The sequence below is a fragment of the Cypionkella sp. TWP1-2-1b2 genome (assembly GCF_049896245.1).
GTDB lineage: Bacteria > Pseudomonadota > Alphaproteobacteria > Rhodobacterales > Rhodobacteraceae > Cypionkella.
In genome coordinates this window covers 1-56,812 of the sequence record NZ_JAFCTX010000023.1, presented here as the reverse complement: position 1 = coordinate 56,812, position 56,812 = coordinate 1, and the positions used below count along the sequence as shown (strand labels likewise).

At 60.7% G+C, this 56,812-nt stretch carries 54 protein-coding genes (1 of these 54 cut by a window edge); 21 read left to right on the top strand and 33 right to left on the bottom strand.

What is annotated here, in order from left to right:
* The 8 genes from bchZ to dxs all read left to right on the top strand — a co-directional run.
* Positions 1-1,003, top strand: the 3' portion of a protein-coding gene (gene bchZ, locus ACP7AP_RS15480; RefSeq protein ID WP_426035333.1) for a chlorophyllide a reductase subunit Z. It extends 473 nt beyond the left edge of the window; only the last 1,003 of its 1,476 coding nucleotides appear in the window; its start codon lies beyond the left edge, outside the window; the stop codon is at positions 1,001-1,003.
* On the top strand, positions 1,000-1,221 hold the full coding sequence (gene pufQ / locus ACP7AP_RS15475) for a cytochrome PufQ (RefSeq protein WP_426035331.1): 222 nt from the start codon (positions 1,000-1,002) through the stop codon (positions 1,219-1,221). The genes bchZ and pufQ overlap by 4 nt, the downstream gene beginning before the upstream one ends.
* Positions 1,222-1,341: 120 nt before the next feature.
* On the top strand, positions 1,342-1,491 hold the full coding sequence (gene pufB, locus ACP7AP_RS15470; protein ID WP_304926338.1) for a light-harvesting antenna LH1, beta subunit: 150 nt from the start codon (positions 1,342-1,344) through the stop codon (positions 1,489-1,491).
* 14 nt (positions 1,492-1,505) lie between these two features.
* Entirely contained in the window at positions 1,506-1,694 is a 189-nt protein-coding gene (pufA, locus tag ACP7AP_RS15465; protein ID WP_304926339.1) for a light-harvesting antenna LH1, alpha subunit, read from the top strand.
* Between the two features lie 127 nt (positions 1,695-1,821).
* Entirely contained in the window at positions 1,822-2,670 is an 849-nt protein-coding gene (gene pufL, locus ACP7AP_RS15460; RefSeq protein ID WP_426035328.1) for a photosynthetic reaction center subunit L, read from the top strand.
* Positions 2,663-3,586 (top strand): photosynthetic reaction center subunit M, encoded by a 924-nt coding sequence (gene pufM / locus ACP7AP_RS15455; RefSeq protein ID WP_426035326.1) that lies wholly within the window; start codon positions 2,663-2,665, stop codon positions 3,584-3,586. The genes pufL and pufM overlap by 8 nt, the downstream gene beginning before the upstream one ends.
* A gap of 30 nt (positions 3,587-3,616) precedes the next feature.
* On the top strand, positions 3,617-3,847 hold the full coding sequence (gene pufX / locus ACP7AP_RS15450) for an RC-LH1 core complex protein PufX (protein WP_426035324.1): 231 nt from the start codon (positions 3,617-3,619) through the stop codon (positions 3,845-3,847).
* 171 nt (positions 3,848-4,018) lie between these two features.
* Positions 4,019-5,926, top strand: coding sequence for a 1-deoxy-D-xylulose-5-phosphate synthase (dxs, locus tag ACP7AP_RS15445; RefSeq protein ID WP_426035322.1), 1,908 nt, complete (start codon positions 4,019-4,021; stop codon positions 5,924-5,926).
* Positions 5,927-6,135: 209 nt separating this feature from the next.
* On the opposite strand, the gene ACP7AP_RS15440 is transcribed toward dxs, so the two are convergent.
* The 15 genes from ACP7AP_RS15440 to bchF form a co-directional block, all read right to left on the bottom strand.
* On the bottom strand, positions 6,136-6,642 hold the full coding sequence (locus ACP7AP_RS15440; RefSeq protein WP_426035318.1) for a c-type cytochrome: 507 nt from the start codon (positions 6,640-6,642) through the stop codon (positions 6,136-6,138).
* Between the two features lie 82 nt (positions 6,643-6,724).
* A complete protein-coding gene (gene hemA / locus ACP7AP_RS15435; protein WP_426035316.1) occupies positions 6,725-7,936 on the bottom strand; it encodes a 5-aminolevulinate synthase in 1,212 nt (403 codons plus the stop codon).
* A complete protein-coding gene (gene puhE, locus ACP7AP_RS15430; RefSeq protein WP_426035314.1) occupies positions 7,926-8,750 on the bottom strand; it encodes a putative photosynthetic complex assembly protein PuhE in 825 nt (274 codons plus the stop codon). The genes hemA and puhE overlap by 11 nt, the downstream gene beginning before the upstream one ends.
* Positions 8,751-8,823: 73 nt before the next feature.
* Positions 8,824-9,930 (bottom strand): magnesium-protoporphyrin IX monomethyl ester (oxidative) cyclase, encoded by a 1,107-nt coding sequence (acsF, locus tag ACP7AP_RS15425; RefSeq protein WP_426035312.1) that lies wholly within the window; start codon positions 9,928-9,930, stop codon positions 8,824-8,826.
* Positions 9,927-10,223, bottom strand: coding sequence for a hypothetical protein (locus tag ACP7AP_RS15420; protein WP_426035375.1), 297 nt, complete (start codon positions 10,221-10,223; stop codon positions 9,927-9,929). Before ACP7AP_RS15420 ends, acsF begins: the two co-directional genes overlap by 4 nt.
* 22 nt (positions 10,224-10,245) lie before the next feature.
* On the bottom strand, positions 10,246-10,710 hold the full coding sequence (gene puhC / locus ACP7AP_RS15415) for a photosynthetic complex assembly protein PuhC (RefSeq protein WP_426035310.1): 465 nt from the start codon (positions 10,708-10,710) through the stop codon (positions 10,246-10,248).
* Positions 10,711-10,719: 9 nt separating this feature from the next.
* Positions 10,720-11,355: a photosynthetic complex putative assembly protein PuhB gene (puhB, locus tag ACP7AP_RS15410; RefSeq protein WP_426035308.1), complete on the bottom strand. Its 636-nt coding sequence runs from the start codon at positions 11,353-11,355 to the stop codon at positions 10,720-10,722.
* Complete coding sequence (gene puhA, locus ACP7AP_RS15405) at positions 11,352-12,125, bottom strand: photosynthetic reaction center subunit H (RefSeq protein ID WP_426035306.1); 774 nt, start codon at positions 12,123-12,125, stop codon at positions 11,352-11,354. The genes puhB and puhA overlap by 4 nt, the downstream gene beginning before the upstream one ends.
* 15 nt (positions 12,126-12,140) lie before the next feature.
* A complete protein-coding gene (locus ACP7AP_RS15400) occupies positions 12,141-13,580 on the bottom strand; it encodes a PucC family protein (protein WP_426035373.1) in 1,440 nt (479 codons plus the stop codon).
* Positions 13,580-14,245 (bottom strand): magnesium protoporphyrin IX methyltransferase, encoded by a 666-nt coding sequence (bchM, locus tag ACP7AP_RS15395; RefSeq protein ID WP_426035304.1) that lies wholly within the window; start codon positions 14,243-14,245, stop codon positions 13,580-13,582. The genes ACP7AP_RS15400 and bchM overlap by 1 nt, the downstream gene beginning before the upstream one ends.
* Position 14,246: 1 nt before the next feature.
* Positions 14,247-15,146: a ferredoxin:protochlorophyllide reductase (ATP-dependent) iron-sulfur ATP-binding protein gene (gene bchL / locus ACP7AP_RS15390; protein ID WP_426035302.1), complete on the bottom strand. Its 900-nt coding sequence runs from the start codon at positions 15,144-15,146 to the stop codon at positions 14,247-14,249.
* A 34-nt stretch (positions 15,147-15,180) separates the two neighbouring features.
* Entirely contained in the window at positions 15,181-18,747 is a 3,567-nt protein-coding gene (locus tag ACP7AP_RS15385; protein ID WP_426035300.1) for a magnesium chelatase subunit H, read from the bottom strand.
* Positions 18,737-20,326 carry a ferredoxin:protochlorophyllide reductase (ATP-dependent) subunit B gene (gene bchB, locus ACP7AP_RS15380; protein ID WP_426035298.1) on the bottom strand — a complete coding sequence of 530 codons (1,590 nt, stop codon included), beginning with the start codon at positions 20,324-20,326 and terminating at the stop codon, positions 18,737-18,739. The genes ACP7AP_RS15385 and bchB overlap by 11 nt, the downstream gene beginning before the upstream one ends.
* Entirely contained in the window at positions 20,323-21,615 is a 1,293-nt protein-coding gene (locus ACP7AP_RS15375; protein WP_426035296.1) for a ferredoxin:protochlorophyllide reductase (ATP-dependent) subunit N, read from the bottom strand. The genes bchB and ACP7AP_RS15375 overlap by 4 nt, the downstream gene beginning before the upstream one ends.
* Entirely contained in the window at positions 21,612-22,100 is a 489-nt protein-coding gene (gene bchF / locus ACP7AP_RS15370) for a 2-vinyl bacteriochlorophyllide hydratase (protein ID WP_426035294.1), read from the bottom strand. The genes ACP7AP_RS15375 and bchF overlap by 4 nt, the downstream gene beginning before the upstream one ends.
* Before the next feature lie 320 nt (positions 22,101-22,420).
* On the opposite strand from bchF, the gene ACP7AP_RS15365 reads away from it, so the two are divergent.
* The 9 genes from ACP7AP_RS15365 (at position 22,421) to ACP7AP_RS15325 (ending at position 32,223) form a co-directional block, all read left to right on the top strand.
* A complete protein-coding gene (locus tag ACP7AP_RS15365; protein WP_426035292.1) occupies positions 22,421-23,212 on the top strand; it encodes a hypothetical protein in 792 nt (263 codons plus the stop codon).
* A 111-nt stretch (positions 23,213-23,323) separates the two neighbouring features.
* Positions 23,324-24,679, top strand: a complete 1,356-nt coding sequence (ppsR, locus tag ACP7AP_RS15360) for a transcriptional regulator PpsR (protein ID WP_426035371.1) — start codon at positions 23,324-23,326, stop codon at positions 24,677-24,679.
* A gap of 338 nt (positions 24,680-25,017) precedes the next feature.
* Positions 25,018-25,926 carry a chlorophyll synthase ChlG gene (chlG, locus tag ACP7AP_RS15355; RefSeq protein ID WP_426035290.1) on the top strand — a complete coding sequence of 303 codons (909 nt, stop codon included), beginning with the start codon at positions 25,018-25,020 and terminating at the stop codon, positions 25,924-25,926.
* The gene (locus ACP7AP_RS15350; RefSeq protein WP_426035288.1) at positions 25,923-27,233 is read left to right on the top strand and encodes a BCD family MFS transporter; all 1,311 of its coding nucleotides are present in this window, start codon (positions 25,923-25,925) and stop codon (positions 27,231-27,233) included. Before chlG ends, ACP7AP_RS15350 begins: the two co-directional genes overlap by 4 nt.
* 1 nt (position 27,234) lies before the next feature.
* Positions 27,235-28,416 (top strand): geranylgeranyl diphosphate reductase, encoded by a 1,182-nt coding sequence (locus tag ACP7AP_RS15345; RefSeq protein WP_426035286.1) that lies wholly within the window; start codon positions 27,235-27,237, stop codon positions 28,414-28,416.
* Positions 28,413-28,931, top strand: coding sequence for an isopentenyl-diphosphate Delta-isomerase (idi, locus tag ACP7AP_RS15340; protein WP_426035284.1), 519 nt, complete (start codon positions 28,413-28,415; stop codon positions 28,929-28,931). The genes ACP7AP_RS15345 and idi overlap by 4 nt, the downstream gene beginning before the upstream one ends.
* Positions 28,932-29,195: 264 nt before the next feature.
* Complete coding sequence (locus ACP7AP_RS15335) at positions 29,196-30,152, top strand: diacylglycerol/lipid kinase family protein (RefSeq protein WP_426035282.1); 957 nt, start codon at positions 29,196-29,198, stop codon at positions 30,150-30,152.
* A complete protein-coding gene (locus ACP7AP_RS15330) occupies positions 30,149-30,952 on the top strand; it encodes a metallophosphoesterase family protein (protein WP_426035280.1) in 804 nt (267 codons plus the stop codon). Before ACP7AP_RS15335 ends, ACP7AP_RS15330 begins: the two co-directional genes overlap by 4 nt.
* Positions 30,953-31,092: 140 nt before the next feature.
* Positions 31,093-32,223, top strand: coding sequence for a sensor histidine kinase (locus ACP7AP_RS15325; protein ID WP_426035278.1), 1,131 nt, complete (start codon positions 31,093-31,095; stop codon positions 32,221-32,223).
* Between the two features lie 64 nt (positions 32,224-32,287).
* On the opposite strand, the gene ACP7AP_RS15320 is transcribed toward ACP7AP_RS15325, so the two are convergent.
* The 6 genes from ACP7AP_RS15320 to ACP7AP_RS15295 form a co-directional block, all read right to left on the bottom strand.
* Positions 32,288-32,713: a response regulator gene (locus tag ACP7AP_RS15320; RefSeq protein WP_426035276.1), complete on the bottom strand. Its 426-nt coding sequence runs from the start codon at positions 32,711-32,713 to the stop codon at positions 32,288-32,290.
* Between the two features lie 222 nt (positions 32,714-32,935).
* Positions 32,936-34,489, bottom strand: coding sequence for a cisplatin damage response ATP-dependent DNA ligase (locus ACP7AP_RS15315; RefSeq protein WP_426035274.1), 1,554 nt, complete (start codon positions 34,487-34,489; stop codon positions 32,936-32,938).
* Positions 34,486-35,475, bottom strand: a complete 990-nt coding sequence (locus tag ACP7AP_RS15310) for a ligase-associated DNA damage response exonuclease (protein WP_426035369.1) — start codon at positions 35,473-35,475, stop codon at positions 34,486-34,488. The genes ACP7AP_RS15315 and ACP7AP_RS15310 overlap by 4 nt, the downstream gene beginning before the upstream one ends.
* Positions 35,476-35,530: 55 nt before the next feature.
* Positions 35,531-36,760 carry an MFS transporter gene (locus ACP7AP_RS15305; protein WP_426035272.1) on the bottom strand — a complete coding sequence of 410 codons (1,230 nt, stop codon included), beginning with the start codon at positions 36,758-36,760 and terminating at the stop codon, positions 35,531-35,533.
* 130 nt (positions 36,761-36,890) lie between these two features.
* Positions 36,891-38,378: an alpha/beta hydrolase gene (locus tag ACP7AP_RS15300; protein ID WP_426035270.1), complete on the bottom strand. Its 1,488-nt coding sequence runs from the start codon at positions 38,376-38,378 to the stop codon at positions 36,891-36,893.
* A gap of 180 nt (positions 38,379-38,558) precedes the next feature.
* Positions 38,559-39,539: a ParB/RepB/Spo0J family partition protein gene (locus ACP7AP_RS15295; RefSeq protein WP_426035268.1), complete on the bottom strand. Its 981-nt coding sequence runs from the start codon at positions 39,537-39,539 to the stop codon at positions 38,559-38,561.
* A gap of 254 nt (positions 39,540-39,793) precedes the next feature.
* Between ACP7AP_RS15295 and repA the strand changes: the two genes are divergently transcribed.
* The 3 genes from repA (at position 39,794) to repC (ending at position 43,295) form a co-directional block, all read left to right on the top strand.
* Positions 39,794-40,987, top strand: coding sequence for a plasmid partitioning protein RepA (gene repA, locus ACP7AP_RS15290; RefSeq protein WP_426035266.1), 1,194 nt, complete (start codon positions 39,794-39,796; stop codon positions 40,985-40,987).
* Positions 40,988-41,914 carry a plasmid partitioning protein RepB gene (gene repB / locus ACP7AP_RS15285; RefSeq protein ID WP_426035264.1) on the top strand — a complete coding sequence of 309 codons (927 nt, stop codon included), beginning with the start codon at positions 40,988-40,990 and terminating at the stop codon, positions 41,912-41,914.
* A 166-nt stretch (positions 41,915-42,080) separates the two neighbouring features.
* Complete coding sequence (gene repC / locus ACP7AP_RS15280) at positions 42,081-43,295, top strand: plasmid replication protein RepC (protein ID WP_426035262.1); 1,215 nt, start codon at positions 42,081-42,083, stop codon at positions 43,293-43,295.
* Between the two features lie 105 nt (positions 43,296-43,400).
* Here repC and ACP7AP_RS15275 read toward each other — a convergent pair whose 3' ends face one another.
* The 8 genes from ACP7AP_RS15275 to ACP7AP_RS15240 all read right to left on the bottom strand — a co-directional run bounded on the left by ACP7AP_RS15275 (position 43,401) and on the right by ACP7AP_RS15240 (position 49,463).
* Positions 43,401-44,567 carry an ATP-binding protein gene (locus ACP7AP_RS15275; protein ID WP_426035260.1) on the bottom strand — a complete coding sequence of 389 codons (1,167 nt, stop codon included), beginning with the start codon at positions 44,565-44,567 and terminating at the stop codon, positions 43,401-43,403.
* 120 nt (positions 44,568-44,687) lie between these two features.
* Positions 44,688-45,542, bottom strand: coding sequence for a 3-keto-5-aminohexanoate cleavage protein (locus ACP7AP_RS15270; RefSeq protein ID WP_426035258.1), 855 nt, complete (start codon positions 45,540-45,542; stop codon positions 44,688-44,690).
* 36 nt (positions 45,543-45,578) lie between these two features.
* On the bottom strand, positions 45,579-46,427 hold the full coding sequence (locus ACP7AP_RS15265; RefSeq protein WP_426035256.1) for an intradiol ring-cleavage dioxygenase: 849 nt from the start codon (positions 46,425-46,427) through the stop codon (positions 45,579-45,581).
* A 13-nt stretch (positions 46,428-46,440) separates the two neighbouring features.
* On the bottom strand, positions 46,441-46,932 hold the full coding sequence (locus ACP7AP_RS15260) for a hypothetical protein (RefSeq protein ID WP_426035254.1): 492 nt from the start codon (positions 46,930-46,932) through the stop codon (positions 46,441-46,443).
* A 557-nt stretch (positions 46,933-47,489) separates the two neighbouring features.
* Positions 47,490-47,753, bottom strand: a complete 264-nt coding sequence (locus ACP7AP_RS15255; protein ID WP_426035252.1) for an alcohol dehydrogenase catalytic domain-containing protein — start codon at positions 47,751-47,753, stop codon at positions 47,490-47,492.
* Positions 47,754-47,763: 10 nt separating this feature from the next.
* Positions 47,764-48,771 carry a Gfo/Idh/MocA family protein gene (locus ACP7AP_RS15250; protein ID WP_426035250.1) on the bottom strand — a complete coding sequence of 336 codons (1,008 nt, stop codon included), beginning with the start codon at positions 48,769-48,771 and terminating at the stop codon, positions 47,764-47,766.
* Positions 48,768-49,055 (bottom strand): YciI family protein, encoded by a 288-nt coding sequence (locus ACP7AP_RS15245; protein WP_426035248.1) that lies wholly within the window; start codon positions 49,053-49,055, stop codon positions 48,768-48,770. The genes ACP7AP_RS15250 and ACP7AP_RS15245 overlap by 4 nt, the downstream gene beginning before the upstream one ends.
* A 15-nt stretch (positions 49,056-49,070) precedes the next feature.
* On the bottom strand, positions 49,071-49,463 hold the full coding sequence (locus ACP7AP_RS15240; RefSeq protein WP_426035246.1) for a hypothetical protein: 393 nt from the start codon (positions 49,461-49,463) through the stop codon (positions 49,071-49,073).
* Between the two features lie 561 nt (positions 49,464-50,024).
* Between ACP7AP_RS15240 and ACP7AP_RS15235 the strand changes: the two genes are divergently transcribed.
* Positions 50,025-50,489, top strand: a complete 465-nt coding sequence (locus tag ACP7AP_RS15235; protein WP_426035244.1) for a pyridoxamine 5'-phosphate oxidase family protein — start codon at positions 50,025-50,027, stop codon at positions 50,487-50,489.
* An 80-nt stretch (positions 50,490-50,569) separates the two neighbouring features.
* On the opposite strand, the gene ACP7AP_RS15230 is transcribed toward ACP7AP_RS15235, so the two are convergent.
* From ACP7AP_RS15230 to ACP7AP_RS15215, 4 genes are all read right to left on the bottom strand, one after another.
* Complete coding sequence (locus tag ACP7AP_RS15230) at positions 50,570-52,006, bottom strand: UdgX family uracil-DNA binding protein (RefSeq protein WP_426035242.1); 1,437 nt, start codon at positions 52,004-52,006, stop codon at positions 50,570-50,572.
* Entirely contained in the window at positions 52,003-53,226 is a 1,224-nt protein-coding gene (locus tag ACP7AP_RS15225) for a putative DNA modification/repair radical SAM protein (protein WP_426035367.1), read from the bottom strand. The genes ACP7AP_RS15230 and ACP7AP_RS15225 overlap by 4 nt, the downstream gene beginning before the upstream one ends.
* A 109-nt stretch (positions 53,227-53,335) precedes the next feature.
* Positions 53,336-56,221 carry a PAS domain-containing protein gene (locus tag ACP7AP_RS15220; RefSeq protein WP_426035240.1) on the bottom strand — a complete coding sequence of 962 codons (2,886 nt, stop codon included), beginning with the start codon at positions 56,219-56,221 and terminating at the stop codon, positions 53,336-53,338.
* A gap of 196 nt (positions 56,222-56,417) precedes the next feature.
* Positions 56,418-56,812: PRC-barrel domain-containing protein (locus ACP7AP_RS15215; RefSeq protein WP_426035238.1), on the bottom strand; the 395-nt coding region annotated here is incomplete at its 5' end.

The window sequence follows — 56,812 nt, the reverse complement described above, 5'->3', positions numbered from 1 at the left end:
CAATCTGCTGGGGCCGATGTATGGCGTGTTCAACATGGCCAGCGATCTGCACGAACTTCGCCGCTTGGTCGAAGGCATCGGGGCCGAGGTCAACATGGTGATGCCGCTTGGTGCCCATGTGGCCGAGATGCGCAATCTGGTCAACGCTGACGCCAATATCGTGATGTATCGCGAGTTTGGTCGGGGTTTGGCGGAAGTGCTGGGCAAGCCTTATCTGCAAGCGCCGATTGGCGTGGACAGCACAACGAAGTTCCTGCGCAAACTGGGCGAAATGCTGGGGCTTGATCCCGAGCCGTTCATCGAGCGGGAAAAGCATTCGACGCTCAAGCCTGTGTGGGATTTGTGGCGGTCTGTTACACAAGATTTCTTCGCAACCGCGTCTTTTGCGATTGTGGCAACCGAGACTTATGCGCGTGGCATCCGCAACTATCTTGAGGCTGATCTGGGCCTGCCTTGTGCCTTTGCCGTAGCGCGCGAGCCGGGAAAAAAGACCAACAACGAGGCGATCCGAGGGCTGTTGAAACAGCACCGGCCTCTGGTGGTGATGGGCTCGATCAACGAGAAGATGTATCTGGCGGAACTGAAGGGCGGCTTTGGGCCTGCACCCAGTTTCATTGCGGCGTCGTTCCCCGGTGCTGCGATCCGCCGTGCAACTGGCACGCCTGCGATGGGCTATGCGGGCGCGGTGTGGATCTTGCAAGAGGTGTGCAACAGCCTGTTTGACGCGCTGTTCCACATCCTGCCGCTGGGCACTGAGATGGATTCGGCAGCGGCCACCCCCACGACATTGCGGCGCGATTTCCCTTGGGATGTCGATGCGCAGGCGGCTTTGGACCGCATTGTAAACACTCACCCGATCCTGACCCGGATCAGCGCCGCGCGGTCTTTGCGCGATGCAGCCGAAAAGGCTGCGCTGGATTCCGGTGCCGAACGTGTGGTGCGTGAAACCGTGGAGGGGCTGCCCGGCGTGGCCCTTTCGTCACCTCAGGGAGAGAGAACATGAGCGATTACACCGCAAACGGTGATCTGCATCAGGTCAAGCGTGTGAATAAGACCGAGTTCGTCATCTATTTTGCGCTGATCTTCAGCCTGGCGCTGCTGCCGCATGTGATGGGTTGGCTGCTGCAAACCGTGCGACACGCCAAGTTTCCCCGGCTGGGGCCGATGCAGCGCGCACTGAAAGATGCGGAAGCGATCACACCTATGATTTTTCGCGGATAACCATCCGCACACGCAATTCGCCCCTTCGGCAACGGGGTGGCGAAACATCGGAGGGGCATTCCGCCCACCGTGGCCCGGCCGCAGGGAATGCGGCGTCAGTCCGAATATCCGGAGGGTACTATGGCTGATAGAACCGACCTGTCTTTCACAGGTTTAACTGACCAGCAGGCGCAAGAGCTGCACTCGGTCTACATGAGCGGGCTTTGGTTGTTCACAACCATCGCCGTGATCGCGCATGTGGCCGTGTTCATCTGGCGTCCGTGGTTTTAAGGGGGGATCGAGACATGAGCAAGTTCTACAAGATCTGGCTGATTTTTGATCCGCGTCGCGTTTTCGTGGCGCAGGGGGTTTTCCTCTTCCTTTTGGCAGTGATGATCCATCTCGTCCTGCTGTCGAACCCGGCCTACAACTGGTTCGACATCGCGGCGGCCAAGCATGGCTATGCGCCTGTGGTTGCTGCACCGGCTCCTTGACAGGGGCTTGCACTTGGTGCGGGCGGCTTCAATCGGCCGCACCAAATCAAACTTACAAGAACAATAGACGGTCGCGGGGCTTTGCGGGTGCAAGGTGGCTGATCCGTCCAACCGCGGAGAGGGAAGCATGGCACTGCTCAGCTTCGAACGAAAATACCGCGTGCCGGGTGGCACGCTGATCGGCGGGAACCTGTTCGACTTTTGGGTTGGACCGTTCTACGTCGGCTTCTTTGGGGTCACGACCTTCTTCTTCGCGGCCCTCGGCACCATGCTGATCTTTTATGGCGCGGCGATGGGGCCAACCTGGAATCCGTGGCTGATCTCGATCAATCCGCCGCCGATTGAAAATGGCTTGGCGTTTGCGCCGCTGATGCAAGGTGGGTTGTGGCAGATCATCACGATGTGCGCGGCTGGATCATTTATCAGCTGGGCGCTGCGTGAGGTTGAAATTTGCCGCAAGCTGGGCATTGGCCTGCATGTGCCGATTGCGTTTGGTGTAGCGATTTTTGCTTATATCACGCTGACGGTGATCCGGCCAATTCTGATGGGGGCTTGGGGTTATGCGTTTCCCTATGGCATCTTCAGCCACCTCGATTGGGTCAGCAACACCGGCTACACCTATGGCAACTTTCACTACAATCCCGTGCATATGCTTGCGGTCAGCTTCTTCTTCACCAACTGCTTTGCGCTGGCTTTGCATGGCGGGTTGGTCCTGTCGGCGGCGAACCCGGGCCGCGGTCAGGTGATGAAGACGCCCGATCACGAGGATACGTTCTTTCGCGATCTGATCGGCTATTCGGTGGGCACTTTGGGGATTCACCGACTGGGCCTGCTGCTGGCGCTGAACGCCGGGTTCTGGAGCGCGATCTGTATCCTGATCTCGGGCACGATCTGGTTCGATCAATGGGTGGATTGGTGGAATTGGTGGCTGCAACTTCCATTCTGGGCAAACATTCCAGGAGGCGTCAATGGCTGAGTATCAGAACATTTTCACCCAAGTTCAGGTGCGTGCAGCGCCTGAAATGGGGATGGTCGAAGGTGTCGATCTTTCGAACCGCACCAAGACTGCCGGATTTTCGACCCTGATGGGCTGGTTTGGCAACGCCCAGTTGGGCCCGGTTTATCTGGGCACCTTCGGGGTGATCAGCATGGCCTGCGGGCTGATCTGGTTTCTGATCATCGGCTTCTGGTTCTGGCATCTGGCGGGCTTTAACCCGGCGGTGTTCATGCGCGATCTGTTTTGGATGGCCTTGGAGCCTCCCGCACCGGAGTGGGGTCTGCGGATGCCACCTATGATGCAGGGCGGCTTGTTTCTGGTGGCCGGATTCTTCTTTCTGATCGCTCTGTGGTGCTGGTGGATTCGCACTTACCTACGGGCCGAGGCTTTGGGTATGGGCAAGCATGTGTCCTGGGCCTTTGCCGCCGCCTTATGGCTGGTGATGGTGTTGGGGCTGATCCGCCCGGTGTTGATGGGCAGTTGGTCGGAAGCGGTGCCTTATGGGATTTTCCCGCATCTGGATTGGACCAACCTGTTTAGCCTGACCTACGGCAACCTGTTCTATAATCCGTTCCATGCGCTTTCGATTGTGTTCCTGTATGGCTCGGCCCTGCTGTTTGCGATGCATGGCGCGACCATTCTTTCGGTCACACGACTGGGGGGCGACCGCGAGTTGGAGCAGATTGTCGATCGTGGCACGGCCTCTGAACGTGCGGCTTTGTTCTGGCGCTGGACGATGGGCTTTAACGCCACGATGGAAGGTATCCACCGTTGGGCCTGGTGGTTTGCGGTGTTGGTGCCGATCACCGGCGGCATTGGTATTCTGCTGACCGGAACCGTGGTGGATAACTGGTTTGTCTGGGCACAAGACCACGGCTATGCGCCGCTTGACTGAACTTTGACGGATCGCTGGAAAGGATGGATCATGTCTGACGAGCATTTTTATGAGGGTGAATCCCCGGTGGTCCGCCTGCGGGTCTGGGCTTTGGGACAGATGATCTGGGGCGCGCTTCTGGCGGGTATTGGGGTTGCGATTGTGGGTGTGGTGCTTTTGGTGATCTGGGGTGTCAGCCTATTGCTGCCCGAGGAAAGCAAGCAAGCGCCTTCGCCCTACACCGGGCTGGAAATCAGCCAGCCTGCGGCCCGGATCGTGTGATGAAAACCGGGTCTGGCAACAGGATGTTCCCAGACCTGCAACAAGGTTGGGGCCATATGCCGGCCCAAACTCTGGGCACCTCCACAGCCCGGTTCCCTCCTGAATGGCAACAGGACCCTGGTGCCGTGTGGTCTACACCCGGCACCTTTTTTCATAGCAAAGGCCACAGCCATGCCAAAGGACACTCCGCTGCTTGATACCGTGAACACGCCTGCAGATTTGCGGGGGATGAGCGACGCGGACCTTTCCCGGCTGGCCGATGAATTGCGGGCCGAGGTGATTTCGGTGGTGTCGGAAACGGGCGGGCATCTGGGGTCGTCGCTGGGTGTGGTGGAGTTGTCGGTGGCGATCCATGCGGTGTTCAACACGCCGGTGGACAAGCTGATCTGGGATGTTGGGCATCAGTGCTATCCGCACAAGATCCTGACGGCGCGGCGGGCGCGGATGCGCAGTTTGCGGCAGGGCGGCGGGCTTTCGGGCTTCACCAAACGGTCGGAGTCTGAATATGATCCGTTTGGGGCGGCGCATTCCAGCACCAGCATTTCGGCGGCTTTGGGGTTTACCATTGGCCGTGATATGGGCCAGCCCACCGGCGATGCGATTGCGGTGATTGGCGATGGCGCGATCACGGCGGGCATGGCCTACGAGGCGATGAACGCGGCAGGCCATCTGGGCAAGCGGCTGTTCGTCATTCTGAACGACAATGACATGAGCATCGCGCCGCCAGTGGGCGCGCTGAACAAATACCTCAACGGCTTGTCGGCCCATGCGCCTTTTGCGGCGCTGCGTGGCATGGCAGAAGGCTTTGAGGCGGCTTTGCCCGGCCCCTTGCGCGATGGCGCACGCCGCGCGCGGGCGCTGGTGACTGGGATGCCAGGGGGCGGCACCTTGTTTGAGGAATTGGGCTTTACCTACATCGGGCCGATTGATGGGCATGACATGCCGGAATTGCTGGCGACATTGCGGGCGGCGAAAACCCGCGCGACGGGGCCGGTGCTGATCCATGCGGTGACGGTGAAGGGCAAGGGCTATGCTCCGGCGGAAAGTGCTGCCGACAAATATCACGGCGTCGCGAAGTTCGATGTGATTTCGGGCACGCAGGCGAAGTCGAAATCCAACGCGCCCGCTTATACTTCGGTGTTCGGCAAGGCTTTGACGGATGAGGCTGCGCGGGATGGCCGTATTGTGGCTGTGACGGCGGCGATGCCTTCTGGCACCGGGTTGGACATGATGGCGGCGCGGTTTCCGGCGCGGGTGTTTGATGTGGGGATTGCTGAGCAGCATGGCGTGACGTTTGCGGCTGGGATGGCGGCTTCAGGGTTGAAGCCATTTGTGGCGATATACTCGACGTTCTTGCAGCGCGGCTATGATCAGATCGTGCATGACGTGGCCTTGCAGGGCTTGCCGGTGCGGTTTGCGATTGATCGGGCCGGGCTGGTGGGGGCGGATGGCGCGACCCATGCCGGGGCGTTTGATGTGGGATACCTCGCAAACCTGCCGGGATTCGTGGTGATGGCTGCGGGGGATGAGGCTGAGCTGGTGCATATGGTTGCCACCGCTGCCGCCTATGATGCGGGGCCGATCTCGTTCCGCTATCCGCGCGGGGAAGGATCGGGCGTGCAGATGCCGGAACGCGGTGAGGTGCTGGAGATCGGACGTGGCCGTGTGCTGCGGGAAGGCACAGATGTGGCGCTGCTGTGCTTTGGCGCGCATCTGCCGGAATGTCTGCTCGCGGCCGAGGCTTTGGCTGCGCAGGGCGTGTCGGTGACGGTGGCGGATGCGCGCTTTGCCAAGCCGTTGGACACCGCGTTGATCGGGCAGCTGGCGCGGCATCACGCGGCGGTCATCACGGTAGAGCAGGGTGCGGGCGGTGGCTTTGGGTGCCAAGTGTTGCAGTATCTGGCGAACGCGGGGGGCCTCGATCATGGCTTGCGGTTGCGCACGCTGACCTTGCCGGATCGGTTCATTGAACAATCCAGCCCGGCCGCGATGTATGCCGATGCGGGGCTGACGGTGGCCGATATTGCGGATGCGGTGCGTAAGGTATTACCGCAGCGGCAGCACGCCAAGCGGGCCTGATTTCAGCGTCTTATGTTTGCAAAGATTCCGCAGGTTGGGCTTGTGGGTGTTGTCGGCGCGCAAGGGCATGTCTTCCCCGCTGGGAAAGACTTGTGGTTTTTGATGTTTCACATACAATATGTAGTGTAGCGCCGTTTTGGCTTTAAGATAGCCAATGCAAAAGGCCCCCAAATCTTGGGGGCCTTTGCGTTTTGCCATCTATGGCTGGCTTATGGCGTGGTCGCGGGCGCAGGTGCTGCCGGATCGGCGGGCGCTGCGGCGGCTGGATCAGCCGGGGCCGGTGCGGCACCTGCGTTCGGGCTGAACTGGATCAGATAGGCGTAAACGTCTTCTGCCACAGCTGCGTTCTTCACCTTGAACATCATCTTTGACTTCGCACTCTTGTCGCCCAGGACGGTTTTCCAGTGGTTGGACGGGTCTTGGACATAATCAACAAAGCTCGCCTCATCCCAGACCAAACCGGTTTTGCCGGCGGCAACAATCGAGTCGCCGTATTTGAAATCGGGATAGCTGCCGACCTGACGACCGAACACACCATAAAGGTTGGGGCCAGTCTTGGCACCTTTGCCTGCCACGAGCTTGCCTGTCTCGTCCATCACCGAGTGGCAAGTCTGACACTGCTTAAAGACTGCTTCGCCTTTGGTTGCATCCCCTGCGGCAAAGGCCGGGGCAGCAGCGGTTGCCAAGACCGCAAATATGGCGAGTTTGGATTTCATCAGGAACCTCCCTGTTCACTTTGATTGTTATACGCTTGAAACACCGATCTGGATCAGGTCGGCACCTTCAAATGAACGTGATTTAAGCCACGGCATGTGAGATCGCGCAGCGGTGCCACAGCGCGGAAAGCGCGTTGGCCAGATGGTCGATATCGGCGTCGGTGTGGCAGGGCGAGGGCGTGATGCGCAGACGCTCGGTGCCTTTGGCGACGGTGGGGTAGTTGATCGGCTGCACATAGATGCCCCAGTCGCGCATCAGAATGTCGCTGATCATCCGGCATTTTATCGGGTCGCCGATCATCACCGGGATGATATGGCTGTCATTGGCCATATGCGGGATGCCCAAGCGGTCCAGCTTGGCGCGCAGTTTGGCGACTTGCTCGCGCTGGCGCAGACGTTCGGTATCGCTGGTTTTCAGGTGCTGGATCGAAGCCGTTGCAGCAGCGGCGACGGCGGGCGGCAAGGCGGTGGTGAAGATGAAGCCCGAGGCAAAGCTGCGGATGAAATCGCAGAGCGCCGCCGATCCGGTGATGTATCCGCCAACGACGCCGTAAGCCTTGCCAAGCGTGCCTTCGATCAGGTCAATCTGATCGGCCAGCCCTTCGCGTTCAGACACGCCACCGCCGCGCGGGCCATACATGCCAACCGCGTGAACCTCATCAATATAGGTCAGCGCACCATGGGCTTTGGCGACTTCGATGATCTCTTTGATCGGCGCGATGTCGCCATCCATCGAATAGACGCTCTCAAACGCCACGATCTTGGGGCGGTCGCCGACGGCGTGCAGTTTGCGGTCAAGATCGCGCCAGTCGTTGTGCTTCCAGATCACCTTGTCGGCGCGGGAATGGCGGATGCCTTCGATCATGCTGGCATGGTTGCCCGCATCAGACACAATCACCGCATTCGGAATACGGCTGCCCAGCGTCGACAGCGCCGCCCAGTTTGACACATAGCCCGAGGTGAACAGCAGCGCTGCGGCCTTGCCGTGCAGATCGGCCAGTTCAGCCTCTAACAGCAGGTGTTTGTGGTTGTTGCCCGATATATTGCGGGTGCCGCCTGATCCGGTGCCGCTGGTTTGCACACAATCGACCATGGCTTTGACGACTGCGGGGTGTTGGCCCATGCCGAGGTAATCATTGGAACACCAGACGGTGATCTCTGACACCGCGCCATCTTTGTGGTTATCCGCGCGCGGAAAGGCACCGCGTTTGCGTTCCAATTCGGCAAACGAGCGGTAATTGCCTTCGGCTTTCAGGGCATCAAGCTGGCTGTGGAAAATCTGATCAAAGTCCATTGGCATCCTCGAGATGGTCTTTTTGTGGGGTCAGCGAGAGGGATTTGCGGGCCGGAATCATCCAGCGCCACAGTTTTTCATCGGGCAGCGGCAGCACCATGAACCAGTGCTCCAGCAGGGCCAGCAGGCACAGGCAGGTCAGCAGGGCATAGCCCAACGACATGCCGGGATGTGTCACGTTGATCGCGCGTTCCAGCAGCAGCGCAGAGCCTACGGTCAGGGCGGAGATCGAGATCGGGAAGAAAGCGGTGATGCGGCCGATGCGGAAGTAGCTGGCAAGGTGCGCCAAGGGCCGGGGCAGAAACTGCGTGTTGATGCGCGGCACGCCGAGGAACAGGTTCAGCTTGGCAAAGACGCGGGCGATGAACAGCAGCGCGAAGGTGCCAAAGGCGAAGGGGTTGGCGGCGTGGAGTGAGGCGAGCCCAAGGGCCGTCAGGGTGGCGATCAGGGTCAGTTCGTGCCAGGCGATGGTGCCGACGGCGCGCCAGAAGCGGTCGGTTGCGGTCGTGAAGGCGGGGCAGGGCGCGCGGTTTGGGCCGGTGATGATGCCGGACAGGAAGGCGAGTTCGATCCATGCCCAAAGGGCGAGGGCGGCAAGGAAGGCAAGGTAGATGCCGTTGGCCGAAAGGTCAGGCAAGGACGCGCGTGCGGCGGCAAAGCCGATCGCCAGTAGGGGCAGGCCGATGATCACCGAGTTCAGATGATCTTGCGCCGTGCCATTGTCGGCCACCCGCACCCGCCACAGAATGACGCCAGTGGAGAACCACCACATGAACAGCGTCGTCAGTGCGGCGAGCCACGGGTTATCGCTCATGGCGTGGCGCCGTTGAGCAATCGGGGGTCGGGGCGCGCCCGCCCCAAACCGCCGATTTTATGCGGGAAAACGATCAATAGATCGGCTCCAACCGCACGTCTTTCGGCGGCTCTGATTTGATCACCGGGATGGTGTAAAGCGCCACGAAGGCCGTCGCCGCTTTGACAACGCCCAGCTTGTGGCTGAACCAGCCGCCAACACCGCCCTTGCGTTTGCCCGCATCCATTTGACCAAACGCATCGCGCATCCGGCGCAGGTTGGGCAGCCAGCGTTTGTGGTCAATGTCGATTTCCAGCGGGAACACCTGCCGCGCGATGGCGCTGGTTTTGCGGTACACCTCTTGGTCATACCATTCGATATCGACGCCAAGGGCTTTGTGAAACTCGGGCCGCTGATGGTCGCGCACGAACATGGTCGAATACACCGCCGTCAGGAAAAACCGTATCCAGAGTTTGTTGGCGAAACTGGTGGTCAGTTTCGGATCGGTGCGCATCAGCAAAGCGAAAGCCTCACCATGGCGAAACTCGTCATTGCACCATTCGCGGAACCATTTGAAGATCGGGTGGAAGCGTTGATCGGGGTTGGCTTCCAAGTGGCGATAGATGGTGATGTAGCGCGCATAGCCAATCTTTTCAGACAGATAGGTGGCATAATAGATGAATTTCGGGCGGAAGTAGGTGTATTTCTTGGCCTTGGTCAGAAAGCCGAGGTTCACCGCAACGCCAGCCTCGCGCAGCGCATCGTTGATGAAACCGGCATGACGGGCCTCGTCGCGCGACATGTAGCTGAACAGCTCACATATATCGGGGTTCGAGCCGCGACGTTTCATTTCTTTATACAGCACGCAGCCGGAAAATTCGGCGGTGCAGGAGGATACCAGAAAGTCGATGAATTCGCGCTTCAGCTTCGGCTCCATCCCGTCCCAGTTGGCGTCCCATTCCGTCCAATCGACGGTTTTCTTGAAATGGCCCTTGTTGGGATCGGCTTTCATCTCGGCGAGCAGGGCATCCCATTCTTTGCGCACTGGGGTGACATCAACCCGGTCCATCTCCTCAAAGTCGGTGGTGTAAAAGCGCGGGTTCAAGAGGGTGGTCTCGGTCGCCATCGCTTGGGTGTCTTGCGGCTGGGCGGCGGCGAGTTCGGCGTAATCGGCATCAAGGCCTTTGGGGGTGGCGTTCATAGCGTCACCTCATCGGAAAACGAAAACTCGCAGAGTTCCATAAAGCCGAAATCGCCGGTGGCGCGGGTCCACAGTCGTTCCAGCCAAGAGGCGCGGGTGATGGTGGCCTGGCGGTCTTCGATGATCAGCTCGCCGTAAGCCGCCATGATCGGCGCGCCGTGCACCAGAACCTCATCCCCCGGATAGACGACGGCGCCATTATTGAAACGAACATGAGCGTGCAGGCTTTCGAAGCGGTGGCTGACCTCGACGGTGCAGGGCACTTCTTCAGCGATTTTACGAAAGATTGCCATCATTTGGTTCCCCTTATTGTGATCACAGTTGTGACATGAGCCGTTCGAACGCAGCCCTGTTGTCAGACCCGAATGCGCCCAATTCTGCGCTCCATCCGGTGTAGTCATCTTGTGCCACAAGGCGGCCATTCGCGTATTCCACAATACGCAAAGGAAGTAATTTATCAACGCCAGCCGTCAAGCGGGCGCGTTCCATTCCGTTCTGAATAACGGTGATAAAACCGCCATGCGGCAGATCCATCAGAAGTTTGCCATCGGTTGAAAGCACCGTTACCGCCTGCGCGCCGCCGCCTTGCAGAATGATGCTGCGCTCGGCCACGATGGTGGCGGATTTCGGCACGCCGACATGATCGCGCCCGGTCAGCACCGAAAAGCTGACGACGGCAAGGCTGGCCAGCACCAGCGCCAGCATCGCCAGCAACAAGGGCTTGGGGATCATGTCCTTGCTGTCAGAGGGACGGGCGCGGCTTTGGGTTTGGCTGACCATGATCGCCTCCTATTCCGCCGCCATTGCCATCGCGGGCATGACGCGGGCGACGGTGGGTTCATTGATGCGGGTTTCTGCGGCATCGGCCAAAATCTTTGCCACGCCGGCGGCATCGGGGATGCAGCGCAGGGTGGGTTGGGTTTTGGCAAAGCGCCACGGGCGGACATGCGGCCAGCAGACAAGATAGGAAATCCGGGTATCGCACAAGGTTTCCAAGGCGATAGAGCCTGTGCCATTACGCTTGGTTGAAAGCGTCGCAGCCCCCACTTGCTTGAACGGCACGTTCAGCGTCACCGTCAGGGCCGCACCAATCCGCAGGGCAACGCGCGCCGTGGTGATGGTGTAAACCGTCGCGCGGGCTTGCACCCACGCCATCAGGTATAGGATGCCGCAAACGACCAGACCGATGGCAAGATAGGGCAGCATCACCGCGATAACCGAGGCCGGGCTGCCATCCGCCACAGCCGAGGCCCGCCAGATCGCCAGCGTCCCGAAATACCCCGCCACCCAAGTGATCTTGAAGGCATCGCGGGCTAGCGCCAGACTGTCGGGGCGGCCTTGCCACAGCAATTCCTCGCCCACAGGCGGGCGTTCGGGCAGGCCGCGCACCGGCTCGATGGCGAAATCGTCGTGCGGCGCGCTCATGGCTTCCACGCCAAAGAGCCGCCCTTGCGGTTGGCTGCCGCATAAAGCGTGCCGCCCGCGTAATAGGCGCTGATCTTTTCTTCTTCCAGCAGGGTCACTTCGGTCAGCGATTTGGTGCCCGGCACACCGTCGAACAGATCGGACGACAGCGAGTTGATCCGCACCCGGTCTTTCCAGATTTTCACCATCGGCATCGGCACAAGGCAGCGGTGGCCCGAGTTCAGGTTGATTTCCAGATAGCGCACCAGTTGCTCTGGCGCATCGACCCACATATCGGCAATGCGACCCACCACTTCGTTATCGCCCGCCTGCACGGGAAGGCCGCGCGGGTCACGTCCGGCAGAGACGGCAAAGGCCGGGGCTTGCGCCATTGGCACGATCTTGTTGTGGCCGTGGCCGTCAAGTTCCGGCACATCGCGGCGCAGTGCCCAAGCGGCGGGGCCAACGCCATCGGTCATCGGATTGCCCAAGGGCGCGTGGGGGAAGCCTTCGGACACAGCGGTGCGCCCCAAGGCCACTTCGCGGGCCTCACGCGCGCCGTTCGGCACCGTGACTTCGCCCCGGCCATGCGGCAGGATGAAGGTTTTGGGCTTGGGCAGCGGGAATGGGCCTTGATTGGGCGCGGGCGTGCCGTCCTCCAATTCCAGCGGGTAGCCTTCGCGCATGTTTTCGGTTTGCAGGTAATAAATCAGCAGGGCAAAAAAGCCCCAGAACAGCCAGATAGCCAGCGAAGCAAGGTCAAAGTTGCCAAAGAAAGTTGTGCCCAGCATGGGGTGTCCTCCGGGTTAGTTGGGGAAATCGACAAGACCCAGACGGGCAGTGTCGGCTTTGGATTGCGCGGTGAAAAGAGCGACCCGCACCAAAGGCGCAAGGGCGATCAGGGTGACAAACAGAACGACGATTTCGATCATGTAAACAACAGAGTAGCCAAAGGCGGGCGCTGAAAACACCGGGCCGAAGCCGCCCTGAAGCGCGTAGGCCCCGACGCTGTCGCGCAAACCGCCACCAACCGCGATGGACAGGCCCGCAGCGGTGGCTTGTGCAGCGCCCCAAGCGCCCAGCACCAGCCCGCGTCCGGCCACGCCCTGTTCGGGCAGCGACATTGCGGCGGTGAGGGTGGCCACGGCGAACAGGCCCGCGCCCAGACCAATGCTCCATGCGCCGATGTAGAACATCACGGTGGAGTGCAGCGGGGCCGCAAAAATCACCAGCAGAAAGGCCACAACCCCCACCAGCAGCCCACGCGCCGACATGCGGAACATATCCTGCCCGTTTGACATCCAGCGGCCCGCCAGCACAAAGCCCACCAGCGCGCCCATGGCGTTGCAGGCGGTCAGCCAAGTGGTGGAACCCACCGAAAGCCCAAGGATTTCAGCGCCGTAGGGTTCCAGCAGCACGTCTTGCATTTGAAACGCCATGGTGCCCAGCATCACCACCAGCAACAAACGGCCCGCATGGCCGCCCGCCATCAGATCGCGCCAGCCTTCGTGGAAGATCGGGCGGGTCTGCGCCATTTCCTCGGCGCTCATCGGGCGGACCTTTTCCTGTTTCCACAGGGCGACAAGGTTCAGAACCATGGTCACAACGCCGCAGCCTTGCACGACGCGGATCAGGCGGATTTCGTCGAAATTGCGCAACAGAAGGCCCAGAACCACGGCAGAAACCGCCATGCCCAGCAGGAACATCACATAGAGCAGCGCCACAACGCGGGGGCGGGTTTCATCGGTGGCGCGGTCGGATGCCAGCGCCAGACCTGCGGTTTGGGTCATGTGCATGCCCACGCCGGTCATCAGAAAAGCCACGCCCGCCAAGGCTTTGCCCGCCCATTCCGGCCCATGGATCTGATCGCCCGACAGCACGATCAGCGCGAAGGGCATGATCGCTAGGCCGCCCATCTGCCACAGGCTGCCGAACCACAGGTAAGGCACGCGCTTCCAACCGATCCAGCTTTTGTGATTGTCAGATTTATGGCCCAGCAGGGCGCGGAACGGGGCCGAGACGACGGGGAGCGCGATCATCAGCGCCACGACTGATGCAGGCACGCCCAACTCGACAATCATCACCCGGTTCAGCGTGCCGAGCAACAAGACCGCCGCCATGCCGACCGAAACCTGAAACAGCCCCAAGCGCAGCAGTTGCGGCAGGGTCAGGCCTTCGGATGCGGCGTCAGCGAACGGCATCCATTTGGTGCTAAGTTGTTGCACATGTTTCGATTTGAAGAAGATCACGGCCGATACTCCAGACATTCCGAAATATAGAACCCGCGAGAGACGCGGTCGATTTTGGTCACGCGGCCCATGGTGGCGCGGTTCAGGGTGGCAAATGCGTGCGGCACCATGATCGGGCTGCGGTCGGCGCGGGGAAACAATTTTCCCATGCTCCAGAATGTCATCAGGAAGGCGGTTTTCGGGGCAACGGTGAACACCACGGCAGTCTCGGTACGGCTGCCCAAGCGGTCCAATGCGGCGGCAATATCGGTGGTGCCGTAGTAAATCAGGCTGTCCATCGCGATGACGTAATCAAAGCGGCCATGGTCGGCGGTCATATCACCGCTGGCAAAGCTGACGCGGCGGGCATGTTCGGCGGGCAGGCGGGCCAGCGCGATATCAACCAAGGCGGGCGAGATATCGACGGCCATCACATCGGCCCCACGCGCGGCCAGTTCGGCGGTCATTTGCCCTGCGCCGCAACCTGCATCCAGCACGCGTGCGCCGCGCAGATCAGCGGGCAGGCGCGACAGCATCAGCGCGCGCATCTTGTCACGGCCTTCGCGCACGGTCTGGCGGATGCGCGACACCGGAGCGTCAGAGGTCAGACGCTCCCACACTTTGGTGGCCGAGCGGTCGAAGTAATCCTCAACGCGGGTCAGGGTTGCAGCGTAGTTGGCCATCTCAGTCAAACCCCAGCAGTTCAAAAATCTCACGATCCGGCAGCGGCGCGGGGGTCGATCCGGGCTCTTGCACCGAGCGCCACAGTTTGTCGGCCAGCCGCATATATTCGGCGCGGGCCATTACGATGTCTTCGCTATCGTCCATCTCAAACAGTGTCTTTTTCTTCAGTCGCGAGCGGCGGATGGCATCAATGTCGGGCATATGCGCGATGCGGTTGAAGCCAACGCGCTCGCAGTAGCGGTCCACCTCATTCGTCTCGCGCGAACGGTTGGCGACGCATCCGGCCAGCCGCACCTTGTAGTTGCCGGATTTGGCCTGCACGGCGGCGATGATGCGGTTCATCGCATAAATGCTGTCGAAATCATTGGCGGTGATGATCAAGGCGCGGTCGGCGTGCTGCAAGGGGGCGGCAAAACCGCCGCAGACCACATCGCCCAGCACATCGAAAATCACCACGTCGGTGTCTTCCAGCAGGTGGTGCTGTTTCAGCAGTTTCACCGTCTGGCCCACCACATAGCCGCCGCAGCCGGTTCCAGCGGGCGGGCCGCCAGCCTCGACGCATTTCACGCCGTTAAAGCCGGTGGCGACGTAATCTTCGGGGCGGAGTTCCTCGGCGTGGAAATCCACGTCTTTCAGGATGTCGATCACCGTGGCTTGCAGCCGCCCGGTCAATGTGAACGTAGAGTCATGTTTGGGATCGCAGCCGATCTGCAACACCCGCTTGCCCATCATCGAAAACGCCGCCGACAGATTGCTTGAGGTGGTCGATTTCCCAATTCCGCCCTTGCCATAGACCGAAAACACTTTCGCGCCTTCGATCTTGGTGTCGGCGTCCTGATGCACTTGCACCGAGCCGTCGCCGTCAAGGCCGCGCAGAATGGGGAGAGAATGCAGGGTCATGGGCGGATTCTTTCTGTGGAAGGATGGATCGCGGTCATTCGGCTGCAATCCCTTCAAGTCGGTCTTCAAGTTCATCGGCAGCGCCTTGCAGGGCGGCCAAAGTCGCGGCGTCGGGTGTCCAATAGCTGCGCTCGGAGGCCTCAATCAGGCGGTTGGCCATCCGGGCCGAGGCCACCGGGTTCAGCGCCGCCATGCGTTTGCGCATCGCTTCATCCAGCACGAAGGTTTCCGACAGGCGCTGATAGACCCAAGGATCGACCGCTTCGGCGGTGGCCGACCAGCCCATGGTGTTGGTGACATGCGCCTCAATCTGGCGGACACCTTCGGCGCCGTGCTTCAGCAAGCCTTCGTAGAATTTTGGGTTCAGCGTGCGCGAGCGGCTCTCCAAGGCGATCTGGTCGCGTAGGGTGCGGATTTTGCCGGTGCCACGGGTCTGGTCGCTGATATAGACGGGCGTATCGGTGCCGCGCTGGCGTTTCACCGCGCGGGCGATACCGCCGAGGGTGTCGAAATAGTGATCGACGCTTGTAACGCCGAGTTCGACGGATTCAAGGTTTTGATAGGCCAATTCGACGTTTTTCAGCGCCTTTTGCAGCATGGCGGCGTTTTTCACCGCTTTGCCATCGCGGCCATAGGCGAAGCTTTTGCGGGCCTCGTAAGCGTCGGCCAACTCATCTTCCTGGCCGAAAGCCGAGCTGTCGACCAGTTGGTTGACGTTGGAGCCATAAGCGCCTTCGGCATTGGAGAACACCCGCAGGCTGGCGGTTTCCATATCGACGCCCATCTGCTCGGCATAAGCGAGGGTGTGGGCGCGGATGAAGTTTTGTGCCAAAGGCTCATCTGCGGTGGCGGCCTTGTAGGCGGCTTCGGCGAGCATCTTGGTTTGCAACGGCAGCAGATCGCGGAAGATGCCGGAAAGCGTCATCAGCACGTCGATACGCGGGCGGCCAAGCTGCGCCAGCGGCACCAGATCGGCCCCACACAAGCGGCCATAGCTGTCAAACCTGGGGCGCGCGCCGATCAGCGCCAAGGCTTGGCCGACCGGGCCACCATCGGATTTGATATTGTCGCTGCCCCACAGCACTAGTGCTATCGAGCGCGGCAAGGTGGGGTGGGCGGCCAGCAGGCGGTCGGCTTGGGCGGCACCATCGCGCAGGGCGAACTCGGTGGGCATACGGAACGGATCAAAGGCGTGGATGTTGCGGCCCGTGGGCAGGATTTGGGGCGAGCGGATCAGATCGCCGCCCGGAACCGGGGCGATGAAGCGAGCCGACAGCGCGCGCAGGATGCCGGGGATTTCGGTGTCCTGTTGCAGTTGCAGGTCAATACGGGCGCGCTCGGTGGCATCCATCGGCGGCAGCAGGTTCAGATATTCAGCCCGCGCGATGGCGGTCATCGGGCGACCCAGTACATGCAGGCCATCCGGGATCAGCGCGGCTTCGGCTTCCAGCAGTTTCAGCCACAGGGCACCGGGTGCGCCGGACAGATCGACAAGCGCGGCTTGTTCGGCGATCAGCGTCTCAAGATCCGCACGCTCGGGTGCCATGGGGACAAGCGCGCGCCAGCGGGTCAGGCTGTCTTTCAGATCGACCAAGCCCTTGTAAAGCCCAGCCTGTGCAAGCGGCGGTGTAAGGTGCGTGATGGTCACGGCATTGCTGCGGCGCTTGGCGAGGGTGGCTTCGGACGGGTTGTTGGCGGCATAAAGGTAGATATTGGGCACCTCGCCAATCAGGCGATCCGGCCAATCTTTGCCGCCAAGGCCAGCCTGTTTGCCGGGCATGAATTCCAAAGCGCCGTGCATCCCGAAATGCAGCAAGGCATCGGCTTGGTAGGTGTTGCGCAGCCACAGGTAGAACTGCACAAAGGCATGGGTGGGGGCAAAGCCGCGCTCAAACAACAAGCGCATCGGGTCGCCTTCATACCCAAAAGTGGGCTGCAAACCGACAAAGATATTGCCGAACTGATGGCCCAGCACGAACACCCGGCGGCCATCGGATTGCACACGACCGGGGGCAGCGCCCCAGACGGATTCAACCTCGGCCAGATGGGTGGTGTTGCGCACGATGCTGTCGGCATCAACAAAGGCTGCGACATTGGCGGGCTGACCGTAATGCGCGGCATTGCCGCCAAGGACCGCTTCGCGCAGGTCATCGACTGTGGCGGGCACGTCCAGCGTATAGCCGTCGGCCTTCATCGCGATCAGTGTGTTGTACAGGCTTTCAAACACCGACAGATAAGCGGCGGTGCCAGCGGCGCCCGCGTTCGGCGGGAAGCCGAACAGCACGATACCAACCTTCTTGTCGGCGTTTTTGGCCTGATGCAACTTGGCAAGCCGCAGGGTTTTTTCTGCCAGCGAGGTGATACGCTCGGGGCAGGCAGACATCGCGCGGCTGTCTTCTTGGCCCTTGCACATGTGATGACAGCCTTGGCAGCCATCAAGGCCATGACGCCCCGCGAACACAGTTGGGTTGGTGGCACCGTCAATCTCGGGCAGCGCGATCAGCATGGTGGTTTCAATCGGGCCAAGACCTTGGCCTGCTTGTGCCCATTGGCCAAGGGTTTGAAACTCCAGCGGGTGGGCTGCAATATAGGGCACATCCAGTGCGGTCAGAGCGGCCACGGCGGCGGGGCTGTCGTTGTAAGCGGGGCCACCGACGAGGGAGAACCCGGTCAGCGATACCATCGCGTCGATGCCCTTGAAGTAGGCGTTGATCGCGGGGCGGCCATCGAGGCCCCCGGCAAAGGCCGGGATGCAGGCGATGCCCTTGGCTTCAAAGGCAGCGATCACGGCATCGTAATGGGCGGTATCGGAGGCTAGCACATAAGAGCGCAGCATCAAAAGGCCGACGGTGGCGGTGGCGTTTGCAGGGCGCGGCAGGTCAGTAAGGTTGGTGGTGATGCGCGCGGCGAGGGCGGGGTGGTAGAGGCCCACGTCGGGGTAATCGACCGGAGCTTTGCTTGCCGCACCGCGCCAGTCTTTGTGGGTGGAATAGCGGCCAATCAGAAAGCGCACCATCTGTTCGATATTGTCGTCAGAGCCACCCAGCCAGTATTGCATCGACAAAAACCACGCGCGCATGTCCTGCGCTTTTCCCGGAATCCAGCGCAGGATTTTTGGGATGCGGCGCAGCATCGACATTTGCTTTTCGCCGCTGTTCGCGCTGGTTTTGGCGGAGGGTTTCAGCTTTTTCAGCAAAGCCATCGCCGCCGATGCGGGTTTGGACATATCCAGATCGCCCATTTTGGTCAGCTTGACGATTTGGGCATCGGCAATGACGCCGATGAAGGCATCGACGCGGGCGCGGGCCTCGGTCAGCGCGGGCAGGATGGCGTTGATATGTTCTTCGATGAAGATCAGGTTGGCGATGATGATGTCAGCGGTTTGCAGATCAGCCTTGCAGCGCAGCAGGGCGGCGGGGTTTTCAGCCCATTCGGCGGCGGCGTGGATGGTGATGGTCAGGCCGGGGAAGTCTTGCGCCAGCCGGGGTGCGACACGCGCGGCGGGGCCTGCGGCGTGTTGATCCAGCGTGACCACGACGATGTTGTAGCTGGACTTTTTGCCAGCAACCAAAGTGCCAGTCAGGGGGGTGTCAGCGCGCATAATGGGCTTTTGCCTCGTAGAGGGTTTCGACACTGATCCTTGTCAGTCCCTTGCCTTGGGCAAACTTTTCGGTATTGCGGCGCGCCTTGCCGCGCACGAAGAAGGGGATCTTGCGCAGTTCGTTTTCGGCGTCCGACAGCCAGATGACATTGGAGTCAGACGCGGTTTCGTGTTGGGTTTGTTCAACAACAGCGGCGATCTCGGCGGGCATCGAGCCCGCGTCAATCGCGGCCGCAGCGGCGGCTTCAGCGCTGACCGGCCGGGCGATGTGTTGGCCGCCATGGTGCGACGCGCCTGCCTCGTCGTGGAATTCGAAATCATCGCGGAACATGTGCAGCAGGTGTTCTTCCAGACCCATCACCAAGGGATGCACCCAAGTGTCAAAGATCACATTCGCGCCTTCCCAGCCCATCTGCGGCGAGTAGCGGGCGGGGAAATCCTGCACATGCACCGGGGCCGAGATCACAGCGCAAGGGATACCGAGGCGCTTGCCGATGTGACGCTCCATCTGGGTGCCAAGGATCATCTCGGGGTGCAGGGCGGCGATGGTGGCTTCGACCTCAAGGTAATCATCGGTGATCAGCGCCTCGACGCCGTATTCTTTGGCCAAAGCGCGGATGGGGCGGGCCATTTCGCGGTTAAAGCAGCCAAGGCCAGCGACCTCGAACCCCATTTCATCGCGGGCGATGCGGGCGGCGGCGGCGACATGGGTGCCGTCGCCGAAGATGAACACGCGTTTGCCGGTGAGGTAGGTGGAATCGACGGAGCGGGTCCACCATGGCAGGCGCAGGCGCGAGGTGTCGGATTTCAGCGGCAGGCCGGTGATCTGTGCGATTTCGGCGAGAAAATCATGGGTAGCGCCAACGCCGATCGGCACGGATTTGGTGTAGGGTTGCTTGAAATTCGTCTCCAACCAGCGGGCGGCGGATTCGGCGTGTTCGGGATACATCAGCACGTTGAAATGTGCAGCGCCAAGGCGAGCGATATCAGACGGGCGCGCGCCCATCGGGGCGCAGACGTTGACGGAGATGCCCATGTCAGCCAGCAGGCGGGTGACTTCTACGATGTCATCGCGATGCCGGAACCCAAGTGCCGTGGGGCCTATCAGGTTGGCGGTGATCTGCGCTGTGCGGGCGACGGGCTTTGCCAGATGACGGGTGATCTGCAAGAACGTCTCATCGGTGCCGAAGCCTTCTTTGCGCTGATAGCTGGGCAGATCGAGCGGGATCACCGGGATGCCCAGATCCATGCTTTCAGCCAAACCCGCCGGGTCATCCTGAATGAGTTCTGCGGTGCAAGACGCGCCGACAATCAGGGCTTCTGGCTGAAAACGCGCGACCGCATCCTGACAGGCGGTCTTGAACAAGGTGGCGGTGTCGCCGCCCAGATCGCGGGCCTGAAACGTGGTGTAGGTGACCGGCGGGCGGTGGTCGCGGCGCTCAATCATGGTGAACAACAGGTCGGCGTAGGTGTCGCCTTGCGGGGCGTGCAGAACGTAGTGCAACCCCTTCATGCCGGTGGCGACACGCATCGCGCCAACATGCGGCGGGCCTTCATATGTCCACAACGTCAGCTTCATTCGGCGGCCTCCATCCGGGGGGCCAAGGGTGCGAGCAGGGCACGACGGCGCAGCGGGCGCGCGAAAAGTGCTGCCAGATCGCCCGCCTGTTCGTAGAAATGCACCGGGGTGAACACCAGCTCAATCGCCCATTTGGTCGCCATGCCTTCGGCTTCCAGCGGGTTGGCAAGGCCCAGACCGCAGACGGTCAGATCGGCACGGGCGGCGCGGGCGCGGGCCAGTTGTTTGTCCACGTCCTGACCTTCCGAGATCACCGGGCCTTCGGCCAGCAGCGCCAGTTCCGGGGCCAGCAGATCGCGGTGCAGGAAGGGCGTGCCGACCTCTAGCGCCGTCATGCCACATTCGCGGGTCAGAAAGCGGGCGAGCGGGATTTCAAGCTGGCTGTCGGGGAAGAAGAAAATCGACTTGCCGTCAAGGGTTTTGCGTGCAGCAGCGATGGCCTTTTCAGCACGGGCGCGCGGGGCGGCGATGACGGCATCAAACAGGGCCTGCGGCACGCCGAACTCGGTGGCGATGGCTTGCAGCCACAACGTGGTGCCTTCGGCGCCGAACGGGAAGGGCGCTGTAATATGGCGCGCACCGCGGCGCAGCAGGGCTGCATGGGTGTCGCCCAAGAACGGCTGCACCAGCGCGAACACGGTGTTTTCACCAACCTGCGGCGCATCGGCGCTGCGCCGGGCGGGCAGGCAGCGCACGTTGCTGATGCCCATCGCGGCCAACAGCGCCAAAGCCTGATCTTCGACCACATCGGGCAGCGCGCCGACAATCAACAACGCGCGCGCCTCGCTGTGCGCCAGCGCAGGCACCATGGCGGCAAGGCAGGCATCCTCGCCTTGGGTGAAGGTGGTCTCAATGCCTGACCCTGAATAATTCAGCACCCGCACATGCGGCGCGTGGGCGGCGCTCATCCGTTCAGCCGCGCGATGCAGGTCAAGTTTGATCACTTCCGACGGGCAAGATCCGACCAGAAACAGTTGCCGAATGTCAGGGCGGCGTGACAACAGCCGCGCAACTTCACGGTCCAGCTCGGCCTGGGCATCGACCAGACCTGCCAGATCTTTCTCCTCCAGAATCGCGGTGCCAAAGCGCGGTTCGGCAAAAATCATCACGCCCGCCGCCGACTGCAACAGGTGCGCGCAGGTGCGCGAGCCTACCACCAGAAAGAACGCATCCTGCATTTTGCGGTGCAACCAGATGATCCCGGTCAGCCCGCAGAACACTTCACGCTGGCCACGCTCTTTCAGCACGGGGGTATTGGTGCAGCCGATGGCGGGAAGCGTGCCGGTCATGCCCGCACCGCCTGATCCAGCCGTGCGAGGCGCAACTTGCGAATGAACTGCCCGGCGTTGATTGCGTAGGTGAGGTACGCTGTCAGCGCCAGCGCCATCTGCTCCATCGGCGACAGCGCCCCGGTCCAAAGCGCTATAATATAAGCAGAATGTAGCGCGATGACGGCGAAGCTGAACACGTCTTCCCAGAAGAACGCAGGGGCAAGCAGGTATTGCCCGAACACCACCTTCTCCCAAATAGCGCCCGTGACCATGATCAGGAAAAGCAGGGTGGTTTTTACCAAAATGGAAATGGTTGCCGCGCTGTAGCCGTCACCCGTCAACATGTAGCGCAGCACCAGAACCAGCGAGATCGCGAAAGCCAGAAACTGCACCGGGGCCAGAATACCCTGCACGAGCGTCCATTTGGTGGCATCGCGGCGCGCACGCTCTGCCGCAGTATAGAGCGGTTGGCGGAGAGGCTTGTTCGGGCGATTCGCTGGCATGGCTTGGCTTTCAAACGACGTGTCTGCTTGCCAACCCTAGCCTCCCGATTCCGAATGTGTCAACTAAAACTTACACTACTTTGGTTGACACATTCTGTGGTTTCCGCACCAAACCCCAAACTTTTGCTGCACAGAAAGAAAGCAATTATTATTTAGAAACATGCACTTGTAAAATCCACTCCGCATACTTAATGTTCAGTGTGTCAATTTTCTTTGACAATATGTTGGACCTAATGGAGAGTTAAGGCCAAGGATGACCCCGATCGTGCTGACATATTCAGGTTGCGGTTTTGCGGGCGCCCCTTTGCGGAGCCGAGCCCATGCAGGAGTTTCAGCCTCTCAATCAGGTGCGGGCCTTGGCTGGGGATACGTCCGGTGTCAGTTTCTTTGCCTCTCAGGTGGTGTCACTGCTGGCAGATCGCAGCGCGAAGTCTGTGATCGAGCCGCGCGAGACTTTGGTTACGGGGCTGATTACCGCATCGTTGTCGGGCACGAAGGCGGCCTTCGCGGAATTGCTGACAGAAGTGAAGCGGGCGCGGATCAGCCTTGCGGCGCTGGCGGATGTCTACATTCCGATTGCGGCGCGGCGGATGGGTCAGGCTTGGCACGACGACGAAATGTCCTGGATCGACGTGACGATAGGCGTCGGGCGGATGCAAAGCCTGCTGCGCGAGATTGGCACGGCTTGGGTTGCCGATCAGGCGGGCGATACCGGACATGGCACGGTGATGTTGATCGTGCCAGACCGCGAACAGCACACTTTGGGGCCGATGGTGGCAACCGGACAGATGCGGCGCTATGGAGTTTCAGTTTGCCTCAGAATTGCGCCAAGCTTCAACGAATTGCGCAGTTTGATGGCATCGCGGCACTTCGACGGGGTGATGATCTCGGTCGCGACGAAAGAAAAACTCGAATCTGTCACAAAGACCGTACAATTTCTGAAGACCATAATGGGCAAGCCTACCCCTATCGTCGTCGGGGGCGCGGTGATGTCAAAAGTGGAGGATCCGGCTTCATGCACAGGGGCTGATTTTTCATCCAATGACATCGGCGCAGCTCTGGAGGTCATGGGCCTTAAGTTCGACGCCTTTTGCGTGCTGAAGCGCGCTTAACATACCGTGGTCCCGATTGAACGGGTGGGCGGCAAAAATGGCGAAACTGCTGTGAACACTGATACAAAACACTTTTTGACTGGCCTGACGATGCCGCTGATTGATCCAGAGATGCTCTCTGAGATCGTATCAACGGCTGCGGATATTTCTTTGCTGATTTCGGGTGATGCGCGTGTGGCCGCTGTGATGGTCAATCCGGGGCATCCGGCGTTTGGGCGGCTGGACAGTTGGGTTGGCAAGCCCGTGGAAGAAATTGTCACCGATGAAAGTTATGAAAAGCTGGTAAAGCGGCTTGCGGTGATCACCAAGCAAGGGTCACGTGCTTTGGCGGTGGAGCTGAACCACATTGACCAGACTTTGTGGGAATTTCCGGTGCGCTATTCAATGCACAACATCGGCAAGGATAAGACCATCCTGATGATGGGCCGCGATATGCGTCCGGTGGCTGAGATGCAGCAGCAGCTGGTGATGGCGCAGTTTGCGCTGGAGCGTGATTACGAGACTCAGCGTGAGATGGACACCCGCTACCGTGTGCTGATGGAAGCGACGCGCGATGCGGTTGTGCTGGTGGCGATGAATTCGGGCCGGATTTCTGATCTGAATGCGGCGGCGGCGCTGATGCTGGGCGGCTCGCGGCAGGATTTGATCGGGGCCGCGATTGCGCAGGAATTTGAGGGGCGTCGGCGCGGTGAGTTTCTGGAAAGCCTGTCGAACATCGCCTCGGCTGATGCGGTAAGCCCGGTGGAATTGGTCGCGCGACGCTCGCAGCGCAAGGTGCGGGTGATCCCCAAACTGTTCCGCGCGGCGGGCGAGCGGCTGATGCTGTGCCGGATTGAGGCGCCCGAACTGGCCAACACGCCGAACACCGAAACCAACGAAAACCTAGAGCGGCTTTTCCACGAAGGCGTGGATGGCATGGTGTTTCTGGATCAGGACGGCATCATCACCTCGGCCAATGATGCGTTTCTAAAGCTGACCGACAGCACGCATCTGGCCAGCGTCCGGGGCCGCTCGATGGCGGATTTTCTGGCGCGGGGCGGCGTTGATCTGCGGGTGCTTTTGGATAACACCCGCCGCGCGCGGCAGTTGCGGATGTATGCGACGCGGATCTTAAGCGAGTTCAAAGGTGAGGTCGCGGTCGAGATTTCGGCCGCGTTCCTGAGTGATCGCCCCAAGCCGGGCTTTGGCTTGATCCTGCGTGATGCCAGCAGGTCTGAGATGCTGCGCAAGCCCGGATTCAGCGCGGGCGATGATGGCATGCGGTCGGTGATGGAGCTGGTGGGGTCATCGACCCTGAAAGACATCGTGACCGAAACCACCGATGTGGTGGAAAAGATGTGCATCCAGACGGCGGTGGACCTGACCCGTAACAACCGGGTGGCCGCTGCCGAAATGTTGGGGCTGTCGCGGCAATCCCTGTATGTAAAGTTGCGCAAGTTCGGCCTGCTGAGCAAGGACGACGAATAGGCTTGGCCCGTTGGTGGTCTTGATTGTTTCGGCGGGAAAATCGGCTTTGCACACATGTAGGCTGGTATTTGAGGGATGCCCGCCAGCCAAGAAAATCTGCAACCGTTACGCGTAAGTCTTTTTTGAGCGCCAAAGAAATCTTCCCAGCAGGGAATGACTTGTGCGTTTCCTGAATTGTAGACGGCTTTATCACCATATGTTGTGGTTTATCTCCGCGCTGTGCGTTCAAGCATATTTAACACTGCGCCAACAATTCTGGTGCGCCGGATTGGTTGCGCAGAACATACCAACACGACTTTAGACTTGATCGACTCAACGTTGTAATGTTTAGTTGACACATGACTGTATCAGAAAACTTACACATAGCGACCCGCCCGCAGCCCAAAGCCGTTTTGGAGCTGATCAAGCCGATCACATGGTTTCCGCCGATGTGGGCGTATCTGTGCGGCATCATTTCGGCGGGCATCTCGCCATGGTCGTCTTGGCCGCTGGTGGTTTTGGGCGTTGTGTTGGCGGGCCCGGTGGTTTGCGGCATGTCGCAGGCGGCGAATGACTGGTGCGACCGGCATGTCGATGCGGTGAACGAGCCGTATCGCCCGATCCCGTCGGGGCGGATACCGGGGCGGTGGGGGTTGTGGATTGCGCTGGCAATGTCGGTGCTGTCGCTGGCTTTGGGCTGGCTGCTGGGGCCGTGGGGGTTTGCGGCGACGGTGGTGGGCGTGCTGGCGGCCTGGGCCTATTCGGCGGAACCTGTGCGGCTGAAGCGGTCTGGCTGGTGGGGGCCGGGGCTGGTGGGCCTGTGTTATGAGGGACTGCCGTGGTTCACTGGGGCGGCGGTGCTGTCGCAGGCGATGCCCAGTTTTCCGGTTGTGACCATGGCGCTGCTTTATGCGTTTGGCGCGCATGGCATTATGACATTGAATGATTTCAAGGCGTTAGAGGGGGATCGGCTGCATGGCGTGCGGTCTTTGCCGGTGACGCTGGGGCCAGAGGTTGCGGCGCGGGTGGCTTGCACAGTGATGGGTGTGGCGCAGGCTTTGGTGATCGCCCTGCTGTTCATCTGGGGCAGGCCGTGGCACGCGCTGGCGGTGCTGGCGCTGCTGGCGGCACAGGTCTGGGCGATGAAAACCTTATTGGCCGACCCCAAGGGTAAAGCGCCTTGGTATAACGCCACCGGCATCGCGATGTATGTCAGCGGCATGATGATCACCGCCTTTGCCATCCGCACGTTGGAGATTGCACAATGACGCATCTGTCGTGGGTTTCCATTGTGCGGCTGGGATTGGTGCAGCTGTGTCTGGGCGCGATTGTGGTGCTGACGACATCGACTTTGAACCGGCTGATGGTGGTTGAGGCGGCTTTGCCCGCGCTGCTGCCGGGGTTGTTGGTGGCGCTGCATTATGGCGTGCAGATCACCCGGCCAAACTGGGGATTCCGGTCGGATTCTGGCGGGGACCGCACGCGGTTTATTGTGCTGGGAATGATGGCGCTGGCCTTGGGCGGGTTTCTGGCGGCCTTGGGTTTTGTGGTGATGGTCGGGGCCTATTGGCCGGGGCTGGCGATTTCAGTGGTGGCGTATGCGCTGATTGGCGTGGGGGTGGGGGCGTCTGGCACCTCGCTTCTGGCGCTGCTGGCGCAGGCGACGCATCCGCGGCGCAGGGGTGCGGCGGCGACGATCACTTGGCTGATGATGATTTTCGGGATTGCGGTGACGGCGACGGTGGTGGGCAAACTGCTCGACCCGTATTCGCCCGCGCGGCTGTTGGAACTGGTGGCGGCGGTCGGGCTGATTGCGGTGGTGCTGACGGTGGCGGCGATCTGGGGGATTGAGCGTCGGCATGGTTTTGTGTCTGCGCCTGAGGCGAAGCAGCCGTTCCGGGAAGGCATTGCCGAGATCTGGGCCGAGCCGCGCGCGCGGCATTTCACGCTGTTTATATTCCTCTCGATGACCGCCTATTTCATGCAGGAGTTGATCCTTGAGCCCTATGCCGGGCTGGCCTTTGGCTTTACCCCCGGCCAATCGACGCAGCTTTCGGGTGCGCAGAATGGTGGGGTGTTTGTTGGGATGCTGGTGGTGGGGATTGCGGCGACCGGCTTGCGGATCGGGTCGCTGCGGGCTTGGGTGATGCTTGGCTGCGCGGGGTCGGCGGTGGCGTTGGTTGTGCTGGCTTTCGCCGGGCAAGTTGTGGGCGGCGGGGCGCTGATCTTGCCCGCGACGATGGCGCTTGGGCTGTTTAACGGCATGTTCGCGGTGGCGGCGATTGGGTCGATGATGGCGCTGGCGGGTGAGGGGCGTGGCGCGCGTGAAGGCACAAGGATGGGGCTTTGGGGTGCGTCGCAAGCACTGGCTGCGGGGTTTGGCGGGCTGATCGGTGCCGGGGCGGTTGACCTTGCACGGCAGTTCACCGATGCGGCCAGCGCCTTTGGCTTTGTGTTCGTGCTGGAGGCCGGGCTTTTCGCGGCGGCTGTCGTCATGGCTGCCCGCATTATGGATATCCGTATCATCGACACACAGCGCCAGCCCGGTTTGGGCCATATGGTTGCAGGAGAATAACATGAGCTATGATGTCATCGTGATTGGCGGCGGGCCTTCCGGGGCGACGGCGGCGAATGACCTTGCGCGGGCGGGCTGCGATGTGGCCTTTCTCGATAGGGCGGGGCGGATCAAACCCTGCGGTGGGGCGATCCCACCGCGGCTGATCGAGGATTTCTCGATCCCCGAGGCGCAGTTGGTGGCGCATATCCAGACCGCGCGGATGATCTCGCCCACCCAACGCGCGGTGGATATTCCGATTGAGAACGGCTTTGTCGGCATGGTGGACCGCGAGCATTTCGACGAATTCCTGCGCAAGCGGGCGGTGGACAATGGCGCTGTGCGGCTGACCGGCACCTATCTGCGGCTGGAGCGGGACGCGGATGGCACCCATGTAATCTACCGCGACAAGGCGACGGGGGACGAGATGCGGCTGGCGACCAAGCTGGTGATTGGGGCCGATGGGGCGCGATCCAACGTCGCTAAAGCTGAGGTGCCGGGGGGTGACAAGATCCCCTATGTCATTGCGTATCATGAGATTATCAAGGCTCCGGCGGCGAGCAACAGCTATGATCCGGGGCGCTGCGATGTGATTTATGATGGCAAGATCAGCCCGGATTTTTACGGCTGGGTGTTTCCGCATGGCGATCACTGCTCGGTCGGGATGGGCACCGGGATTGACGGGATTGATCTGAAACAGGCCACAGCCGATCTGCGCGCGCAGGCCGGGCTTGCGGGATGTGAGACGATCCGCCGCGAAGGTGCCCCCATTCCGCTGCGCCCGATGGATCGTTGGGACAATGGCCGCGATGTGGTGTTGGCGGGCGATGCGGCGGGGGTGGTGGCGCCATCCTCGGGCGAGGGGATTTATTATGCCATGGTTGGCGGGCGGGTGGCTGCTACTGCGGCGCAGGCCACGCTTGCCACCGGGCGCGCGTCGAAGCTGAAACTGGCGCGCAAGCTGTTCATGAAAGAACATGGAACGGTGTTCAAAGTGCTGCGCTCCATGCAGGACGCCTATTACAAATCCGATGAGCGCCGCGAGCGGTTTGTCAGCCTGTGCCACGATGTAGACGTGCAAAAGCTGACGTTTGAGGCATATATGAACAAGAAACTGGTATCCGCGCGGCCCTTGGCGCATATCAAGATCGGCTTTAAGAATGTGCGGCACCTGATGGGCTTTGTGCCCCCGGAATATGTATGAACCAGATGATCCCCGCTTGGCTGAATGGCACGCTGACCCCGGTTGATAAGCTGGAGGTGCATCAGCGCGGCTTGCGGCATCTGGCGGTGTCGGTGTTTGTGATGGATGGCGACACGACCCTGTTGCAACGCCGGGCTTTGGGCAAATACCACACGCCGGGGCTGTGGACCAACACCTGCTGCACGCATCCGCGCTGGGGGGAAGACCCGATGGATTGCGCGACCCGCCGTTTGCGCGAAGAATTGGGTATTACCGGGTTAGAATTACATCCTGCGGGCAATATCGAATACCATGCCGATGTCGGCAATGGTCTGACCGAGCATGAGGTGGTGGATATCTTTGTGGCCGAAGCCTCGGCCAATCTGGCGCTTGCGCTAAATCCCGCCGAAGTGATGCAAACCAAATGGGTGCCGCGCGCGCAGCTTATCAGTCAAGTCAGCGCCCACCCCGCGCGATATACGCCTTGGCTGAAGATCTATCTGGACGCCGGAGTCGCAGCACTCAGTACCGGCTAGCGCGTTTGGTCAAAGTCCTATGGCGTAGCTGATGTCCGAGCGCTCGCGCGATGGATATTGCTTGAATGCTTAGAAAAAGGCTGTGTGTAAAATCCTGTAATCATTCTTATGTAATGTATTCCAGAAATTGAACGGACACAGCCGCGCAAAAGCAACGTTGCGCCGCCCAAACCAAACCAGCCACAAGTTGGATTATTTGCCGACAGGCCATTGTTTGCAGACCAAAACAATCCAACTTCAGCTTCTGTAAATGCAGGAGCCGCCATGACCACGACCGCACAGAACCTCACTTTATCGGACTGCAAGGTGGCTTTGGTGCTGAACGGGGCATCCGGCAAAGCCGATGCACATGCCAACGAAGATAAAATTCGGGAAAAGCTGACCCCGCATGTGCGCGCGTTTGTCACTTATCCGGTCAGCAATGGTGCCAACATTGCAAGGGCCGCGCAGCGGGCGGCGCTAGATGGTGCGGATGTTGTGATCGCTTTGGGCGGTGATGGCACGCAGTCTGCGGTCGCAGGGGCGCTTGCGGGCAGCGACACCGTTATGGGCGTGCTGCCCGGCGGGACGTTCAACTATTTCGCGCGTGAGTTGCAGGTTGGCGAGACGTTGGATGCGGCGCTGGAGACGTTGATTTCGGGCAGCGTGCGACGGATGGATGTGGGCGAGGTCAATGGCCGGATTTTCCTGAACAATGCCAGCTTTGGCGTCTATCCGAAAATCCTTGAGCGGCGCGAAGCGGTCTATAAGCGCTGGGGCCGCAGCCGGGTTGCCGCCTATTGGTCGGTGCTGCTGACGCTTTGGGATATGCGTGATCCGATGCATCTGTCGCTGACGCTTGATGGGAAAAAGCGCGATTTTCACACGCCGCTCGCCTTTGTGGCGCGCAGTGCTTACCAGCTTGAAAACATGGGGTTAGAAGGTGCGGATGCGGTGCGTGATGGCAAGCTGGTGCTGTTCTTGGCCAAGGGCCATGCTCCGCGTCAACTGATCGCGGCGGCGTTGCGGCTTGCGATCGGCAAAGTTGTGCGGGGCCAGGATTTTGATCTGCTGATTGCCGATGAAATCCTGATTGAGACCCGCCAGCCCCGTCGTTTGTTGGCGTTTGATGGTGAGAAAGAACGCGCAACCGGGCCATTCAAATTGCGCGTGATGCGGGATGCGCTGTCTGTGATTGTCCCTACCGAAAGCCCCGAGGCTAAAACGGCAGCGCCGGAATGACGCGGCTTTTGCATCTGACGGATTTGCACTTTGGCTTGCATCATGCCGCGTTGGTGTTGCCGTTGCGCGCGGCCATCCTTGAAAACCAGCCCGATCTGGTGGTGGTTTCGGGTGATCTGACGCAGCGCGCGCTGGCAGGTCAGTTTCGGGCGGCCATGGCGTTTCTGCGCGATCTGGGTGTGGCGTTCATGGTCATCCCCGGCAATCACGACCTTCCGGCCTACAACCCGATTGCGCGGGTTTTTAATCCGTTCGGCGCGTATCGCCGGGGTGCCGCGCAGGATCTAACCCCGGTGATGCAGATCGGCCAGCTGCGGCTTTACGGGGTAAACACCGCCGATCCGTTCAAATGGCGCGGCGGCATCGCGCGGGCTGATCAGATTGCGCGGATTTGTCAGGCGATGCGCGACGGGCCGCAGGATGTCACCAATATTCTTGTGTCCCATCATCCGTTCGAGGAACCACCGGGCTTTGAGCGTGGCGAGACGCAAGGTGCGCAGGTGGCAACGCAAAAGCTGACCGCTGCCGGATTGCATGTCATTTTGTCAGGTCACTTGCATCACTGGAACATCGGCCTTGGCATCACCGACACCGCCCCCCGCCCGCTGTTTCAGCTGCAAACCGGCACCGCACTTTGCAGCCGGATCGGCGAGCGGGATCACGGCTTTTCCGTTATGGATTTCGAAGGGGCTGCGCTGCGGGTGACGCCGTGGCTGGTGGATGAGGCCAAGGGGCAATTTGCGCCGCGACGTCAAACAAGTTTCAGGTATCTGGACGGTTTGTGGCATAAGTCGCCTTGACGCAGTGGCTTTGACAGGTTTTTGGCGAGGTAGCTGGGGCACGACGCAAACCGTGTCAGGTTGAATGGTGCCGCCCCTGCGGGAACCGAAGCCGATGTTTAGGCATTATACTTCGTCAGTTTTTTTTCTGGAACCACAGCATGTCTTCATTGCATCACGTCGGGCAGCAAAAATCAAATGCCGAAGGCGGGCCTTCGAGTGAAACCCCGCCAAGTCAACAAGCTGCGACGGGTGGGTTTCCCTCTGCGCAGGACGTAAGTCATGCCCAGACCTTTGGCTTGGCGGCGATTGCCGATGCAATGCCGCAGATGGTGTGGTCGACCCGGCCTGACGGCTTCCATGATTACTACAATGCCGGTTGGTATGAGTTCACTGGCGTGCCAGCGGGCAGCACCGATGGTGCGGGCTGGAACGGCATGTTTCACCCCGATGATCAGGCGCTGGCGTGGAAGCGGTGGTCTCATTCGCTGGCAACAGGTGCGCCTTACGAGATCGAATATCGCCTGCGGCACCATTCTGGTGCGTATCGCTGGGTTTTGGGTCGGGCGCGGGCCGTGCGTGACGATAACGGCCAGATCCTGCGGTGGTTCGGCACCTGCACTGACATCAATGACACCAAAAAAGCCGCGGAATATGTCGAGTTGCTCAGCCAGGAACTGAGTCACCGGATCAAGAACATTTTTGCCATCATCCAAAGCCTTATCGGCCTGTCGGCGCGGCGCGTGCCAGAATCGGCGGGCTTTGCGCGCGATCTGCAAGCGCGGATTGCGGCGCTGGGGCGTGCGCATGATCTGGCCCGTCCGCATAGCGATCAATCCCGGCCCCACCATGGCGGCGTGACGCTGCACAGCCTTGCCCGCGAAATCTTGAAGCCGTATCTGGCGATGGATGATGGCCGCATTGCGATCAGCGGTGAAGATATGTCGGTTGACGATGCCGCTGCCACACCGTTCGCCCTGATCCTGCATGAGTTGGCGACCAACGCCAGAAAGTACGGGGCCTTGTCCACAGAGGTGGGAAAGGTCGCTATATCTTCGTCTTGTGAGGGCGGGGAATGTCGGGTGCTTTGGGCCGAAACCGACGGCCCCGACGTGGCAGGAAAGCCTGTCACCACGGGCTTTGGCACCAAGCTGATGCTGGCAAGCGCGCAATCGCATTTGAACGGGCAAATCGAGTGGCAGTGGAATTCCGAAGGCGTGGTTGTCAGCGTGACCTGCCCGCGCAGCAGTTTGCTGCGTGCTGCCCCCGCCCCGCAAACGTCAGCTTCTTGAAGCCAATACCATCGCATACAAAAATCAGACAGTTGACGATCTGGGCCGTGATTGCGGCCCCGATCTAAGCGTGATTTTGCGGCGCGTTGAACACCGTCAAAGCAGGCGGCGGCGCGGGCATGTGGTTCTGACCGCTTTTAAGACCAAGAATATACTCAACCGTTTGCAGGATGCTGTGGGGGTCGGCGGGCTTCGGCAACACGCCGATTGCGCCTGAAACACCGTCGCCCAGCATGCGCGGATTGGCGGTGATGAATACCACCTTCACCCCGAAATCACGCGCCAAACGTGCGCCAATTTCAGGCCCGGTCGGGCCATCGCGCAGGTTCACATCCACCAACGCCACGTCAGGATTGGTTGCCCCAAGCTGCAACGCGCTTGCTTTGTCGGCAGCGATGCCGACAGTTTCAAACCCGAAGTCTTCAAGCGTCGCTTCCAGATCCATCGCGACGATGATCTCGTCCTCGACAATCAAAATGCGTCCGGCCATCTTAACACCTATTCGTTTCACACATGCTGCCTCGAAAACTTTACGAAGCACAGGTTAACGGGTGATAAAACGCGTGGTTCCCTAAGCCAGCGACTTGTGCGCGACAGGTTGCGCGGAATCCTCAGTGCAAAATGACGCAGGGCTACATGTTGGCGCGTATTGGGCGTATTTGGGCTGCAATCATGCCCTATGCCATCGGAATCAGGCGGTGCCGGCGTTTTTTCACAACATCGTGCGCAGGGTTTCCAACTGATCGGCCTCGGCGGCTGGTTTGTCCCAGCGGATGCGCGAGATGCGCGGAAACCGCATCGCCAACCCCGCTTTGTGCCGTGTCGAGAGGTTCAGCCCCTCAAACGCCACCTCGACCACCAGCAGCGGGGCCAACTGCCGCACCGGGCCAAAGCGCTGGGTGGTGTTCTTGCGCACAAAGCGATCGAGTTCTTTTAATTCCTCATCCGTAAAGCCGAAATAGGCTTTGCCGACGGGGACAAGATCGGGGCCGTCCCAGACGCCAAAGGTGAAATCGCTGTAAAAGCCGGATCGTTTGCCATGCCCGCTTTGCGCGTAGAGCAGCACCGCATCAATTACCTTCGGGTCGCGTTTCCACTTGAACCACGGCCCACGCGGACGCCCGGCGATATAGGGCGCGTTGCGGCGCTTGATCATCACGCCTTCGATCACCGACGCGGGCGGTGTGGCGCGGAGTTGGGTCAGATCATCCCATGTGGTGAAGGGCAGAAGCGGCGAGAGGTCGATGCGGTCGCTGTTGAAAGCGGCAGCTTGCAGCCGCGCGCGGCGCGCGGCCAGGGGCAGCGCGCGCAAATCCTCGCCTTGCCATGTCAGAATGTCGTAAAGCCGCAGGCTGGCGGGGTGGCTTTGCAGCATGGATTTGCTGACCACTTTGCGGCCAAGGCGCTTTTGCAGATCGGCAAAGGGGGCGACATCGGCATCGCGCCGGATCAAGAGTTCGCCATCCACCGCCCCCTCAAACTCCAGTGCCTCAAGCAGGTCGGGAAACGCCGCGCCAATATCTTCGCCGGTGCGGGAATACAGCCGGCGCATGCCGCCTTCGGACACCGCCTGCACCCGGATGCCGTCCCATTTCCATTCGGCGAGGTAATCTGCCGGATCAAGCGCTGATAGGTCTTCGGGCGTGATCGGGGTCGACAGCATCACCGGGCGGAACGGCGCAGATGAAGCCGCTTCGGGGCGCGCGCCGCCGCCAAGCCAATCGAACAGCGGGATGTAGGGTGGGGTTAGGCCGTGCCAGATTTCCTCAATCTCCTCGACACTGCGGGCAGAGTTTTGCGCCAAAGCGACCCGCGCCAGACGGGCAGAAAGGCCAACCCGCATGTTTCCGGTGGCAAGCTTCAGGAAGGCGAGGCGTTCGGGCGGGGTCATCCGATCCAGCATCGAAGCGACGGCAGCGGGCAGCGCCAGTTTCGATGTGTCGCGCAGCAAAGCCACGGCACCGGATAGTGTGACTTCGGGGCCAGAGGTGGTGGCTTCCGACCAGATCAGCGCGATGGTTTCGGCCAGATCGCCGACGAAATCATAAGACAGCGCGAACAGCTTTTCGTCCACCCGCTCACCCGCCAATCGGCGCAGCAGCGACGGGGAAACCTGCCGTAAATCCAAAGTGCTGGTCAGTGCAGCCAGTGCCCAGCCGCGATCAGGGTCGGGGGTGGCGGCGAAGTAATGTGACAAGATGGTCAGCTTGGCATTGCGCCCTGCCGTGAAGGCCAGCCGTTCCAGCAGGCGCGCGAAGGCTTTCATTCGGGTTCATCCTCATACCCCACCAGCCGCAGCGGGCGGGCGGCGATGCCCTCGATTTCGCACCAGCGCATCAGGCCGTCTTCGGTGCCGTGGGTGATCCAGACCTCTTGCGGGGATAATTCGCGGATGGTGGCGGTCAGTTGCGGCCAATCGACGTGGTCGCTGATCACCAACGGCAGCTCAACCCCGCGCTGGCGGGCACGGGCGCGCACCGTCATCCAGCCCGAGGCATAAGCGATGACGGGGTCGCGGAAGCGTTGCACCCAAGGGCTGGCGAAAGCCGAGGGCGGGGCGAGGATCAGTTTCGCGTCACCGGGGTCGGTGGCTGACACCAGCGGGCCAAGGTCAATGCCTTGTTCCACATGGTAATCGCACAGCCGCTTCAAAGCGCCATGGATGGCGATGGGGGCGTGATAGCCCGCTGCCCGCGCAAGGGCGATCACCCGCTGCGCTTTGCCAAGCGCATAGGCACCGACCAGATGCGGGCGGTCGGGAAACTCGGCCATGCTGGTGATCAGGCGGGTGATCTCGGTGATCGGGTCGGGGTGGCGGAAAACGGGCAGGCCAAAGGTGGCTTCGGTGATGAAGATATCGCAGGCGACGGGCTCAAACGGCAGGCAGACCGGGTTCGGGGTGCGGCAATAATCGCCGGAAACGAGTATGCGCGGGCCGTTATCCGGGGTAATCAGGATTTGCGCTGACCCCAGCACATGGCCTGCCGGATGGAAGCTGACGGTGACATCGCCGACCCGCATCTGGCCTTCGGCAATCTGGCGGTTGGCGGTGAAATCCTCGCCATAGCGGATCGCCATGATTTCCAGCGTCTGGCGTGTGGCCATCACTGCGTCATTTCCGGGGCGGGCGTGGTCGGCGTGGCCATGCGTGACCAAGGCGCGCGGCACCGGGCGCAGCGGGTCGATGTAGAAATCGCCGGGGGCGCAGTAAAGTCCCATATCGGTTGGGTACAGGATGTCGTCGGCGCGCATCACGGCACGGGCCGGATGCGGGTGCTTGGGTCTGTCTGCATGCGGCGGGATGGTTTCATCGTAGATTATCCTCAGACGGCAGGGCTATAACCAAGGCAAGGGCGGCGAGTTTCAGCACGCAGGGGATCACGGCATAGGCCATGTTCAGGGTGCTCAATGCCAGCGCCGAGTTAACTTGGCCGGGCACGAAACCGTTCCATTGCAGCAGCGGCATCACGATAAACGCCGCCAGCGCCAACCCAAGCTTGCCCGCAAATGCCCAGATGCCAAAGGCGAGCGAGGCTTTCAGCCCTGCCCGCGTCAGCGCCACCGAAAACATCGCGGGCAGCAGGATGGTGTCAGACCCAAGCGCAGCCCCTGCCGCCACGCAGATGATCGCAAAGCCCAAGTAATCACCGGGGGCAAGAAACGCCGCACCAGCAAAGCCCAGGATTGCCAAGGGCATCGAGATCATCAGGGTGGTCTTGGCCCCTATCCGCTGGCTGATCCGCGTCCATATCGGCACGCTCAGGCCCGCACTTAGGAAGAACAGCGTCAGCAAGCCCCCTGCCCTGCCCGGCAGTTGCAAGCGATCTTCGACAAAGAACAAGAACAGCGTCGAGGTGATGGCGACGGGCAGGCTGTTGACCAAGGCCAGCACCAAAATCCGCAACGCCCCTGCATTGGCCAGACCTGCGAGGGAAAACGACTCGCCCAAGATCACCGGGCGCTGCCAGATCGAATAGCTGATCACCGCTGTCAGTATCGCCAGCCCGCCCAACATCAGCCCAAACGCTGGATAGCCCTGCCCGCCTGCCCCCAAAGCCACCAGAACCGCAGGGGCCATTGCGGCAAGGATCACGCCCGCCAACATGCCGCCCTCGCGGTAGGCGGCGAGTGTCAGCAGGGCTGCCGGTTCGGGCCGCTCGGCCAAGGTGGTGCTGCGGCCATAGAGCAGGATGGTGCCCAAGCTGTAGGCGGCAAACAGCAGGATGAGGGCCGCTACCAGTTGTGCCACGACATGCGGGCCGCGAGATAACGAAAACAGCAGCGGAAAGCCAATCGCAAGGCCCGCTACGGCGGCCATGGCAAAGGTGGTTTGCAGGCGCGGCCAACGGTCAATCGCCCAGCCGATCAGCGGATCTTGCGCGAGGTCGATCACCCGGATCAGCAGCAGGATGGTGCCGATGGTGCCCAGACTGATGCCCAGATTGATCGCGGCGAACTGTGGCAGGTGGATGTAAAGCGGTATCCCCGTGGCGGCCAGCAGCAGCGCATAGAGGCTGACGCGCGGGTAGTGGTTCATATCCGTGCCTCATCGCGGCTTTTTGGGATGGTGATCAGCGGCATGTGTCAGCGGCCTTTGAAGCGAGCGAAAATGGCTTGTAACACATATGGGCTGGCTTTGCGGCGGGGCCAGTAAAATCCACCTAAGCTTATGCAGGGGCGAACAACGGAAAGCTGACCCCAAGTGCCCATGCGAGGCAAAGGCCCAGCCCGACCCCAGCCGCCAATGCACCAGATTTCCTCCCGATCCAGCGCCCCATCAGGCCATGCACCAGAAAGAACAGCACAAACACCGGCAGCACGATCAGCACAAAGGTCAGATCGCCGGGATCAAGTGCCACCGCCATCCCCAGCGAGGCAAAGAGTGCCAGCCTTGCGGCCACTCTGCGCCACAGCGCCGCCCGCCCGGCTTGGGTCAGATAGCTGTCGGCGACCATGCAGGGCACGCAGCCTACGCAAAGCGCTGCAATGATCGGCAGGCGCTGCCATGTCGGCCAGAAGTTTGCGGCGTAACGATCCAGCGCCAGCCCGAACACCAGTATCCCCCACAGCATCAGCGCCAGCGCCGACAAGGGCGCGGCTTTGGTTTGCCAGCGCGGCCATATCCCGAGCAGCGCAAGCTGAAGCAGCCCGAACAGCGCCAGATGCAGCATCAGATAATCGGCCACCAAAACCGGCAGGAAGTTACGGTAAAATGGGGTGATGACGAGGGGGACCACGGCCATCGGGATGAGGATGGCCAGTATAAAGCGCCCCGTCGGAATGGCCGGGGCTGCGGGTGCGGCTGGCAGTTTTGCGACGATGGGGTAAAAGCCCAGCACGATGCCTGCAAGCAGCGCCAAGATCCACCAGCCGCGCGGGGTGGGCGTGGTGTTGCTGCGATGGTCAAAAGTGCTGTCGAACCAATCTTGGGCGGCCTTGACCGCTGGGGTGCTGAACAGCACACCGACATGCTCGACGCCGGGTGCAACCATTGTCGCCCGCCTGACTGCGCCCGATTGGGCCACCGCGGCCTCGGTCGCCGCCGGGTCCACCAGATGCACAGCGTCAAGCCCGGCTTTGCGCAGAAAGCTTTCCCACTCGCCCGATATCACCAGCAACTGATGTGGTGCATCGGCGGTAACTGCCTGCGAGAACATTGAAATCGCCACCACGGCCTGCACCGGATGGCCTGCGGCCACCTCGTCGATACTGGCGCGGATGATGATATCTGTCGCCATGGAATGACCCAGCAGGCCAATGCGGGTGTCGCCGGGCAAACTGCGGCCATAGGCGATCACCCGGCGCGTTTCGGCCACCAGCAGCGCGGTTGTGCCTTCGAGTGATGTCACATCGCCCGACATCGGTTTCGGATTGCGGCCATGGCCTTCGAAATCAAACGCCAGCACCCGGTAGCCTGCCTGTGCGAGGGCCAGCGAATACGACTGCATGATCTGACGCGATCCGGCAAAGCCATGCGCCACCACGACAATCGGGCCCGCCTGCTGCAAGGATGCGCGTTGATACAGGGTCACTGGCGTTGTGCCGACGCTGAAGTCGGAAATCTGCAATCCCGACCGCGATTGCTCTAGCTGAAAGATAGCGACAAGGCTGACCAGCAGCGCAAAAATGCCGATGAATGTGCGAGATTGGATCAAATCAAACGCTCTGCGCTGTGGGGAAAGAATTTATAGCTGCGTTTAGATACGCGAAGTTGGGCGTGGCAGATCACCCAACGCCCAAGATCACCGCGTGCGGCGGTCATTGGCAAGCATTTTCGGCGACAGGCGGGGTTCGGCACCTTGGCCGACCCCCCTGCCCTACTGGCTTTGGCGGCCTTAAGCCAAGGCGGCGCAGAAGGCGGCGACGGCAACCTCAAGGCGGTTGCGCGGGGTTTGGCTGAAATCGCGGTCAAGGTGCAGCTCGACCCGGCCGGGGGCGAGGGTACAACTGACGGCACCGCCCATCAGATCGTGCCGCACCAAGGCTTCTGGGCGCGTGGGGCTGCGGGCTTTGCCGGGTTTTGCGGGGGTGTAAAGACCACGCGGCAAAAGGGGGGTATCTTCAAAGCGGTCGGGGGCCTCGGGCTCGGTTGCAAAATGGCGCAGGATGTCAAGTTCGGTCGCCGCATTGCGGTGGGGATTGGCGCGCAGGGCGCTGCACAGGGCTGCTGTGCGACCGGATTCGCTTTGCAGGGCTTGGTTCAGAGCAATGCCAAGCGCGCGCGGAATGGCTTCGGGAAACGCCAGCACCTTTTCCAGACGGTGGATCAGTTCAGCAAAGTGGCGGATGTAGTTGCGCTTTTGCGGGCTGGCTGAGGCGAACAGGGCGTCGATGGCTTCTTCAAGGCTGTCGCAATCGGCAGAACGCTCGTCCTTATAGGTCAGTGCGATGCGACCCATTTCGGCCCAGGACAGATCCTTGCGCACCATGTTTTCATCGACCATGCGACGGTAGAGTTTTTCCATCGAGGTGAAGTTTTCGACCGCAATGGCGGGGATTTCGGCAAAGCAATTCAAACCGGTTTCGGCGTGCAAAGCGCGGTAAGCCGATAGCCTGCGCCAGCCTTGAACCAACTCGAAGCTGCCGGGGCGCGAAATGTCGATGCGAATCGGGTTTGACAGGCCCGTTGCCAGAATCGAGGCTTTCAGATCGTCAATTTGGGGGTCGATGTGGCAGGAACGGTCACGGCGCAGCTTTTTGGTGCTGATCGCATCCAGTGGAACGAACAGGATTTTTGGGCCGTCCTCGGCTGTATGTGGGGCTGTCGGGATGGTTTCTGGGGTTGGAATGGCGAGGAAGGGGCGGATGATGGGCATGGGATTTCCTGTGAAATAAGGCCGCGTGTGTGGATAACTTGGTCACACAGCCGTTTCAGAAGGTTTTAAGCGGCGTGCGGCGGCGCAAATGCCTTCCCCGCTGGGAATGACTTGTGGTTTTCACTTCGACGACCACAACATACAGAAATGTCTTGCGCGACTCGGATTCCTACGCCATTCAATTACGGTATAAACGGAAATAACCGATAAATGCCGTAACAAACGGTGTTAGACACAAAGTCTGGGCAGTGGGCATGCAAGAAAAAGATCGGGCGCAACGAAAAGACCGGATCGACCGTTTGGTCGGCGAACATGCGGCCAAATTGTCAGAGCGTCTGATGGCGCACCGCACGCAGCTTTTCCCGCCGAATGCGCAAAAGCAACTGCGGTCGTTCAGTTCGGGCGAGGTGGCGGGCTTGCTGGGCGTCAAGGATGCCTATTTGCGCAAACTGTCGCTGGAAGGGCGCGGACCGCAGCCGCAAACCGGGGCGGGCGGGCGGCGGTTGTATTCCTCGAAAGATATCATGGCGTTACGGCAGATGTTGGAGATTGGGGCGAAGGCACCGGGCACTTATCTGCCGGGGCGGCGGGCTGGGGATCATTTGCAGGTGATCACGGTGATTAACTTCAAGGGTGGCTCGGGCAAGACCACGACGGCGGCACATCTGGCGCAGAAGGCGGCGCTGGATGGCTACAAGGTGCTGGCGATTGATCTTGATCCGCAGGCCAGCCTTTCAGCGCTGCACGGCTATCAGCCCGAGTTTGATCTGGCCGATGGTGGGACTTTGTATGATGCGATCCGCTATGATGATCCGCTGCCGTTGCGCGACATTATCCGGCCGACATATTTCACCAACCTGCATCTGATTCCCGGCAATCTGGAGTTGATGGAGTTTGAACATGACACGCCGCGTATGCTGGCCGTGCGCGGCGGTAATCTGTTCTTTACCAGAATTTCCGATGCCTTGGCGCAGGTGGAAGCCGATTACGATCTGGTTGTGATCGACTGCCCGCCGCAACTGGGGTTCCTCACCATGTCGGCTTTGTCTGCTGCCACTTCTGTGCTGGTAACGGTGCATCCGCAGATGCTGGATGTGATGAGTATGTGCCAGTTTTTGCTGATGACCTCGAACCTTTTGGGCGTGGTGGCGGATGCGGGCGGCAACATGAGTTATGACTGGCTGCGCTATCTGGTCACTAGGTATGAGCCGGGGGATGGGCCGCAGAACCAGATGGTCAGTTTCATGCGCAGCCTGTTCGGCGATCACGTACTGAACCATACGGTATTGAAATCAACGGCTATTTCCGATGCGGGGCTGACCAAGCAGACGCTGTATGAGGTGGAGAAGGCCGATTTCACCCGGGCGACTTACGAGCGCGCGATGGAAAGCCTGAACGCGGTGAATGGCGAGATTGAAGACCTGATTCAAGCGGCATGGGGGCGGTAGATGGCACGCAAGGATGTGTTGATCGGTTTGCTTGCGACCCCTGCCCCTTCAGTGGCAGCGGGGCCACCTCGGGCGCAGAAGGGGGCGATTGGGGCGGTTTCGCGATCCATTGCTGATCTGAAAGCGCGGGCGGTGATTGAGATCGACACCGATCTGATCGAGGCGGGTGGTTTGCAGGACCGGCTGGAAAGCGATGCGGTGGACGACAGCGCTTTGGCGCGATCCATCGGTGAATATGGCCAACAGGTGCCGGTGTTGGTGCGACCACACCCGTCGCAGGACGGGCGGTATCAGATCGTTTATGGCAGGCGTCGGGTGCTGGCGATGCGGGCCTTGGGGCAGCAGGTGAAGGCGCTGGTACGCGATCTGGATGACCGGGCCTTGGTGCTGGCGCAGGGGCAGGAAAACACGGCGCGGCGTGATCTGTCGTTCATCGAAAAGGTCAATTTTGCGCGGCAGTTGCAGGATGCGGGCTATGATCGCAAGGTGATCTGCGATGCTTTGTCGGTGGACAAGACCCTCGCCTCGCGGATGCTTTCGGTGGCGGGGCGGTTGCCCGCTGCGCTGATCGAGGCGATTGGGGCGGCGCCGTCTGTTGGGCGGGATCGTTGGCTTGCGTTGGCCGATCTGGTTGAGGCGGGCGGCAACGGTGTCGCTGCTGCGGTGGGGGAGAGTTCGGATGCGCGGTTTCAGGCGGTGTGGCATCATCTGACCGCCAAGCCTGCGCGCGGTGCGCCCCCCCTGCCCCGCGTGGCCCCGCGCGTGGTGCTGGCGCAAGGCGGCGCGGCCTTGGCCGAGGCCTCGCTGGGGGCCACGACAATGACATTGAAGCTGCGTCTGGCGCAAACCGCTGGGTTTGAGGACTGGCTTTTGGACAACCTTCCGGGCCTGCTGCGCGATTGGCAGAACGGCAAGCATGATGCGTAACCCTGAACCAGAAAGGAGGCACGCTTCGGCATAACAAAAAGCCCCCCGGAAATGACATTCCGAGAGGCCCATTCTTGTCTTTGCACTTCAAGAAATAGGCTCTCTTATGCTCGGCTGTCAACCGCTGATTTCAGCGGTCGGAGCAGTTTTGCCGCGTGATACCCCAATGAAGCATATTTCAGTGACGCCGTTTGGGCGGCAAGCGATGACGGCCGGGCTGCTTGCGGCGCGTGCCCTGACGGATAAAGCCCCCCTGCCCCGCGTTGATAAATGGTCTTTATTCAATGACTTGCGCATCGCGCGCATCCGGTTTGGCGTGACTGACCGCGATCTGTCGGTGCTCTATGCGCTGCTGACCTTCCTGCCCGCCAAGGCGCTGGAGGATGGGGCCGATCTGGTGGTGTTCCCGTCAAACACCTCGCTTTCAGACCGCGCACACGGCATGGCCGAAAGCACGCTGCGCCGTCACTTGGCGGTGCTGGTGGGCGCGGGGTTGGTGTGGCGGCAAGATAGCCCGAACGGCAAGCGCTATGCGGCGCGGGATCGCGCTGGCGCGCTGGTGCAGGCGTTTGGGCTTGATCTGCGGCCCTTGCTGCTGCGGGCGGGTGATATAGTGGCGGCGGCGGCTGAGGTGGTTGATGCCGCAGATCGGCTGCACCGGGCGCGCGAGGCACTGGTGCTGCGGATGCGCGATGCGGCGAAGCTGCTGGCTTACGGGGTTGAGGCATGCTTGCCCGGTGATTGGGCCGGGCTGGAGGCGCGATTGTTACCGCTGCGGGCAGCATTGCGGCGCAAGATGGATGCGGATGTCGTGGCCGGGCTTCTGGGCGAAGCTGGGGATATCTTGCAGGTTTTGCGCCTGATGATTGAAGCTAATACAGAAAAAAAGCATGGCAATGCCGCTCATTCTGGACGTCACCATACGAATTCAAAGCAAGACTCTTATGTATTTGAACCTTGCCTAGAAACAGGCAGGGGCGCGGGGCTGGAGGGTCTTGTGCCTGATCAGGCAGAGCAGAGTAACAGCACGCAAGATCAGGCACAGGTGCCAAGTGTTCCGCTGGTGTTGGTGCTGAAAGCTTGCCCGGATATCTTGCCCTATGCACGGTCTAACCTGACGCAATGGCGCGATCTGGTGGTGGTGGCGTCGGAAGTGCGGGGCATGATGGGGATCAGCGCTTCGGCTTGGCAAGAGGCGCAACGTTTCATGGGGCCAGAGACGGCGGCGATTGCGGTGGTGGCGATGATGCAGCGGATTGGCAGCATTTCCAATCCGGGGGGTTACCTGCGGGCGCTGTCGGGCAAGGCTGCGGTGGGCGGATTCTCGGCCGGGCCAATGATTATGGCTTTGCTGAACAGTGATGGGGCGCGGGCGGCGTGAGGTTGACAGCTGTCAACCGGGTGCGAAGTTGTCGGCTGTCAACTTTGTCGGGGCCGGGGTGAAGTTGTAAACGCAGGGGCAGGGCGCGCATTTATCAACAAAGGTTTAGGCTTGCTGCCGTATCAGGGCCAGTGCGGCATTGAGCGGCATCGCGCGCAAGCCATCGCCAAGCGGAACCTCGCGCGCGCCTGCATAGACCAGAATCCGGCGGTCTGCTTTGATGTCGGCAGTCGCAAGGTGGAAGCCGCGCGATAGTTTGGGGGCAGTGGCGCGCTTGATCTCGAACGCCCAGACTTCGCTTTTGGGCAGGCGCAGAACAAGGTCTAGTTCGGCTCCGGCGGAGGTTCGGTAAAAGAATGGCTCGGTCCCGATGGGGGCTGCGGCAATAAGCGCTTCAAGGCAGAAGCCTTCCCAACTGCCACCGACAACCGGGTGGCCCAGCAGGCTTTCCAGCGACTCAAGGCCAAGCAGGGCATGCAAAAGCCCACTGTCGCGGACATAGACTTTGGGCGATTTGACAAGGCGCTTGCCGACATTTTCGTGCCAAGGTGCCAAGCGGCGCACCAGCATCAGATCAACCAGCAGATCAAGGTAGCGCCCGATGGTCTGGCCCGAAACCCCCAGACCTTCGGCCAAGGCGGCGGCGTTCAGCAATCCGCCTTGGGCATGGCCAAGCATGGTCCAGAACCGGCGCAAAGTGGTGGCCGGAATACGGGGGCCAAGGGCAGGGATGTCGCGTTCCAGATAGGTGCGCAGGAAATCTTCACGCCAAGTCAGGCTTGCGCGGTCGCTGGCGGCCTGAAAGCTATCGGGAAAGCCGCCGCGCAGCCAAAGTTCGTTCAACCGATCGCGACCCACCTCATCCAGTTGCAGCGGTGGCATTTCAACATAGCGCACACGTCCGGCCAGAGATTCAGCCGATTGGTGCAACAGCAGGTTTGAGGCCGAGCCCAGCAGCAGAAACTGACCGCTGCGCAGACCTTTGCGGCGTCGCATGTCGATCTGGCCGCGCAGACTGCTGAACAGGCCGGGCATCTGCTGTACCTCGTCCAAAATCACCAGCTTTGCGGCTTGTTCGTCGAGGTAAAGATCGGGCTCGGTCAAAATCTGTCGATCCGCTTCGCGTTCAAGGTCGAGATAGACCGAGGCAGTTTGCGCCGCGATCTCTAGCGCGAGGGTGGTTTTTCCAACTTGCCGTGGGCCCAAAAGTACGACCGCTGCTTGTTCAGCAAGGGCGGTGATAACGGTGTGATTGATGCTGCGGGGGTACATACCTTGCAAATACTCCATAGCGTGGAGGTTTTGCAAGGTTAAATGCGGTTTATGCAGTTTAAGACGTGGGGGCGGGGTAGGGTGGTGGCATATCTGTACCGGTGTTTGGCGAAGGCCAGCCTATGCCAAGCTTGCAGGGCGTGTTTCAGGAATACGCAGCCCGAGCATTTTGCGCGCTTGCGCCGAAGTTGCGACTGGGCGCTCGTATTGCGCGCACAGGGCGGCGGCGCGGCGGACAAGAGCTGCGTTCGAGGGCGCAAGCCGATCACGGTCCAGCCGCACGTTGTCCTCTAGCCCGGTGCGGGTGTGGCCGCCCTTGCGGATGGCCCATTCGTTGATCAAAAGCTGCGCGCCGCCGATCCCCGCCGCGCACCACAGAGCATCAGGGGCCAATCGGTGCAAGGTCTTGATGTAAAATTCAAAAACCTCCTCATCCGCGGGCACCGCATTTTTCACACCCATAACGAATTGCACATAAAGCGGCCCGGTTAGCCGACCATCGCGCTGCATTGCTGCGGCTTGCACGATGTGGCTGAGATCAAACGCCTCAATCTCGGGTTTGACGCCGTAATGCTGCATTTTAGACGCCAGCCAATCCACCAGATCGGGTGGGTTTTCGTAAACGCGGGTCGGAAAGTTGTTCGAGCCGACCGAAAGCGAGGCCATGTCGGGGCGCAGCGGCAACATGCCCCCCCGCGCTTGCCCCGCACCCGAGCGTCCTCCGGTGGAAAGTTGCACGATCATGCCGGGGCAGTGCGTCTCGATGCCCTGTTTCAGCCGGGCGAATCGTTCTGGGTCTGAGGTTGGCTTGCCGTCGTCATCGCGCACATGGCAATGCGCGATGCTGGCCCCGGCCTCAAACGCCGCGTGCGTGCTTTCGATCTGCTCGGCGATGGTGGTAGGCACCGCCGGGTTGTTGGCCTTGGTCGGCAGCGATCCGGTGATGGCCACGCAGATGATACAGGGGTTTGTCATGGATTTATCGGGCCTTTAGCGTGAAGCGATGCGGACTTACAGCGGTGCCAGCACGAAATCGAAGGGCGCGTGCCACTGGGTGGGCTGATCGTGCAGCCGTGTGTAGGGGGCGACCAGCGAGGCTTTGACGCCGAACACTGCGTCCGAGGTCAGATAGCTGTCGCCGCCGACAAAAGTATGGGTGACCAAACGCTGAAAACCGGGGGCGGTGACGAGGTAGTGCATATGCGCTGGGCGGTAGGGGTGGCGGCCAAGCTGGGCCAGCATCTGGCCGACCGGGCCATCATCGGGGATCGGATAGCTGACGGGCTTGATGCCGATGAAGGCATAGCGGCCATCGGCCCCGGTCACAAACACGCCGCGATTGTTGCCGGGGGGTTGGATGCCGAGCTGTTGCACGTCATAAAAGCCATCGGCGTTGTCGGACCAGACATCCACTGTTGCGCCTTGGATTGGTTGACCTTCAAGGTCCAGCACGCGGCCTTCGAACAGGCAGGATTCGCCTTTGCCATCCAGACAAATGTTGTCGCCCATCTGCCGTTCTGGCGCATCGGCGACATGAAACGGGCCAAAAACGGTGTTTTCGGTGGCACCCTCGGGCCTCCGGTTGTTGATCGCATCGACCAGCATGGAAACCCCCAAAACATCTGACAAAAGGATAAACTCTTGCCGCTGACCCGAGCAGATCTGTCCGGTTCTGGTGAGAAAATCGACCGCCAGCCCCCATTCGTCTTGGCTTAGATGCACCTCTTTGGCGAAATCATGCAGGTGGCGGATCAGGGCCGACATGACTTCGGCCAGCCGGGGGTTGGTGCAGGCGGCGTGGCGGGCGCTGACCACCTCGGCGGAATTGGTTTCGCTGAATGTGCCGTGGGTTGGGGACATTGCTGCGGGCTCCTTAAGATTGCGCCGCATCGCCTGCCAGCGCGCGGGCAAGCAGCGGGGCCAGCGCGTCGCGCGTGATCGGGCGGGGGTTCCAATACGGATTGGCGGTAGCCAGATCGAGCGCGCGGGGCAGGTCGGCGGCGGTCAGGCCCAAGGCAACCAGGCTGGTGGGTGCGCTGATCTGGCGGGCGAAGTCTGACAGACCCTGATGCGCTGTGGCAGTGCCGAAAATCTGCGCCACCGGGCGCAGCAGATTGGGCACGGCGCTTTCGGTATAGGCCACGGCATGCGGCAGGATCACCGCATGGGTTTCGGCATGGGGCAGGTTAAAGCCGCCGCCCAGGGCGTGACACAGCTTGTGATGCAGCGCCATGCCGACTTGACCCAGCACGGTGCCGCACAGCCACGCGCCATAAAGCGCTTCACCCCAGTCATGGTCTTGCGGCGCGCCGGAGGTCAGGTTCGGCAAGGCCGAGGCCAGCGCGCGGATGCCTTCCAGCGCCATCAGCGACGAGATCGGGTTGCGGTCCCGCGCCTACCCGCCCGCCCATTCTTAGGCGTGTCCGACGCGGACGAAGCTGCAATAGGTGAACTGGCACAAGATTGGTTGGATTTTGGTTAAATCGGAATATCTTCCCGTTTCTAACGCTTTTGGCTCAAATCTCATGGTCAAAGTTAGTGCGGAGTTGTGCGGGCCTGAACCACCCCGAAAAACGCGCCTAACCCATTGATTACAAATATGGCCGAACAAATTAGCTAAGGTATGTCCTAGGTTCTGAACTTAGCTAATTTTCACTAAGTTACCTTCTGGACAAATCACTAAATTTGCAGTGATCTTTTGGTCTCACATCGGATGAAAGCCTTTGCTGCCAATGTGTTAGCTTTCCGTAGAAAAGTGCTAGCTGAATGCTAGGAAGATGCACGGTTTGCACGCATTTTAGGGCACGATCTTTCACAGCCCTTCAAAGGCATAGCCAGCTTAACCCACCGTTTTCCTAAACACTTTCAGAGACTTGGCACCTCATTTACCTTTTCTTCATTTGTCCAGAACGTGCTACCCTCCTACACACATTCGCCCACCACGCGGTCGCCCCGCGCCAAGCCTTTGACATTGCGGCCAACCTCAACCACTTCACCCACCCATTCATGGCCGGGGGTGACGGGATAGCTGATCGGGATAATATATTGCCCCGCCAACAATTCGTAATCGGAATGGCAAATCCCAACGCAGGATGTGCGGATCATCACCTCATTCTCGGCGATGGTCGGCATCTGCACTTGTGTCAGCAGCGGCTTTTTCGGTGCGTCAAAAATCAGGGCTTTCATAACGCGATCCTTAAGCCACGGTTTCGATCTTGCCCGACAGGGCGGATGCAAAGATCGCCTCTAACAAGGCAATGTTATCAACCAGATGCGCGGCGGTGATCGGATAGGTTTCCGAGCCCCGAACCGCACGGGCGAAGGACACAAGGTTGTCCTTCACGGGCTCGGCGGGGGCAACTTCCACCGTGGTGATCGGCCCGCCCTCCATCGCAGAGGTTACGATCCAGCCATCCGGGCTTTCGACATGCGCCTTATCGCGAATGTCGATCCAACCCTTTGATCCATAAACCGTAAACCGCGACATGAACGGGTTGGCGAGAGAGGCCGAGACGTAAGACGTACCACCGCCCTTGAACTTCACAAACGCCGCCACCGTGTCACCGTTGGGCAGGTCAGACGACAGCCGCTCGCAGATGCACAACACGCTTTCCGCAGCCCCCATCAGCCGCACCGACAGATCGAGCAGGTGAATCCCCGTCGCCGTCATACCGCCCGCCGGGGCCTGATCGGCCTTCAATCGCCAGTTGTCTCGATCAAGGCTCAGGAACTTGTCATGGCTGAAATTGGCCTCGATCTGGTGCAAACGCCCCAAAGCGCCACTGTCCGCCGCTGCCAGCATCGCGGCAATCGGCGGTTCCCACCGCCGCTTGTGCCCCATGCCCAACACCAGCCCGGCCCCTTGGCACAAGGCGACAGCCTTTTCCGCCCCCGCCTTGGTCAGCGCCAGCGGTTTTTCGCAAAACACCTGCTTGCCCGCCGCCACCGCCACCGCGATCTGCGCTTCGTGCAGGGAATGTGGCGTCGCCAGCACCACAGCCTCAACGCTGGGATCATTCAGCGCATCGGCGTAATCTGCCGAAACCGGAATGCCCTTGGCATCACACAGCGCCTGCACGCCCGCCACATCGGGTTCCACCGCCCGCACCACGCGGATATCACCCGGCGCTGCCCCCAGCACGTTGAGCATCTTCTTGCCCCACCAGCCCATACCGACCAGCGCAATGCCTACAGGTGCGCTCATGTCCGGTTATCCACACGCTTGCTGAAAGGACGGATCGAAATATTGGCCCACAGCCCCGCCTTGAAGAACGGATCGGCTTGGTTGAACGCCTCAACCTCGGCCAAAGATGCGGCTTCGACCACAAAACAGCTGCCGATCATCGTCGCCTCGTCATCGGCCAGCAGCGGCCCCGAGATCACGGTTTTCAGGGCGGCAGCGCCAAGATAGGCCTTATGCGCCTCATAATGGCTCAGGCGTTTTTCGACAGCGCCCGGATGATCAAGGCAATGGATCACGTAATGCATGGCGATACTCGCAGGTCAGGAGGGGATGATGCGCTGCGCACGCAGCGTGTCGAACACATCGAAAAAGCTGTGGTTGGTCTGCTGATAGGCGGCAAACCCCAACGCGCGGCTGTTGGTCATGTCGGTGAAACATTCCAGTGTGCGGCCCAGATCGGCATCGCTGTGCCACCATGAGGCCAACGTGCCGACCGGGATATCCTGCAAACCGTGCTTCGCCACGATCTCGGCCCAAACCGCAGGCGCATCGGCCATCTGGGTTTCCAGCGGCACCGGATGGCCGGGATAGTCCGCCACCTCAAGCCCGAAATAGCCCGCGATCTGCGCCCACAGCCAAGTCCAGCGGAACAGGGTATAGCTGCCGGAAAGCCCCGTCGCCCCCACGATCAACGCAATGTTTTCTCTGCTCACTTCTGAAACTCTCTATTCGTATGCGGCCCCCAACGGTTGGGGGTAAGTGACGCGGCGGCGTCCTGTGGCAACCCCGGCGACGGCGCTGGCCTTTGGTGTGACGGTCGTTCCCCCTCAGTGCAGCCTCCCCGCTGCACCTCCGCAATCTGCCGCATGGCAACGTCAAGTTGCGGATAGCGGGAAGTTAGCAAACAAACGCAGCGCGTCCTGCGTTGATTTCTCCGGATCGGATAAATCCGTTTCGGCCAAGCTGCACGCGATCCTGAGACTCGCCTGAGACTTGCGTGTTACATGCCAAATCGACCCAGCAGTGTTGAAACACATGCGGGTGTCAGCCCCCTGCCAGACGCCACAATCCTTAAAGTGTCCAAAACGGATTTTTGCCCCGTGATCATGGTGGTCCTTAGGTTTGTGCAATACGCGGCTGATTGCACAGCGATGTGGCGGCAGTCTCTGGGCGGCCGCGCCACTGTCGCGAATCTTGGGAACTGCGTTGAAAGCTTTGCGTTGATCAGCTGTGCAACTGATCCCGTAAAGGATCAAGAACCAAGGACTTTCCAAATGAGTAAAGATGAATTCTGGGACCGCGTGACCAAAATCAACGCAGGCATGTTGGATGCAAATGACGGCGCGCGTCTGGTGCCGATGTCACATCACGCTGAACGCGAGTCCAACACGTTGTGGTTTATCACCGCCCAAGGCACCGACGTTGTGGACGCCGTTGAAGGCGGACCCGTTGAGGCCAGCTATATTGTGGCCGATAACGGTCATGGTCTGCACGCCCATCTGAAAGGCGCGTTGGCACTATCACAGGATCGCGCCAAGCTGGAGGAGTTGTGGGGCACTGTCACCGATGCCTGGTTTGATGGCGGCATCGACGATCCTGATGTGCGCCTGCTGTCGTTCACGCTGGAAAGCGGCGAGGTTTGGGCCACGCCGACCTCGGGCATTGCCTTCATCTTCAACGTCGCCAAGGCAAAGCTGACCGGCGACCAGCCAGATATGGGCGAACACTTCATGCTTTGATTGCGGCATGGGCAGGCGAGTTTTTGCCCTGAAATGCTCAGCCCAAGGCGCGCAGATTTGCGCCTTGGGCGTTGCTGTATTCACGTCTCAGCGCAAGCCAAAGCAAATGCCAGCCGCAGATCGTCGATCAACTCTTGCCTTGCGCGCGCTTGCGCAGCCGGGTCTGGCAGCCGCAAGATATAGGCTGGATGCCATGACAGCAGAACCGGGCCATCGTGCAGACCGATCTGCACTTTGCCGCGCCGCGCGCCAAGCGGGCTGGCATCGCCTGTCAGCGCAAAGGCCGCCGAAGCCCCCAAGGCCAGCGTCAGGCGGGGCTGGATAAAGCCAAGTTCTAACCCCAGCCACCAGCGACAGTGCTCTATTTCGGCGCGGTCGGGGGATTGGTGCATTCGCATCTTGCCACGCGGAGTGAATTTGAAATGCTTCACCGCGTTGGTCAGCCAAACCTTGCCCGGATCAACGCGCGCCGCAGCCATCGCCTGATGCAGCGCCTGACCCGCTGGCCCCACAAAAGGCCGACCTGCAAGGTCTTCCTGATCGCCGGGCTGTTCGCCCACAATCATCAGCACGGCATCCGGCGCACCCGCGCCCCAGACGGTTTGGGTGGCGGCCTCGCACAGCCCACAGCGGCGGCACTGGCTGGCGGCGGCTTTGGCTTGATCCAAGCTGTCGGGCAGGGCGACCGCTTGCGGCATCGCATCGCGATAGCGCGTCGAGACGGGCGCAGACCCCGGACGCGCAACGCTGGCCCCGGCATCGCGCATCCGCTGCACGCGGGCTTCGGCATCTTTCAGCATTTCGGGGATCAACCGGGTTTCGGGCAGGTTCTTCCAGTATTTCAGTGGCATCTCTGATCGCATCGCATCCAGCTTGATCCGCGCTGGGTTGAAAATATTGGCGAAATAGGTCGCCCAGAGCGATTCTGACGCGTCCTCTGGCAAATCGGGACGCGCGCCTGCGGGGCCGAAACTTAGCGCGCCCGCGCGGAATTGCGCGGTCAGGCGGGGGGTGGCGATCATCCAATCCATATCGCCAAATCGCTTGGCGAAAAACGCAGCCCCCGGTTCCATCGTGTTATGCTCCGGCTCGAACCAAGCGGCAAAGCTGCGGCGCGGCGTGTCAGAGGGCAGTTCGCGAAACCGCACAAAGGCGTGCATCTTGTGGATATCGCGGCTGACGCCCTTGGCCATCAGATGCAGCCTGCGGCCCAGCGGATCGGCCTGCGACAACGGTGTGCCGTCGCGCTGGTCGATCCGCCAAAGTGCCTGATACAGCAGTGAAAACCGCTCAGGCGCAGAATGCCAGATCACTGATTCCGCCAGTTTCAGAAAGCCTTCGGTCACGCGGATCTGATGCGGGCCGGGTGCATCGGGCAGCGGGTCTGCGGCAAACAGGCCGCCATCGCCGCCCCATTCCAACTGATCGGGCGGGATGCGGTGTGAGATCGCGATCCGCGCCGCCTGTCGCCAAGCCGCAAAGGTGCCGCGCTGGGGCAGGGGGACGGCATAACTCAAATCAGGCGCAACTGCTCGGGCGGCGGGGCAAACCGTGCGCGCAGATTGGCGCTGTCGGTCATCCCTGCCGGAGTCCACCCCGGCAAGCTGATGAAGGCTTTGGCCTTCTTCATCAACGCACCGATCCGCACCAGATCTTCAAACCGCAGGCTGTGGTGTTTGCGGGCGCTTATGATGCGATCCACTGTGCGGGTGCCAAACCCCGGCACGCGCAGCAGCATGTCGCGGGTGGCTTTGTTCACGTCCAGCGGAAACAACCCGCGATGCTGCAACGCCCAAGCCAGCTTTGGATCAAGATCAAGGTCCAGATGCCCCGCGGTGGCCCCGGTGGCAATTTCATCGGCGCTGAAGCCATAAAACCGCAGCAGCCAATCGGCCTGATACAAGCGATGCTCGCGCAACAACGGCGGTTGGATCAGCGGCAGCGCGGCCGAGGCATCCGGGATCGGCGAGAACGCCGAATAATACACCCGGCGCAGCTTGTACCCGGTGTAAAGCCGCGTCGCGCTGGTCAGGATCGTCACATCATCGGTGCCATCCGCGCCGATGATCATCTGCGTGCTTTGACCCGCAGGCGCAAAGCGCGGTGGCTTTTTGCCGGTATGCGAGCGGTCCTTCGCCGCTTCCCCCTCCAGCCGGACCTGCGCCATGGTGGCGCGGATGGTTTCGGGGCGCTTTTCGGGGGCAAGCTGGCGCAGGCTGGCATCCTGCGGCAATTCGACATTGATCGACAGCCGGTCGGCATAAAGCCCGGCGGATTTGATCAACTCGGGCGAGGCATCCGGGATGGTTTTCAGGTGGATATAGCCTTTGAAACCATGATCTTGCCGCAAGATCTGCGCGATACGCACCATATCGGCCATGGTCTGATCCGGCGAGCGGATGATGCCCGACGACAAAAACAGCCCCTCGATGTAATTGCGGCGGTAAAACTCCAGCGTCAGCGACACCACTTCTTCCACCGTGAATCGCGCGCGTTCGACGTTCGACGACACCCGGTTGATGCAATAGGCGCAGTCAAAGATGCAGAAATTCGTCATCAGGATTTTCAGCAGCGAGATGCAGCGCCCGTCCGGCGTGTAGGCGTGGCAAATGCCGCTGCCGCCGGAAGACCCAACACCGCCCTTGCGGGAATCGCGTTTTTCACCGCCAGACGAGGCACAGGATGCGTCGTATTTTGCCGCATCCGACAGGATCGCCAGTTTGTCTTGAAGGGTCATGGTTGTCATGACAGCAACATAGATGTTCTCGTTATGTTCGTCAACACAGGCTGGCTTTGTTGGGCGGTTATCCGGCACTTAGCACTTTTGGTTTGGTGCCAGCCTGCTGTTACTTTGCCAGCAACTCGAGGATGGCTTCTGTCAATTCCCGATCCGAGAATGGTTTGCCCAAAATCGCATGATTGGGCAGATCGTCTATCCCGGTAACGCTGCGTTCGCCGGTTGCAAAGATGATCAGAAGATCGCTGAACAGCGCAACCGCGCGCCGTGCCACCTCGACCCCCGACATATCCGGCAGGCCGACATCGACGATCAACAGATCAAACCGCGCGTTCTGCAATGCTGCAAGCGCCTCTGTGCCGGTTCCAACGCCTTGCACCACGCAGCCGTTTTCTTCCAGACCGTCCACCAAATCCATGCGGATCAGCACTTGATCTTCACAGGCCAGAACCCGCAGACCCGCTATTGCGGAGGCCCAGGTGCTTGGCTGTCCGGCGGTCAAGCTAGCGCTTTCAGCAATCGGCGGCACGTCGATGGCGGCACTTGGCTTGCCCAAAACCTCGCGGATTTTCAGCGCCAGTTGCTCTTGGGTGTAGGGTTTGCTCAGCAGTTGCACCCCCGGATCAAGCCTGCCGCCATGCACGATGGAATTGCGGGTATAGCCCGAGGTGAACAGCACCGGCAGCTGCGGGATCAGCTGGCGGGCGCGGTCGGCCATCTCGCGGCTGGTGACTTTACCCGGCATCACCACATCGGTGAACAAAAGATCAATCCGCACACCGCTTTCGATCACCGCCAAGGCGCGGTCGGCGTCGCGGGCTTGCAGCACGGTATAGCCCAGATCATTCAGCAGATGCGCTGCGGTCACGCGCACATCCTCGTCATCCTCGACCAGCAGGATTGTCTCATGGCCGCCGGTCAGATCGTCATAAGGCAGGTTGGGCGGCAGTTCTTCGGCATCCAGCGAGCGGGGCAGGTAGATTTTCACCGAGGTGCCGCTGCCGGTCTCGCTGTAGATTTTGATATGGCCGCCGGATTGCTTCACAAAGCCGTAGACCATAGACATGCCGAGTCCGGTGCCGCGACCTTCGGGTTTGGTGGTGAAAAACGGGTCAAACACCCGCTCGATCACATCCGGAGACATGCCCGACCCGGTATCCGTCACCGCCAGCATCACATATTGCCCCGGCACCACATCCAGATGCCTGCGCGCATAGGCATCATCCAGATCGGCATTGCCGACCTCGATGGTCAGCTTGCCGTGGCCCTCCATCGCGTCACGCCCGTTGATCGCCATGTTCAGCACAACGCTTTCGACATTGGTGGGGTCAACACAGGTGTTCCACAGCCCACCCGCAACGATGGTTTCCACCTCGACGCCTTCACCGATGGCGCTGCGCACGATATTGCCCGCATCGCGCAACAGCCGGCCAAGGTTGATCACTTTCGGCGCAAGCGGCTGCCTGCGCTCGAACGACAACAGTTGCGAGGCGAGCGTCGCTCCGCGCTCGACCGCTTTCATCGCCAGCGCCACGCGTGGCAGCGCATCCGAGTTAGGGTCAATCCTGCGCATCGCCAGTTGCAGACTGCCACTGATGGTTTGCAGCAGGTTGTTGAAATCATGTGCGATACCACCGGCAAGGTTGCCGATGGCCTCCATCTTCTGACTTTGGCGCAGGGCGGCGTTCACCACCTCAAGCTCGCGGTTGCGCTCGGCGACGCGGTCTTCCAGCGTCTGGTTCATCTGGGCAATCGCGGCTTCCGCCAGCTTCAAATCCTCAATGTCGGTATTGGTGCCGACCCAGCGTTCCACGCGACCCTCGGCACAGTAAATCGGCGCAGCCCGCACGATGAACCACCGATACACACCGTCATGGCGGCGGATGCGAAATTCAGTCTCGTATTGCACACCGCCAGCAATCGCCGCCGCCCAATTCGCCGCAGCCTGCTCCACATCATCGGGATGCACTGCCTGCCCCCAGGCCGTGCCACGCAGCCCGGTTTCATCCAAGCCGGTATAGGCGTAGGTCTGATCGTTCAGCCAATCAAGCCCACCATCAGGCGCCGCTGTCCAAACCTGATTCGGCATGGATTGCGCCATGGTGCGGAACCGCTCGCGCGTCTCAATCAACTCGAACTCGGCGGCCTTCTGCTTTGTCACATCGTGGCCTTGCACGAAAATGCCCGTTATCAGGCCATCCGAGTTGCGCAACGGCTGAAAGATGAAGTCGACGAAGCGTTGAAATTCGGCATTACCTTCGTGCGGGCGGAACCGCACGGCAGCCCCGGTCTGCGAAAAGGCCGTGCCAGAGCTGTAAACCTGATCCAACAGTTCGAAAAATCCCTGCCCCTGCAATTCTGGCAGCGCGGCACGCACGGTCTTGCCCAAAACATCTGCCCGCCCGATCAGGTCTTGATAGGCGGCATTGGTCAGTTGGAAAACGTGATCCGGCCCAGAGACGATGGCAATAAAGCCGGGGGCTTGATCGAAAATCGTGCGGAAAAACTGCGCAACGCTACCCAGCGCCAGATTTTGCCGCGCCACGCCCTCGGCTCTGCGCATCATTGTCGTGTGATCGGCAACGTTTGCGGCACGGTCAGCCGTAGATGCGACATAAAGCCGGGTCACATCATTGGTATTTTGCAGCAGGTATTCGACCTGACCCTGCGCGTCGATCAGCGGCGTGTGTGTTGCACTCCAGTACCGGGATTCGAGTATGCCATCCGCCCCGACAATCGGATAGGGGATCAAAGGCAAATGATCGGTGACGGCGTTTTCAAACACCTTCTTGAAGGAAGACCGCAGCATCCGGTCGGCGATAGGATCGGGCGGTGCCGGGAATTCTTCGGTCATGATGCGACCAATCAACTGGCTGCGCGTGCGGCCTGTCACGGCAAGATAGGCGTCGTTCGCCCAGATCATCCGCAGATCACGGTCCAGCAACACATGCGGCGAGGGGGACGATGCGAAAATGGCGTCCAGATCAATCAACATCCGCGCGATCCTTGTGGCATGAAAGGCGAGATGGCTTTTTGTGGCCCGCCTAAGCTTCGCTACCGGGTTAAACAAGCCCGTTGAATTTTTCAACACGCTGGGTGCGGGGCGGTCAGAAATTCGCCTCAAGACAGATGAAACGTCACGAAAAGGCCCGCCTGTTGGGGCGGACCTTCAGATTGCAGACTGTTAAAGATCAGCCTTCATAGTTCGGCATCGCTTCCAGCTGCTCTTTGGTCTGGCTAAGATACACACGCACGTCGTCACCTTCCGTGGCGCGCAGAATGTCGATATCGGCCAGCGGCAAAGCGACGGGCTTTTCACCCATGCCCAGGAAACCACCCACATCAACGATCACTTGCGTCACCTGTCCATCCGCAGACAGCACAAGATTAGCCACTTCGCCAATCGCAGCATCCGTTGCGTCATAAACCTTCGCGCCGGTCAGCTTTTCCGAGGTGAGATAGGTCGCATCTGCGGCCACATAGCCATCGCGTACCATCGGCTGACGCGCAGAGCCTGCGGCCATCGCATCTGTTGCGGGCGCTGCTTCGGTTGCGGCCATCGCATCTGTTGCGGGCGCCGCTTCGG

What these genes read in the sequence shown, in the direction of transcription:
- ACP7AP_RS15225 (WP_426035367.1), bottom strand. Translation starts at nt 53,226, where the DNA reads ATGACCCTTCAAGACAAACTGGCGATCCTGTCGGATGCGGCAAAATAC.
- hemA (WP_426035316.1), bottom strand. Translation starts at nt 7,936, where the DNA reads ATGGACTTTGATCAGATTTTCCACAGCCAGCTTGATGCCCTGAAAGCC.
- ACP7AP_RS15245 (WP_426035248.1), bottom strand. Translation starts at nt 49,055, where the DNA reads ATGCATTACGTGATCCATTGCCTTGATCATCCGGGCGCTGTCGAAAAA.
- bchL (WP_426035302.1), bottom strand. Translation starts at nt 15,146, where the DNA reads ATGACCCTGCATTCTCTCCCCATTCTGCGCGGCCTTGACGGCGACGGC.
- pufQ (WP_426035331.1), top strand. Translation starts at nt 1,000, where the DNA reads ATGAGCGATTACACCGCAAACGGTGATCTGCATCAGGTCAAGCGTGTG.
- repB (WP_426035264.1), top strand. Translation starts at nt 40,988, where the DNA reads ATGGCACGCAAGGATGTGTTGATCGGTTTGCTTGCGACCCCTGCCCCT.
- puhB (WP_426035308.1), bottom strand. Translation starts at nt 11,355, where the DNA reads ATGAGCGCGCCGCACGACGATTTCGCCATCGAGCCGGTGCGCGGCCTG.
- ppsR (WP_426035371.1), top strand. Translation starts at nt 23,324, where the DNA reads ATGCTCTCTGAGATCGTATCAACGGCTGCGGATATTTCTTTGCTGATT.
- ACP7AP_RS15265 (WP_426035256.1), bottom strand. Translation starts at nt 46,427, where the DNA reads ATGTCCCCAACCCACGGCACATTCAGCGAAACCAATTCCGCCGAGGTG.
- puhE (WP_426035314.1), bottom strand. Translation starts at nt 8,750, where the DNA reads ATGAGCGATAACCCGTGGCTCGCCGCACTGACGACGCTGTTCATGTGG.
- ACP7AP_RS15350 (WP_426035288.1), top strand. Translation starts at nt 25,923, where the DNA reads ATGACGCATCTGTCGTGGGTTTCCATTGTGCGGCTGGGATTGGTGCAG.
- ACP7AP_RS15440 (WP_426035318.1), bottom strand. Translation starts at nt 6,642, where the DNA reads ATGAAATCCAAACTCGCCATATTTGCGGTCTTGGCAACCGCTGCTGCC.
- ACP7AP_RS15315 (WP_426035274.1), bottom strand. Translation starts at nt 34,489, where the DNA reads ATGAAAGCCTTCGCGCGCCTGCTGGAACGGCTGGCCTTCACGGCAGGG.
- ACP7AP_RS15305 (WP_426035272.1), bottom strand. Translation starts at nt 36,760, where the DNA reads ATGAACCACTACCCGCGCGTCAGCCTCTATGCGCTGCTGCTGGCCGCC.
- acsF (WP_426035312.1), bottom strand. Translation starts at nt 9,930, where the DNA reads ATGAACGCCACCCCCAAAGGCCTTGATGCCGATTACGCCGAACTCGCC.
- idi (WP_426035284.1), top strand. Translation starts at nt 28,413, where the DNA reads ATGAACCAGATGATCCCCGCTTGGCTGAATGGCACGCTGACCCCGGTT.
- bchB (WP_426035298.1), bottom strand. Translation starts at nt 20,326, where the DNA reads ATGAAGCTGACGTTGTGGACATATGAAGGCCCGCCGCATGTTGGCGCG.
- pufB (WP_304926338.1), top strand. Translation starts at nt 1,342, where the DNA reads ATGGCTGATAGAACCGACCTGTCTTTCACAGGTTTAACTGACCAGCAG.
- ACP7AP_RS15325 (WP_426035278.1), top strand. Translation starts at nt 31,093, where the DNA reads ATGTCTTCATTGCATCACGTCGGGCAGCAAAAATCAAATGCCGAAGGC.
- ACP7AP_RS15235 (WP_426035244.1), top strand. Translation starts at nt 50,025, where the DNA reads ATGAGTAAAGATGAATTCTGGGACCGCGTGACCAAAATCAACGCAGGC.
- ACP7AP_RS15295 (WP_426035268.1), bottom strand. Translation starts at nt 39,539, where the DNA reads ATGCCCATCATCCGCCCCTTCCTCGCCATTCCAACCCCAGAAACCATC.
- ACP7AP_RS15270 (WP_426035258.1), bottom strand. Translation starts at nt 45,542, where the DNA reads ATGACAAACCCCTGTATCATCTGCGTGGCCATCACCGGATCGCTGCCG.
- bchM (WP_426035304.1), bottom strand. Translation starts at nt 14,245, where the DNA reads ATGGCCAACTACGCTGCAACCCTGACCCGCGTTGAGGATTACTTCGAC.
- ACP7AP_RS15310 (WP_426035369.1), bottom strand. Translation starts at nt 35,475, where the DNA reads ATGCGCGCCGACGACATCCTGTACCCAACCGATATGGGACTTTACTGC.
- pufL (WP_426035328.1), top strand. Translation starts at nt 1,822, where the DNA reads ATGGCACTGCTCAGCTTCGAACGAAAATACCGCGTGCCGGGTGGCACG.
- pufM (WP_426035326.1), top strand. Translation starts at nt 2,663, where the DNA reads ATGGCTGAGTATCAGAACATTTTCACCCAAGTTCAGGTGCGTGCAGCG.
- ACP7AP_RS15330 (WP_426035280.1), top strand. Translation starts at nt 30,149, where the DNA reads ATGACGCGGCTTTTGCATCTGACGGATTTGCACTTTGGCTTGCATCAT.
- bchF (WP_426035294.1), bottom strand. Translation starts at nt 22,100, where the DNA reads ATGCCAGCGAATCGCCCGAACAAGCCTCTCCGCCAACCGCTCTATACT.
- ACP7AP_RS15255 (WP_426035252.1), bottom strand. Translation starts at nt 47,753, where the DNA reads ATGAAAGCCCTGATTTTTGACGCACCGAAAAAGCCGCTGCTGACACAA.
- ACP7AP_RS15420 (WP_426035375.1), bottom strand. Translation starts at nt 10,223, where the DNA reads ATGGCAATCTTTCGTAAAATCGCTGAAGAAGTGCCCTGCACCGTCGAG.
- ACP7AP_RS15260 (WP_426035254.1), bottom strand. Translation starts at nt 46,932, where the DNA reads ATGGCGCTGGAAGGCATCCGCGCGCTGGCCTCGGCCTTGCCGAACCTG.
- ACP7AP_RS15250 (WP_426035250.1), bottom strand. Translation starts at nt 48,771, where the DNA reads ATGAGCGCACCTGTAGGCATTGCGCTGGTCGGTATGGGCTGGTGGGGC.
- dxs (WP_426035322.1), top strand. Translation starts at nt 4,019, where the DNA reads ATGCCAAAGGACACTCCGCTGCTTGATACCGTGAACACGCCTGCAGAT.
- ACP7AP_RS15365 (WP_426035292.1), top strand. Translation starts at nt 22,421, where the DNA reads ATGCAGGAGTTTCAGCCTCTCAATCAGGTGCGGGCCTTGGCTGGGGAT.
- puhA (WP_426035306.1), bottom strand. Translation starts at nt 12,125, where the DNA reads ATGCTGGGCACAACTTTCTTTGGCAACTTTGACCTTGCTTCGCTGGCT.
- pufA (WP_304926339.1), top strand. Translation starts at nt 1,506, where the DNA reads ATGAGCAAGTTCTACAAGATCTGGCTGATTTTTGATCCGCGTCGCGTT.
- ACP7AP_RS15375 (WP_426035296.1), bottom strand. Translation starts at nt 21,615, where the DNA reads ATGACCGGCACGCTTCCCGCCATCGGCTGCACCAATACCCCCGTGCTG.
- ACP7AP_RS15275 (WP_426035260.1), bottom strand. Translation starts at nt 44,567, where the DNA reads ATGTACCCCCGCAGCATCAATCACACCGTTATCACCGCCCTTGCTGAA.
- ACP7AP_RS15345 (WP_426035286.1), top strand. Translation starts at nt 27,235, where the DNA reads ATGAGCTATGATGTCATCGTGATTGGCGGCGGGCCTTCCGGGGCGACG.
- ACP7AP_RS15320 (WP_426035276.1), bottom strand. Translation starts at nt 32,713, where the DNA reads ATGGCCGGACGCATTTTGATTGTCGAGGACGAGATCATCGTCGCGATG.
- ACP7AP_RS15385 (WP_426035300.1), bottom strand. Translation starts at nt 18,747, where the DNA reads ATGCGCGCTGACACCCCCCTGACTGGCACTTTGGTTGCTGGCAAAAAG.
- ACP7AP_RS15220 (WP_426035240.1), bottom strand. Translation starts at nt 56,221, where the DNA reads ATGTTGATTGATCTGGACGCCATTTTCGCATCGTCCCCCTCGCCGCAT.
- pufX (WP_426035324.1), top strand. Translation starts at nt 3,617, where the DNA reads ATGTCTGACGAGCATTTTTATGAGGGTGAATCCCCGGTGGTCCGCCTG.
- repC (WP_426035262.1), top strand. Translation starts at nt 42,081, where the DNA reads ATGAAGCATATTTCAGTGACGCCGTTTGGGCGGCAAGCGATGACGGCC.
- chlG (WP_426035290.1), top strand. Translation starts at nt 25,018, where the DNA reads ATGACTGTATCAGAAAACTTACACATAGCGACCCGCCCGCAGCCCAAA.
- puhC (WP_426035310.1), bottom strand. Translation starts at nt 10,710, where the DNA reads ATGGTCAGCCAAACCCAAAGCCGCGCCCGTCCCTCTGACAGCAAGGAC.
- ACP7AP_RS15335 (WP_426035282.1), top strand. Translation starts at nt 29,196, where the DNA reads ATGACCACGACCGCACAGAACCTCACTTTATCGGACTGCAAGGTGGCT.
- repA (WP_426035266.1), top strand. Translation starts at nt 39,794, where the DNA reads ATGCAAGAAAAAGATCGGGCGCAACGAAAAGACCGGATCGACCGTTTG.